The sequence below is a fragment of the Collimonas arenae genome, assembly GCF_001584165.1.
Lineage (GTDB): Bacteria > Pseudomonadota > Gammaproteobacteria > Burkholderiales > Burkholderiaceae_D > Collimonas > Collimonas arenae.
Map to the genome: position 1 here is coordinate 1,777,922 of NZ_CP013233.1, position 57,671 is coordinate 1,835,592.

General features: G+C 57.1%; 43 protein-coding genes, 1 tRNA gene and 8 pseudogenes (2 of these 52 running past the window's edge). 28 read left to right on the forward strand and 24 right to left on the reverse strand.

The window, feature by feature from the left end; translation table 11 throughout:
- From nagA to CAter10_RS08470, 7 genes are all read right to left on the reverse strand, one after another.
- Positions 1-858, reverse strand: the 5' portion of a protein-coding gene (gene nagA / locus CAter10_RS08445) for an N-acetylglucosamine-6-phosphate deacetylase (RefSeq protein ID WP_061533073.1). Its footprint begins 258 nt before the window's first position; only the first 858 of its 1,116 coding nucleotides appear in the window; its start codon is at positions 856-858; its stop codon lies beyond the left edge, outside the window.
- Complete coding sequence (locus tag CAter10_RS08450; protein ID WP_061533074.1) at positions 855-1,784, reverse strand: glucosamine kinase nucleotide-binding domain-containing protein; 930 nt, start codon at positions 1,782-1,784, stop codon at positions 855-857. Before CAter10_RS08450 ends, nagA begins: the two co-directional genes overlap by 4 nt.
- Positions 1,785-1,843: 59 nt before the next feature.
- Positions 1,844-2,965 (reverse strand): ABC transporter ATP-binding protein, encoded by a 1,122-nt coding sequence (locus CAter10_RS08455; RefSeq protein ID WP_061533075.1) that lies wholly within the window; start codon positions 2,963-2,965, stop codon positions 1,844-1,846.
- A 16-nt stretch (positions 2,966-2,981) separates the two neighbouring features.
- The gene (locus CAter10_RS08460) at positions 2,982-3,869 is read right to left on the reverse strand and encodes a carbohydrate ABC transporter permease (RefSeq protein WP_061533076.1); all 888 of its coding nucleotides are present in this window, start codon (positions 3,867-3,869) and stop codon (positions 2,982-2,984) included.
- 12 nt (positions 3,870-3,881) lie between these two features.
- On the reverse strand, positions 3,882-4,805 hold the full coding sequence (locus CAter10_RS08465; RefSeq protein WP_061533077.1) for a carbohydrate ABC transporter permease: 924 nt from the start codon (positions 4,803-4,805) through the stop codon (positions 3,882-3,884).
- Positions 4,802-4,957: a hypothetical protein gene (locus CAter10_RS22765; protein WP_164840426.1), complete on the reverse strand. Its 156-nt coding sequence runs from the start codon at positions 4,955-4,957 to the stop codon at positions 4,802-4,804. The genes CAter10_RS08465 and CAter10_RS22765 overlap by 4 nt, the downstream gene beginning before the upstream one ends.
- A 104-nt stretch (positions 4,958-5,061) precedes the next feature.
- On the reverse strand, positions 5,062-6,321 hold the full coding sequence (locus tag CAter10_RS08470; RefSeq protein WP_061533078.1) for an ABC transporter substrate-binding protein: 1,260 nt from the start codon (positions 6,319-6,321) through the stop codon (positions 5,062-5,064).
- A 466-nt stretch (positions 6,322-6,787) separates the two neighbouring features.
- Between CAter10_RS08470 and CAter10_RS08475 the strand changes: the two genes are divergently transcribed.
- From CAter10_RS08475 to CAter10_RS08485, 3 genes are read left to right on the forward strand one after another with little or no spacing between them, the layout of a single operon-like run.
- Entirely contained in the window at positions 6,788-8,098 is a 1,311-nt protein-coding gene (locus CAter10_RS08475) for an ABC transporter substrate-binding protein (protein WP_417924711.1), read from the forward strand.
- Between the two features lie 14 nt (positions 8,099-8,112).
- Entirely contained in the window at positions 8,113-8,823 is a 711-nt protein-coding gene (locus tag CAter10_RS08480) for a response regulator (protein WP_061533080.1), read from the forward strand.
- 4 nt (positions 8,824-8,827) lie between these two features.
- Positions 8,828-10,315: an ATP-binding protein gene (locus tag CAter10_RS08485; protein ID WP_061533081.1), complete on the forward strand. Its 1,488-nt coding sequence runs from the start codon at positions 8,828-8,830 to the stop codon at positions 10,313-10,315.
- 16 nt (positions 10,316-10,331) lie between these two features.
- Here CAter10_RS08485 and CAter10_RS08490 read toward each other — a convergent pair whose 3' ends face one another.
- The 5 genes and pseudogenes from CAter10_RS08490 to CAter10_RS08515 form a co-directional block, all read right to left on the reverse strand.
- On the reverse strand, positions 10,332-11,228 hold the full coding sequence (locus CAter10_RS08490) for a LysR substrate-binding domain-containing protein (RefSeq protein WP_061533082.1): 897 nt from the start codon (positions 11,226-11,228) through the stop codon (positions 10,332-10,334).
- 404 nt (positions 11,229-11,632) lie between these two features.
- Positions 11,633-12,058, reverse strand: coding sequence for a DUF4019 domain-containing protein (locus CAter10_RS08495; RefSeq protein WP_061533083.1), 426 nt, complete (start codon positions 12,056-12,058; stop codon positions 11,633-11,635).
- A 243-nt stretch (positions 12,059-12,301) separates the two neighbouring features.
- A pseudogene (locus CAter10_RS08500) lies at positions 12,302-13,488 on the reverse strand (acyl-CoA dehydrogenase).
- Between the two features lie 704 nt (positions 13,489-14,192).
- Positions 14,193-15,308, reverse strand: a complete 1,116-nt coding sequence (locus tag CAter10_RS08510; protein WP_061533085.1) for an alkene reductase — start codon at positions 15,306-15,308, stop codon at positions 14,193-14,195.
- A gap of 166 nt (positions 15,309-15,474) precedes the next feature.
- Positions 15,475-16,074, reverse strand: coding sequence for a TetR/AcrR family transcriptional regulator (locus CAter10_RS08515; RefSeq protein ID WP_061533086.1), 600 nt, complete (start codon positions 16,072-16,074; stop codon positions 15,475-15,477).
- 335 nt (positions 16,075-16,409) lie between these two features.
- Between CAter10_RS08515 and CAter10_RS08520 the strand changes: the two genes are divergently transcribed.
- Positions 16,410-17,630, forward strand: coding sequence for an MFS transporter (locus CAter10_RS08520; RefSeq protein ID WP_061533087.1), 1,221 nt, complete (start codon positions 16,410-16,412; stop codon positions 17,628-17,630).
- 80 nt (positions 17,631-17,710) lie between these two features.
- Here the strand turns inward: CAter10_RS08520 and CAter10_RS08525 are convergent, their stop codons facing one another.
- The 3 genes from CAter10_RS08525 to CAter10_RS08535 form a co-directional block, all read right to left on the reverse strand.
- Positions 17,711-19,186 carry an efflux transporter outer membrane subunit gene (locus tag CAter10_RS08525; RefSeq protein ID WP_061533088.1) on the reverse strand — a complete coding sequence of 492 codons (1,476 nt, stop codon included), beginning with the start codon at positions 19,184-19,186 and terminating at the stop codon, positions 17,711-17,713.
- A 2-nt stretch (positions 19,187-19,188) separates the two neighbouring features.
- Positions 19,189-22,422 carry an efflux RND transporter permease subunit gene (locus tag CAter10_RS08530; RefSeq protein WP_061533089.1) on the reverse strand — a complete coding sequence of 1,078 codons (3,234 nt, stop codon included), beginning with the start codon at positions 22,420-22,422 and terminating at the stop codon, positions 19,189-19,191.
- Between the two features lie 70 nt (positions 22,423-22,492).
- Positions 22,493-23,704, reverse strand: a complete 1,212-nt coding sequence (locus CAter10_RS08535; protein ID WP_061533090.1) for an efflux RND transporter periplasmic adaptor subunit — start codon at positions 23,702-23,704, stop codon at positions 22,493-22,495.
- A gap of 548 nt (positions 23,705-24,252) precedes the next feature.
- On the opposite strand from CAter10_RS08535, the pseudogene CAter10_RS23455 reads away from it, so the two are divergent.
- The 14 genes and pseudogenes from CAter10_RS23455 to CAter10_RS08590 all read left to right on the forward strand — a co-directional run.
- A pseudogene (locus tag CAter10_RS23455) lies at positions 24,253-24,318 on the forward strand (TetR/AcrR family transcriptional regulator); the annotation flags it as partial.
- 194 nt (positions 24,319-24,512) lie between these two features.
- Entirely contained in the window at positions 24,513-24,794 is a 282-nt protein-coding gene (locus tag CAter10_RS23460) for a TetR family transcriptional regulator C-terminal domain-containing protein (RefSeq protein ID WP_236905565.1), read from the forward strand.
- 571 nt (positions 24,795-25,365) lie between these two features.
- Positions 25,366-25,893, forward strand: coding sequence for a fimbrial protein (locus tag CAter10_RS08545; protein ID WP_061535241.1), 528 nt, complete (start codon positions 25,366-25,368; stop codon positions 25,891-25,893).
- 86 nt (positions 25,894-25,979) lie between these two features.
- Positions 25,980-27,923: a fimbria/pilus outer membrane usher protein gene (locus CAter10_RS08550; protein WP_470294999.1), complete on the forward strand. Its 1,944-nt coding sequence runs from the start codon at positions 25,980-25,982 to the stop codon at positions 27,921-27,923.
- Entirely contained in the window at positions 27,899-28,396 is a 498-nt protein-coding gene (locus tag CAter10_RS24655; RefSeq protein ID WP_470295000.1) for a fimbria/pilus outer membrane usher protein, read from the forward strand. The genes CAter10_RS08550 and CAter10_RS24655 overlap by 25 nt, the downstream gene beginning before the upstream one ends.
- A 124-nt stretch (positions 28,397-28,520) precedes the next feature.
- Positions 28,521-29,263, forward strand: a pseudogene (locus CAter10_RS24240) (fimbrial biogenesis chaperone).
- Between the two features lie 76 nt (positions 29,264-29,339).
- The gene (locus tag CAter10_RS08560) at positions 29,340-30,365 is read left to right on the forward strand and encodes a fimbrial protein (protein ID WP_205630299.1); all 1,026 of its coding nucleotides are present in this window, start codon (positions 29,340-29,342) and stop codon (positions 30,363-30,365) included.
- A gap of 212 nt (positions 30,366-30,577) precedes the next feature.
- Positions 30,578-31,273, forward strand: a complete 696-nt coding sequence (locus tag CAter10_RS08565) for a response regulator transcription factor (protein WP_061535242.1) — start codon at positions 30,578-30,580, stop codon at positions 31,271-31,273.
- A 242-nt stretch (positions 31,274-31,515) separates the two neighbouring features.
- The gene (locus tag CAter10_RS08570) at positions 31,516-32,208 is read left to right on the forward strand and encodes a response regulator (RefSeq protein WP_061533091.1); all 693 of its coding nucleotides are present in this window, start codon (positions 31,516-31,518) and stop codon (positions 32,206-32,208) included.
- Entirely contained in the window at positions 32,205-33,395 is a 1,191-nt protein-coding gene (locus CAter10_RS21880) for a transporter substrate-binding domain-containing protein (protein WP_082797841.1), read from the forward strand. The genes CAter10_RS08570 and CAter10_RS21880 overlap by 4 nt, the downstream gene beginning before the upstream one ends.
- Positions 33,305-34,585, forward strand: a complete 1,281-nt coding sequence (locus CAter10_RS21885) for an ATP-binding protein (protein ID WP_128083020.1) — start codon at positions 33,305-33,307, stop codon at positions 34,583-34,585. Before CAter10_RS21880 ends, CAter10_RS21885 begins: the two co-directional genes overlap by 91 nt.
- Positions 34,586-34,791: 206 nt before the next feature.
- Positions 34,792-35,238, forward strand: coding sequence for a transposase (locus CAter10_RS08580; RefSeq protein ID WP_164840427.1), 447 nt, complete (start codon positions 34,792-34,794; stop codon positions 35,236-35,238).
- Positions 35,239-35,409: 171 nt separating this feature from the next.
- A tRNA-Lys gene (locus CAter10_RS08585) sits at positions 35,410-35,485 on the forward strand.
- A 347-nt stretch (positions 35,486-35,832) separates the two neighbouring features.
- Positions 35,833-36,582: an MgtC/SapB family protein gene (locus tag CAter10_RS08590; protein WP_335339746.1), complete on the forward strand. Its 750-nt coding sequence runs from the start codon at positions 35,833-35,835 to the stop codon at positions 36,580-36,582.
- 434 nt (positions 36,583-37,016) lie between these two features.
- Here CAter10_RS08590 and pstS read toward each other — a convergent pair whose 3' ends face one another.
- From pstS to CAter10_RS08610, 4 genes are all read right to left on the reverse strand, one after another.
- Positions 37,017-38,060 (reverse strand): phosphate ABC transporter substrate-binding protein PstS, encoded by a 1,044-nt coding sequence (gene pstS / locus CAter10_RS08595; RefSeq protein WP_061533093.1) that lies wholly within the window; start codon positions 38,058-38,060, stop codon positions 37,017-37,019.
- 312 nt (positions 38,061-38,372) lie between these two features.
- Complete coding sequence (gene tfpB / locus CAter10_RS08600; RefSeq protein ID WP_061533094.1) at positions 38,373-40,154, reverse strand: type IV pilus assembly ATPase TfpB; 1,782 nt, start codon at positions 40,152-40,154, stop codon at positions 38,373-38,375.
- A gap of 75 nt (positions 40,155-40,229) precedes the next feature.
- On the reverse strand, positions 40,230-41,081 hold the full coding sequence (locus CAter10_RS08605; protein WP_061533095.1) for a spermine/spermidine synthase domain-containing protein: 852 nt from the start codon (positions 41,079-41,081) through the stop codon (positions 40,230-40,232).
- Positions 41,082-41,146: 65 nt separating this feature from the next.
- Complete coding sequence (locus CAter10_RS08610; protein WP_061533096.1) at positions 41,147-41,644, reverse strand: DNA-deoxyinosine glycosylase; 498 nt, start codon at positions 41,642-41,644, stop codon at positions 41,147-41,149.
- A 182-nt stretch (positions 41,645-41,826) separates the two neighbouring features.
- On the opposite strand from CAter10_RS08610, the pseudogene CAter10_RS08615 reads away from it, so the two are divergent.
- Positions 41,827-42,578 (forward strand): annotated as a pseudogene (locus CAter10_RS08615) (SDR family oxidoreductase).
- 217 nt (positions 42,579-42,795) lie between these two features.
- The gene (locus tag CAter10_RS08620; RefSeq protein WP_061533097.1) at positions 42,796-43,254 is read left to right on the forward strand and encodes an outer membrane lipoprotein; all 459 of its coding nucleotides are present in this window, start codon (positions 42,796-42,798) and stop codon (positions 43,252-43,254) included.
- A 91-nt stretch (positions 43,255-43,345) separates the two neighbouring features.
- On the opposite strand, the gene CAter10_RS08625 is transcribed toward CAter10_RS08620, so the two are convergent.
- A complete protein-coding gene (locus CAter10_RS08625) occupies positions 43,346-43,927 on the reverse strand; it encodes a helix-turn-helix domain-containing protein (protein WP_061535244.1) in 582 nt (193 codons plus the stop codon).
- Between the two features lie 117 nt (positions 43,928-44,044).
- Here CAter10_RS08625 and kbl point away from each other — a divergent pair.
- Both kbl and CAter10_RS08635 read left to right on the forward strand, forming a co-directional pair.
- Positions 44,045-45,251 (forward strand): annotated as a pseudogene (gene kbl, locus CAter10_RS08630) (glycine C-acetyltransferase).
- Between the two features lie 10 nt (positions 45,252-45,261).
- Positions 45,262-46,224, forward strand: coding sequence for an NAD-dependent epimerase/dehydratase family protein (locus CAter10_RS08635; protein ID WP_061533098.1), 963 nt, complete (start codon positions 45,262-45,264; stop codon positions 46,222-46,224).
- A gap of 107 nt (positions 46,225-46,331) precedes the next feature.
- Here CAter10_RS08635 and htpG read toward each other — a convergent pair whose 3' ends face one another.
- On the reverse strand, positions 46,332-48,245 hold the full coding sequence (gene htpG, locus CAter10_RS08640; RefSeq protein WP_061533099.1) for a molecular chaperone HtpG: 1,914 nt from the start codon (positions 48,243-48,245) through the stop codon (positions 46,332-46,334).
- Between the two features lie 157 nt (positions 48,246-48,402).
- A pseudogene (locus CAter10_RS08645) lies at positions 48,403-49,868 on the reverse strand (aminotransferase-like domain-containing protein).
- A 149-nt stretch (positions 49,869-50,017) separates the two neighbouring features.
- On the opposite strand from CAter10_RS08645, the gene CAter10_RS08650 reads away from it, so the two are divergent.
- The 6 genes and pseudogenes from CAter10_RS08650 to CAter10_RS08675 all read left to right on the forward strand — a co-directional run bounded on the left by CAter10_RS08650 (position 50,018) and on the right by CAter10_RS08675 (position 55,004).
- A complete protein-coding gene (locus CAter10_RS08650) occupies positions 50,018-50,338 on the forward strand; it encodes a DUF2917 domain-containing protein (RefSeq protein WP_061533100.1) in 321 nt (106 codons plus the stop codon).
- The gene (locus CAter10_RS08655) at positions 50,338-50,931 is read left to right on the forward strand and encodes a LysE family translocator (protein ID WP_061533101.1); all 594 of its coding nucleotides are present in this window, start codon (positions 50,338-50,340) and stop codon (positions 50,929-50,931) included. Before CAter10_RS08650 ends, CAter10_RS08655 begins: the two co-directional genes overlap by 1 nt.
- A gap of 25 nt (positions 50,932-50,956) precedes the next feature.
- Positions 50,957-51,834 (forward strand): annotated as a pseudogene (locus CAter10_RS08660) (DMT family transporter).
- 182 nt (positions 51,835-52,016) lie between these two features.
- Positions 52,017-52,475 carry a RidA family protein gene (locus CAter10_RS08665; RefSeq protein ID WP_061533102.1) on the forward strand — a complete coding sequence of 153 codons (459 nt, stop codon included), beginning with the start codon at positions 52,017-52,019 and terminating at the stop codon, positions 52,473-52,475.
- A gap of 144 nt (positions 52,476-52,619) precedes the next feature.
- Positions 52,620-53,813, forward strand: coding sequence for an aminotransferase-like domain-containing protein (locus tag CAter10_RS08670; RefSeq protein WP_061533103.1), 1,194 nt, complete (start codon positions 52,620-52,622; stop codon positions 53,811-53,813).
- Between the two features lie 160 nt (positions 53,814-53,973).
- A pseudogene (locus tag CAter10_RS08675) lies at positions 53,974-55,004 on the forward strand (threonine aldolase family protein).
- A gap of 145 nt (positions 55,005-55,149) precedes the next feature.
- Here CAter10_RS08675 and CAter10_RS08680 read toward each other — a convergent pair.
- Both CAter10_RS08680 and parC read right to left on the reverse strand, forming a co-directional pair.
- A complete protein-coding gene (locus tag CAter10_RS08680) occupies positions 55,150-55,581 on the reverse strand; it encodes a DUF1090 domain-containing protein (RefSeq protein ID WP_082797843.1) in 432 nt (143 codons plus the stop codon).
- Positions 55,582-55,883: 302 nt separating this feature from the next.
- Positions 55,884-57,671, reverse strand: partial view of a DNA topoisomerase IV subunit A gene (gene parC, locus CAter10_RS08685; RefSeq protein WP_061533105.1) — the 3' portion only. 531 nt of this gene lie beyond the right edge of the window; 1,788 of the gene's 2,319 nt are visible here — the last part of the coding sequence; its start codon lies off the right edge, out of view — the gene reads right to left on this strand; the stop codon is at positions 55,884-55,886.

Below are 57,671 nucleotides of genomic sequence, written 5' to 3' on the forward strand. Positions count from 1 at the left end.
GCCCAGGCATTTGTGCACCACCTGGCGACCCAGCATGTACTCGCCGTCAGGCATGCCGGATGCAGCAGTAGAGTCGGTCACGCAGTACAGACGCGGAATCGCCCGCAGAGCGGCCTTGATGGCGCCAGGGTGGACATGTAGCAGGTCCGGAATCAGTTCCGCATATTCGGCATGCGCCAGCGCTGCGCCGGCCATGCCAGGCTGGCGATGGTGGAAGGAACTCATCGCATTGAACAGATGGGTAAAACCGGCTGCGCCGTTCTTCAAGGCATTGACGCCGTCCTCGTAAGTACCAAGGGTATGGCCGATCTGCACTCGCATGCCAATCTTGGAAAGTGTCTTGACCAGTTCCATATGGCCGTTGATTTCCGGCGCAATAGTAATCAGTTTCAGGGGCGCGAAACTGCGCAGCCAGTCGACCTGTTCCAGCGAAGCGGCAATCGCGAAGTCCGGTTGCGCACCGAGTTTTCCTGGATTGATGTAAGGGCCTTCCAGGTGCGCACCCAGCACCCGCGCGGTGCCTGCACGACGGGCGCGGCAGGCGCGGCCGATGGCGCCCAGCGCCGCTTCCAGCTCTGCCGGCGGCGCAGTCATGGTGGTGGCCAGCATGCTGGTGGTGCCGTGCTGGGCATGCAGCCGAGAGACCACATGCACCGCATCGCCAGCTTCCATGATGTCCTTGCCGCCGCCGCCATGCACATGCAGGTCGATGAAGCCAGGCAGGATATAGTCGCCGTCGGCTGGCGCCTGTTCCAGCGCATGACCGCGGATGTCGGTGATGATGTCGTTAAAGGTGATGGCGCCGTCGACCCAGCCTTCGGTGGTCAAGACGTTGCCATGAATTTTTGTACTGCTCATACCGCCTCCTGTCCTTGTCCTTGCTGCGCTGCGAGTTGCCGGCGCAGCAGTATTAGTGCGCCGGTGGCGGCGTCAGCACGCGGTGCAATCGCGCGCGTTCTCAACGGCTCCGGCAGATAAGCCTTGAGCGGAATGGCCAGCCCGCCGCATAGCGCGATCGGCAGTAGCCCAGACGGATCTAGCGCATGCGCGATCTGATCGATTTCGACGCCGGCCTTGCGCAAGATGGTCGCCGCCGCCGGATCCTGTTCGCCATGGGCCACCACCAATGGCGCCAGTTGCGCGATGACGCTCTGGTTGGCGTCGTTAACCCAGGCGATGACTCGTTCCCGGTTTTGTTCGACGCTGAATGCATCGCTGCCGCCGCAGAACCTGACGATGGCGCTGGCCAGCGGCCCGGGAGAAACTCGACCATCGAGTGCCCGCTCCACATGATTGGCGGCGCGCAAGCCGATCCAGCCGCCGCTGGCTTCGTCGCCGGTCTGGAAGCCCCAACCGCCAACTTCGCGACGGCTACCGTCCGCCAGCAGCACTTCGCCGACGCTGCCGGTGCCGATGGCGACCACTGCGCCAGGCTGTCCCAGGTGCGCGCCGAGCAGGGTGGTGAAAGCGTCGGTGCCGATTGCGATCTCGCCGAAACCCGGATTCTGGGCGGAAAACTGTTCCGCCCATTGCTTGTTATTGACGCCGGACAAGCCAAAACCAACGGCGATTTCCTGGTAGGCCGGGCAAGCGATGCCAGCCGACTGGAATGCGCTGTCCAGCGCTGCGACGATGGCGCTCCATGCCTTGCCGGTGCCGTGCATCAAGGCCGACGGGCCGCTGCTGCCGACGGCAATCAGGCTGCCATCAGCACGCTCGACGCGCAGCTGAGTTTTGGTGCCGCCGCCATCGACGCCGACCAGGTATTGGTACTCTGCTTTCAATTGAACCCCGTTGCTTTTTTCTAAGAAGCGCGTAGTTTATCTGGTCGCGCGGCCTGTTCCTATTGCTTGGACGAAATCATGTTGCCCGGTTTCAGTCGCGGTAACGCCTGGCCATTGCTGTCGAATACGTGAAAGGCATGGCTCGGCGCCGACAGGGTGATGCTGTCGCCGATATGCACCGTGTTGTTGCCATCGCCGCGCACCACCATATCCTGGCCATTTTGCAATGTCACGTAGATGAAGTTGGCTTCGCCCAGGTGTTCGACAATGCTGACCTTGCCGCTGAATATTTCTCCACTATGCGCGTTTTCCAGGATATGTTCCGGCCGCAGGCCAACTGTCACGGCATCGCCGGCCTTGGTAGCGCCGGCGCTAACATTGGCGCTGATTTCCTGGCCGCTGTCGAGCTTGATCCGCAACGCTTCGTTGTCGACGGCGCTCACGGTGCCGGTAAACAAATTCATTTTTGGCGAGCCGATGAAGGTCGCCACGAACAGGTTCTGCGGCTGCTGGTACAGTTCTAGCGGCGAACCGGCCTGCTGGATGTAGCCGTCGTTCATCACCACGATCTTGTCGCCCAGCGTCATCGCTTCGACCTGGTCATGGGTGACGTAGACGATGGTCGCTTCCAGCTGTTTGTGCAGCTTGGCGATTTCCAGCCGGGTCTGGACCCGCAACGCGGCGTCCAGGTTGGACAATGGTTCGTCGAACAGAAACAGTTTCGGCTTGCGCACGATGGCGCGGCCGATTGCCACCCGCTGGCGTTGGCCGCCTGACAACTCACGCGGCAGCCGGTCCAGCAAATGATCGATCTTCAGGATGCCGGCGGCATGGCGGATGCGCTGGTCGATGGCAGCCTTGTCGGCGCCGGCGATCTTCAGGCCGAACGCCATGTTCTTGTAGACCGTCATGTGCGGATACAGCGCGTAGCTCTGGAACACCATCGCAATTCCGCGCTCCGCAGGAGGCAGGTGATTGACTATCTGGCCGCCGATCGACAGTTCGCCGCTGGTGATCGACTCCAACCCGCACAGCATGCGCAGCAAGGTCGATTTGCCGCAGCCCGAAGGGCCGACCAGCACCACGAATTCGCCGTCCTTGATTTCCAGGTTGAGATCGGCCAGCACCTTCTGCTTGCCGTCATACGATTTGGTGAGTTGTTTAACGCTTACGTTTGCCATGGAATGTCTCTTATTTTTACTTTACAGCGCCCGAAGTCAGGCCGCGAATCAATTGACGGGAGAAGATCACGTACAGGATCAGGATCGGGATGACGGCCAGCGACAGTGATGCCAGTACCGAATTCCAATCGGTCACGTACTGGCCGATAAATTGCTGCACACCCAACGTGACGGTCTTGGTTTCATCCGACGGCGCTAGAATCAGCGGAAACCACAAGTCGTTCCAGGCCGGGATCATCGTGAACACGGCTACCGTGGCAATCGCCGGACGGATCAGCGGCAGGATGATCTGGAAGAAAATCTTGAATTCGCCGACACCGTCGCAGCGCGCGGCATCCTTCAGTTCCTTCGGGATCTGGCGGATGAATTCGGACAGGATCATGACCGCCAGCGGCAACCCTTGTGCGGTGTACACCAGGATCAGCGCGCTGCGCGTGTTGATCAGGTTGAGGCTGACCACCAGTTGCAGGATGGATACGGTGCCGAGCCGGATCGGAATCATGATGCCGAGCGCCAGGTACAGCGCCATCAGGCGATTGCCGCGGAATTTGTATTCCGACAGCGCCCATCCGGCCATCGCGCCGAACAGCACGATCAACACCAGGGAACCGAGCGTGACCACCAGGCTGTTGCCGAAGTACAGCATGAAGTTGGTGTTGTGCAGCACCTTTTCAAAGCCGATCAGCGAGAAGCTTTCCGGAGTAGGGAAGGCCAGCGGATTGTCGAAAATCGCGTCGCGCGACTTTATCGAATTGATCAGGATCAGGGCAATCGGAAACAGCGCGATGACGGCATACGTGCACAACACCACGTGGACCCAGATGCGGCCCAGATTGGTGCGCAAGCGGCCGCGGCCGGCGACGGTGGCTGATTGTTCCGCCGGGAGCGAGGAGATGGAATTCATGGTCGGTCCTCGTTACAGTTCGTAGCGTGTCAGCTTGCGCTGCACGAAGTAAAAATAGCTGGCGACGCCGAGCAGGATCACCAGGAACATCAACGTGGCGACCGCCGCGCCCATGGTCGGGCTGCCGATCTGCGCCTGGTAGCCGAAGAAGGTACGATAGAAGAAGGTGCCCAGGATGTCGGTGCTGTAGTTCGGTCCGGCCAGTGCGCCTTTAACCGAATAGATCAGGTCGAAGGCATTGAAGTTGGCGACGAAGGTCAGGATCGTCACCAGACCCAATGTTGGCAGGATCAGCGGTAGCTTGATCTGCCAGAAAATGCGGAACGAGCTGGCGCCTTCGGCATATGCTGCTTCCAGTACTTCTTCCGGCACTGCCAGCAAGGCAGCGTAGATCAGCATCATCGGGATGCCGACATACTGCCACACCGAAACCAGGCCCAGGGTCAGCAGCGCCGTCGATTCCTGGCCCAGCCATGGCGCAAAATAATCGCCGAGGCCGACATGGTTCATCAAGCCTTCGCCGACGCCCCACAGTGGCGACAGGATCAATTGCCAGATGAAGCCGATGATCACCACCGACAGCAGCGTCGGCAAGAAAATCAGCGTGCGATAAGTGCGCGCGCCGCGTAGACCCTTGAGGCTGAACAGGGTGGCCAGCAGCAAACCGATAGGATTCTGCAGCAGCATGTGGATCGCGAAGAATTTCACGTTGTTCAGCATGGCGTTCCAGAACGCTTTGGACCAATCCGAATCGAACAGGATAGTGCGGTAGTTGTCCAGGCCGACGAAACTGTGGACGCCGGCGTCGTTGCTGGTATAGAAGCCGAGACGCAGGGTGTCCAGCAATGGCAATGCGCTGAACAGCGAGTAGATGATCACCGCTGGCGCCAGGAACACGACGATGTGCCAGGGGAATGTCTTTTTTTGAAGATTCATTCGGGTTTTCTGTCAATGCAATAAGCGTAGTTCGCCAACGGGCGGAATGTCCGCTGCGGGGAGATCGCAGAAAACACGCCGGCCCCGCTGAGCGGAACAGGGGAAACGAACGCGAGGACGGCCAGACGCTTGATATCGGTGCCGGTCTTCACGGGCTTAGCTCTGGGGCAAGCCTTGGACGCTGTGTGGCTTGTCGACAAGAGGCGGGTTAATCTTAACCCCATCCCTTGCCGACTAACAGCGTTACGTCAAGAGTTTATTGTTGTGGTTTATACCACTTGGCGAAACCAGCCTGGATCTGTGCAGCTGCTTCCTTCGGCGCCAGTTTGCCGTTCAGGACCTGGGCATTGACGTTCCACAGCTGATTTTCCATGCTTGGTTCGCCGCGATTCAGGATCTGCGCGTTCAGGCGAATTGTCGACGAGCACGATTTGCGCCAGTCGATCATCTGCTTGGCGACCGGATCCTTGACCGAAATCAGGTGGTCTGACAATGAGAAGAAGCCGGTGACTTTGTTGGTGTAGATGTCGGCAAATTCTTGCGAACCGAGCCAGGCCAGGAACTTGTAAGCATCTTCCTTGTTCTTGGACTTCTTGTTGACGCCCATGCCGATATCGTTGTGATCGGAGATGTAGCACTTGTCGCCAGCTTTTGGCACCGGCGGTGGGAACGCGCCCATCGAGATCTTGGAATTGTCGTTGAAGTAGGCGATATCCCAGGAACCGGCCGGATAGATAGCAGCTTTACCCAGCGCGAACTGATTCTGGCTGTCGCCATAGGTTTGCGAGCTGGCGCCTTTGTTCAGGTACTTGCCGAGCCGGGCTTCGTATTCAAATGCGTTGACGAAGTTTGGATCGGTGAACTTTTCCTTGCCGGCGATCAGCGCCTTGCGGCCTTCTTCGCCCTTCCAATAGTTAGGACCCAGGCCGGTAAAGATGATCTGGCTGGATTCCCATTGATCGTTGGTGCCCAGCGCCAGCGGCGCGTATTTGCCATTGCTCTTGATGGTGTCGAGTACCTTGTAGAATTCAGCTTCGGTCTTCGGTGGCTGGATATTCAATTCCTTGAAAATCTTCTGGTTGTACAGGAAGCCATGGATCACGGAGGCGATCGGCATGCAGAATGTGTCCTTGCCGTCATCGGTCTGCCATGCAGTTTTGCTGGAGGCCGGGAAGTGTTCCATGCCTGGCTTGCCATCCAGTTTTTCCAGGTTGCCCTTCTTGTACAGAGCGAGCGAAACGTCGAACGGACGGCAGGCGATCAGGTCGCCGGCAGTGCCGCCGGCCAGGCGCGCGGTCAGGCTGGAGTCGTATTCGGTTGGAGCGGTAGGGGCAAACTTGACTTCGATGCCAGGGTTTTTCTTCTGGAAGGCCGGGATCAACACGGTTTCCCACAAGGTCTTGTCGTCGACACGCCAGCTTTCGATTGTCAGGGTGCCAGCTTGGGCGGTGCCGATGGTCGCCAGGGCGATCAGGACGGCATTGCGGATAGTACGGATTCGGTTGACCGTTTGCATCAAAGTCTCCTTTTGGATTTTTATGGATTAGATGTGTGCAGCTTGCTGTAGACCCTTGACGCCTATCAAACCGCCGCGAACAGACATTAGCATCATAAAAATTGTGTTGCCATCTTACTTGTAGTGAAGCTACATATATTTCATAGGTTATTGATTTTATTGGTTAAGTAAATGTTTTTCGTTTTTTGTCGATTACAAATATTTACGTTGGTGATTGTATGATTTCCGTTATGTCATAGCACGTTACCAGTATCCCATCAGCAATATCTTACTGATGGCATTTAAGATAACTTTACGTAACTTTACGTTTCTTTACAAAACAAGAAGTCTGCTAACGTTGCAGTGCGGACTTAAGCTATAGTCAGCACCGATGTGGGAGAGAGGCAGCTGTTTATTATAAAAAATATCAACAAGGCGATCGATGATTGATAGGCGACACGCGATAAACGGGGAACACAATAATGCCTTGTCCAGACGACGGGGCTTAGGAAGATGGATCACATTGTCGGTATGTGCGGCAGCCGCCTGTCTCGCGCTGGGCAGTGCCGCAAGTGCCGCGCCGGTAGCCTCGAACACATCGCCGACGTCATTGCAGGTGGTGCATTGGTGGACTTCGGATGGCGAGCGCAAGGCAGTCAATGTGCTGGTGACCAGGCTCTCCGACGACAATATCCAATGGCGCGATGCCGCGATTCCGGGCGGCGCCGGGCTGGGCGCCAGCAAGGTGCTCAAGAGCATGGTCCTGGCCGGCAAGGCGCCGGAGGCGACGCAGTTGAACGGCGTGGTGTTTGGCGAATGGGCCGATCTTGGTTTGTTACTGGAACTGGACGACGTGGCGACGCCGGGCAATTGGCAAAAACTGCTGTTTCCTACAGTATGGTCGCTGGTGCACAACCGCGGGCACGTAGTGGCGGCGCCGCTCGGCATTCATCGCATCAATAATTTGTTTTACAACAAGAAGGTTTTCGACCGGCTTGGCTTGACGCCGCCCAAAACGTGGGCCGATTTTGCTCGCGTGGCGGAAAAGCTCAAGCAAGCCGGCATTACGCCGCTGGCGCAGAGCAGCGAGGCGTGGCAAGTGGCAACATTGTTCGAAACGCTGGTACTGGCAGAGAGCGGCCCCGCTTATTACAGGTCCTTGTTTGTCGATTTGAATCCGGCGGCATTTGGCGACGCCAGGCTGCTGCACGCACTCAAGCGCTTGCGCGATCTCAAGGAATGGATGCCGACCCCGCTCAGGGAACAGGCGTGGCCCGAGATGGCGCGCCAGTTGGCCGATGGCTCTGCCGCGATGTATGTGATGGGCGATTGGGCCAAGGGCGAACTGCTGGCCTGGGGGCTGACGACAGATCAGGATTTTGCATGCGCAACAGTGCCCGGCACCGGCGATTATCATTTGTACAGCGTCGACACCTTGGCGATGTTCGCGGGCGATTATTCGCATCAGCCAGCGCAGGAAAAACTGGCGCAGATCGTCATGTCGCAACCGGTGCAAACCGATTACAATCGGCTCAAAGGCGCGATCTCGGTGTGGCGCAATCCAGACCTGTCGAAAATGGATAGTTGTGCGCGTGCATCGTGGACAGCCTTCAGCAAAGGCGCAGCATTCCAGGCCCCGAGCCTGGTGCACCGGATGGCCGCCGACGAAACTTCCAAGGACGCCATCGTGGCCGAAGTGCACCGCTATTTCATTGACGGCAGGATGTCGGAGGTCGAGGCACAGCGGCGGCTGGCGAACATTGCCAGGACCATGTCGAAAACCGATGGCAGACCATAAAACAGACCATAACAATGCGTAAGATATTAATCGTCGACGACGACCAGAAAACCCGGACTCTGTTGAAGGCCTATCTGGAAAAGAACCAGTATGAAGTGCGCCTGGCGCATAACGGCGAAGCGTTCCTGGCCGAGTTTCAGCGTTATTCGGAAGAGCTGTCGCTGGTGATCCTGGATGTCATGCTGCCGGATACCGACGGCTTTGCATTGTGTAAAACCGTCAGGCGCAAGTCAAATGTGCCGATCATCATGCTCACTGCCAGTTCAGATGAAACGGACCGCGTGGTCGGCCTCGAACTGGGCGCCGACGATTACATCGCCAAGCCTTACAGCCCGCGCGAACTGCTGGCGCGCATCAAGGCCATTCATCGCCGCAGCGGCATCGACAGCGCGGTGGCGCCGCGCTATTACCGTTTCGTTGGCTTCACGCTGGATACGGTGGAGCGCACGCTGGCCGATCCGGAAGGGCAACTGGTAGCGTTGACCGGGCTCGATTATCAATTGCTGAAATATTTTGTCGAACATCCGGGCGACGTGCTCGATCGCGGCGTGCTGTGCGAAGAAACCCGCGGTCGCGATGCCGGCCCGCTTGATCGTTCGCTGGACGTGCAGATCAGCAAGTTGCGCCTGCGCCTGAACGATGGCGGCAAGGATCCGCACCTGATCAAGACGGTGCGCGGCGCCGGTTATGTGTTCTCTGCCGATGTGGCGGCGTCGCACGCCTGAGCCGATGCCAAAAGTTAATTGGTCGACTGGTTATAACCGGCTGCTGTCCTGGCTGTTGCCGCATACCCTGCTGGGCCGGCTGTCGGTAGTCATGGTGTTTGGTGTACTGGTGACGCAGCTGGCAGGTGGCTTGATCTGGTCGGCTCAGTTGCGCAGCAAAGCTGAAATCGAAACGCGCACCGCCTCCCAGCATCTGGCGCATAGCGCTGCCAGCGCAGTGCGATTTTTCATGAGTCTGCCGCCCAATTATCGGCCGATCCTGATCCAGCAATTGCGCGAGATGGGCGGCACGCGCTTCTTCGTCAATGCCAACAACGGGCCGGTTGCCATCCACAAGATCGCCGACGACGCGCTGGCCAACATGGCGTTGACCACCATAGGCAGCACCTTGAAGGCCGATTTACCGTTCCTGCCTGGTTTCCGCGTGGCGTTTTCCTGGCCCGACGATCTGCAAGTCTCGACCGACGGCCTCAAAGTCGCCGATTTGCCGGACAGCTGGGTCCAGCACACATTGCTGATCAAGCCGAATCCGGCGCCGGTGCTGGTGATCCAGACCGAGCTCGAACCCGGCAACTGGCTGTACCTGGCGGCGTTGATGCCGAATCCTTATTTCCTTGATAGCGATAATCCCTTGTCGCCCGAGCGCCTGCTGTTGCAAGGCGTATCGCTGGCTACGGTGCTGCTGCTGTCGATCCTGGTGGTGCGCTGGACCACGCGGCCGCTGGCGGCCTTGTCGGATGCAGCCGATGCGTTCGGTAAAGGCGAGACGGCGCCGGAATTGCCGGAGACGGGCAGCCGCGAATTCATCAAGACCGCACGTGCGTTTCGCGCCATGCGCGAACGGATCAAGCGCTATCTCGACGATCGCGAGCGCCTGTTCGTCTCGATCTCGCATGATTTGCGTACACCGATCACGCGCCTCAAGTTGCGCACCGAACTGCTCGACGATGAAGCGTTGCGCAGCGATTTCCATGAAGATCTCGATGAGCTGGACATGATGGTCAAGGGCGCGCTGCAATCGGTCAAGGATAGCGATATCCATGAAAACCGCACCGAAGTGCGCCTCGATGCACTGATCCTGCGCATGATCCGGGATGCTCGCATGGCTGGGCATGAGGTAGCTTTTGCCGAATCCGGCATCACAGTCATGGCCAAGCCGTTGGCGCTCAAACGCGCGATCGGCAATCTGTTCGACAATGCGCTGCATTACGGTCAAAAAGTGGAAATTGCGGTGGATTCGCTGGCTGGCGACAGTGGCAGCGATGTCCGCATCCAGATACGCGATCACGGCCCCGGCGTACCGGAAGATGCGTTGCACAGTCTGTTCGATCCTTACACCCGACTGGAGCACGGACGCGACCAGAATGCCGCAGGCATGGGGTTAGGGTTGGGTATTGCCCGCAATATCGTGCAGGCGCATGGCGGCGAGCTGGAGTTGCACAATCATCCGGACGGCGGCCTGGTGGCCACCATCATCCTGCCTGTCAAATAACTAGTCTGGCGGCCGCCTAGAAGCCATAATTCTTTGCCACGTACAGGGCCGCCTCGCGCAGGTCGTGGCCGAGTTCCGAGCGAATGCCGCCGCTCGGATAGGCGAGCACGTATTCATAATTGATGTCGGCCTTGAATGGCCGGGTGATGACGCCATGCGGACGCCACACCTTCGCTGCAAATGGCTCGACGATGGCGACGCCGAAGCCGTTGGCGACCATCGCGTAGCGCGTGTGCGAGGTGTGGGTCTGAATTGTGTAATGCGGGCGGATCGAGGCGGCATGCAGGGTCGACAGTTCCTGTTCATAGGGTTGCGCGCTGTTGGGCATCCAGCCAATCACATTTTCGCCATCCAGATCCTCGGGTAGGATGATGTCTTTTTTCGCCAGCGGATGCGTGGCCGGCATGGCGCACAGTACGTCCGCTTTCATGATCGCCTCGACTTCGATGCCGGCAAATGGCGGAAACGCCAGGCTCAACGCCATGTCGACCTTGAGATCCTGCAGGCCGACCAGGATTTCCGGTACGCTGCAACTGTCGATCTTGACCGAGACATCAGGGTGCTGCTTGAAGAAGCGCTGCAGAATCTCCGGCAGCAGGGTGGTCGACAATACCGGCAGGCAGGCAATCGTCAGCCCCTCTGGCGCTTCATGGCGGATGGTGCCGGCCACTTGCATCAATCGTTCCAGTCCCAGGAAATTCTCTTCGACCGCCTTGTAGAAACGCACGCCGGCGTTAGTCGGTTCGAGCCGGCCCTTGGCGCGATTGAACAGGCGAAAACCGAGGTCAGTCTCTAAATCGGCGATCAAGCGGCTGATGGCCGGTTGCGTGATGTGCATGCGGCGCGCGGCAGACACGCTGGTGCCCGAAATCATCAATGAACGGAAGGCTTCTATTTGTCTGAAACGGATCATGGCTTATGTCAATGCAAAGGTGTGGCGTCGCCCCGGAGTATTTACAGCTATAACAAACTGCTATGGAGCATACGAATTTGTGAGTGGACATGATATTCCAATCTTGAAATACTGTGTGCATTGATGACGCGATCAATGGCGTTGTCGACAAGGTATTTTCAAGATTTTATCGATTGAACCAAGGTTCAATGATGGTTCCGGCAAGTATTTTCGATACTTGTTCGTTGAGCGAAAGATTTCTGGTTATTGTCCAGATTTGCCCAAAAGGCGCCCTGTATTTAGAGATTTCGAGGCCCTCACAAGGTGGCTTTCGGATCCTGGGGTGAAGCTTCAACCTGCACGCGGCAAGCCTTCACAGATTTCTGTCGTTTCCTCCCGTTTTCCTATCGTCCCAAGTCGCCGTTTTAACGAATGAAGTAGCCGGATACTTTCCAGCTGCCGTCTTTTTCACGCATTGGCGTCACGGTTTCGACCGCCGATTTCTTGTTCTCGAATTGCGTCTCATACTGGATCACGACATACTCGCCGTCCGGTGCGCCAGGCAGCGAGGTCGCATATTCGGTGCTCTTGAGTTCGCGGTTCTTGACGCTGCCAAGTGGCGTCCTCAGCGAGCGAATTCCGGTTTCCCAGGTGTTCTTGGGAATTCCGGTCTTGAAGAAGGTTCCGGCGCGCTCCCAGCTCTCGCCATATTTGCCGGCGTCCGTTAATGCAATCCAGGCGGTTGCGGCGCTCTGGGCCTGGTTGATCAGTTCGGTTTGCTGGTCTGCGGCGAAGGAGGGGGCGGTGAACGTCAGCAGCACGGCAGCGCCGAGTGCAAGTATGGTTTTCATTTTCGTTTCTCCCTAGATCAAAAACTTCTGTGGATCACGCTGAATCTGCTTGCCGCGATGCGATGCCTTGATGAGTGGAATGCAGCCGGTTGGCGCCGCTGCATTGAAAATACGATCAAATCATAGGGGGTGGCGCGCGGATTTGCAATGCACGTGCGCCGAAACAGCCAAATCAGGATGGCGCATGGGCTGTTTCCATGGCGATATAGCGTTACGGCAACCCCTATCGCTTGGCGGCAGAATTCAGTTGGCGAACGCTGCGATTCCGGTTTGTGCCCGGCCCAGGATCAGTGCATGCACATCGTGCGTGCCTTCATAGGTATTCACCACCTCCAGGTTGACCAGATGGCGGATCACGCCGAACTCGTCGGAAATGCCGTTGCCGCCCAACATGTCGCGCGCCACGCGGGCAATGTCGAGCGCCTTGCCGCAGGAATTGCGTTTCATGATTGAGGTGATTTCCACCGATGCGCTGCCTTCGTCTTTCATGCGGCCAAGGCGCAAACAGCCTTGCAACGCCATCGTGATTTCTGTCTGCATGTTGACCAGCTTCACTTGAACCAACTGGTTGGCCGCCAATGGCCGGCCGAATTGCTGGCGATCCATCGTGTAGCCGCGCGCTGCATGCCAGCAGAACTCCGCTGCGCCGAGCGCACCCCAGGCAATCCCGTAACGCGCTGCGTTGAGGCAGGTAAAGGGACCTTTCAGACCGCGCACATCCGGGAATGCATTTTCTTCAGGACAGAACACTTGATCCATCACGATTTCGCCGGTGATCGAGGTGCGCAGGCCGACCTTGCCGTGGATGACCGGCGTCGACAAGCCTTGCCAGCCTTTTTCAAGGACGAAGCCACGGATCGCGCCTTCATCGTCCTTGGCCCAGACCACGAATACGTCGGCGATTGGACTATTGGTGATCCACATCTTGCTGCCGCTGATGCGATAGCCGCCGTCCACTTTGCGGGCGCGCGTGACCATGCTGCCGGGGTCGGAGCCGTGGTCCGGTTCGGTCAAGCCGAAGCAGCCGATCAATGCGCCACTGGCCAACTGCGGCAGGTATTTTTGCTTGGTCGCCAGATTAGCGAATTCAAAAATCGGCAGCATCACCAGAGAGCTTTGCACGCTCATCATCGAGCGGTAGCCGGAATCGATGCGTTCGATTTCGCGTGCGATCAAGCCGTAACTGACGTAATTGAGGCCGGCGCCGCCGTATTCCTCAGGCAGGGTTGCGCCGAGCAATCCGAGCCCACCCATCTCGCGAAAAATCGCCGCATCCGTTTGCTCGTTGCGAAACGCCAGCGTAACCCTTGGTGCCAGTCGATCGCGGCGTAAGCGGCGGCGCTGTCGCGCACCATGCGCTCTTCGACGCTGAGTTGTTGCTCCAGCAAAAGCGGGTCATCCCAATGGAAGCTGGCGTGTGGTGACGGCATGTGGTTTCTCCAAAATATTTTTCGGCAATCCGGAAGGCGAGCGGAATTCACCTTTTTGCTGCCAGATGCTGGTTTTATATGATGGCATATCCACGCCGGTATAGGTAGAACTAGGCGTCACCGACCACGCAGTTAAATGGGGTCGGAGTTTTTTTTCGGCGGGGTTTTGCCGAAAATTACTCTGACCCCTTTTAACGGGCCACGGAGTGAGTGCGGTGGTGCATCAGCCGTGTTCATCCGGCGCTACTTAAAAAACGGTTGCTACTCCGTGGAGGCTTGCCGGGGGCGGCCCCGCAGCCGCTCACTTTTTGCTTCGCCCTAGCTGGGCGCCCAAAAAGTAAGCAAAAAGGCGATCGCACAGCCGTTGCCCGCCTTCGGCGGGTCCCCAAATGAGCCGCGCGCCAGTCGGATGGGACACAAACTCGCTGCGCTCAAACATGTGTCCCATTATTTCCGACTGTCACCCGTCCCATTTGGCAACGTCAGCATGCGAAAAGTCAAAAGCAACTGCAACGCCAAAAGCAACGGCAACTTCAAAGGCAACCGCAACAACAACATCAAAACCAACCCCGCGCAGTTAAATGGGGTCGGAGTTTTTTTCGCGGTCCTTTGCGAAAATTGCTCTGACCCCATTTAACGGGCTACGGAGCGCAGGCCATGCAGCTTTGATGCGACGTAGCCGTTTTACCCGATACGGTTGCCGCTTAGGCTTCAGTCAACGCCGGATAGTCCGTATAGCCATGTTCGCCAACACCGCCATACAACGGCGCATCCTTGAACGGTACGTTCAGCGGCAGGTTGTGTTGCAGGCGGTAGACCAGGTCAGGGTTGGTGATGAAGGCGCGGCCGAAGGAGACCAGGTCGGCATGGCCGCTGGCGACGGCGTCGCGCGCCATCATGCGGTCGTAGCCGTTGTTGACCAGCCAGGCGCCATTGAAGCGCTGGTGCAGTGCTTCGTAATCGAACGGGGCATTGTCGCGCGGGCCGCCGGTATGACCTTCCACAACGTGCAGATAGGCCAGTCCGAACTGGTTCAACTGCTCCACCACATAGTTGAACAGCGGTTGCGGATTGCTTTCGCTGGAATCATTGACTGGCGATACCGGCGACAGGCGCACGCCGACCCGGCCGCCGCCGATTTCGGCAGTGGTGGCGGCGACGACTTCGAGCAGCAGGCGGCTGCGGTTTTCGATGCTGCCGCCGTAGATATCGGTGCGATGGTTGGAGCCGTCGCGCAGGAAACTGTCGAGCAGGTAGCCGTGGGCGCCATGGATTTCAATGCCGTCGAAACCGGCATCCATCGCGCGCCGCGCGGTCTGGCGGAAATCGTTGACCACGCCGGGGATTTCTTCCAGTGCCAACTCTCGTGGCACCGAAGTATCGACGAAACCTTCGCCGACGACGTAGGTCTGGGCGTTGGCACGGATTGCCGATGGTGCCACAGGGGCCAAATTGCCGGGTTGGAACGAGACGTGCGACATGCGGCCCGTGTGCCAGATCTGCACCACGATGCGGCCGCCTTTGGCGTGCACTGCGTCGGTGATTTTTTTCCAGGCGGCGACTTGCTCAGGGGTGTGCAGTCCGGGCGTGTTGGCATAGCCTTGCGCTTGCGCCGAAACCTGGGTAGCTTCGGTGATGATCATGCCGGCCGTGGCGCGCTGCTCGTAATACTTCAGGTTCAGTTCGTTCGGCACATTGCCTGCACCGGCACGATTCCGGGTCAGCGGCGCCATGACGATACGGTTGGCCACTTCGATGTCGCCAATGCGTGCGGATTGGAACAAGCTGTCTTCGGTACGAGGTTGTTGCGTGTTGCTCATGTCGTTTCCTTCTTGAATAAATCGCCGTGAAGCGAGTGTTGGCTGGTGTGTTGCTGACAAAATAAACATTAAGACATGATCAGGTGACCGGTCGTCTTGAGTTGATTTAAAAAACTTTATTTTTCCCTGCACTGCCGGCGCATTGCCGGCAGTGCAGGGTGAATCATTATTGCGGCAGAAAAAAATGGTCGAACATCAGGTCGACGCAAGCGCGCACCGGCGCCGTCGAGCGCTCAATCTTCATGCGTAGCAGCGCGCCTTCCCAGGCATTCCAGAAAAAATCTGCTAATTGCTCGGCGCTCAGATCGTTACGCACCGTGCCGTCAGCCTGCGCCTTGCGCAGATAACTGACAAAACGCTTGCGCCAACTGAACACCACTTCCTGCAAGGTGACGCGGCACAGATCGCTCGACTCTGACATCTCTGCGGCGAAATTGCCGAGCAGGCAGCCGGCTTTCACCGCGCATTGTTCGTGATAGCTGATCATGCGCTCGTAGGTATAGCGCAGCGCACCCAGCGGCTGCTCCGGGCCTTCTGCAAAATATTGCGACCAGGTATTGCCGAAGCAGGTGGCGTAGTGCGCGATGACCTCGGCGCCGAAGTCTTCCTTGCTCTTGAAGTAGTTATAAAACGAGCCCTTGGGCACACCTGCGGCATCAACAATTTCCTTGATGCCGGTGCCGTTGTAGCCTTGCTCGGCAAACAGCTTGAGGCCGGTTTGCAGCAGCGTGGCGCGGGTGTCGTTGAGGGTCTGAACTTTATCCATGCCGCTATTATATGACCAGTCGTCTCAAAATGCTTGCCGATCTCGATTGATTAAATTTATGACAGCAATAGCACTGCGCTGCGTCCATGAAAATCGTCGTTCGCGTATCCGCACCGCATGCTTCATGTCGGAGGCAAATTCGATGACTTTATCTTTACGAAAGTGCGTAAAAGCAACACACAAAACGGGTATCATTTGGATAAGCTTTCTACCCGAGGCTTTCCGCGACGTACTCGCTCATTTCGCTGACTTACCCAGTTTGCCGCCTTCGAAGAGTTGCCATCATTTTTAACGCCTTTCGCCTATTTTTCCTGCGCAAGCTATCGGCCGATCCGATGCTGCGTCATCACGACTTCCGCCGTTTCTGGTTGACCACCACTATCGCCAGCTTTGGCGAACAGGTCTCCAGCCTTGCCATTCCGCTGACGGCGGTACTGCTGCTGCACGCTACGCCGGAGCAGATGGGATTGCTGATTGCCTTGCAAACCTTGCCGTTCGCGCTGTTTTCGCTGCCGGCCGGAGTCTGGCTGGATCGCCGCAGCAAGTATCCGGTGCTGCTGTGGTCGGAATTCCTGTTCGGCTGCGTGCTGGCAGTGATTCCCATCAGTTATTGGCTGGGCCTGTTGTCCATGCATGTGATCTATGCGGTGGGATTCCTGATGGGAATAGGTTTTGTGATCGGCGGCAGCGCTTCCCAGGTATTCGTGGCGCAACTGGTGGGGCGCGAGCAATTGCTGGACGCCCAGGGCAAGTTCGCCGCCACGGATTCGATGGCGCGCCTGATCGGTCCCGGCATTGCCGGCATGCTGGTGCAGTTGTTGACGGCGCCGGTGGCGGTGCTGGTGAATGCTGTCAGCTTCCTGTTGTCGTGGTGGAATCTGCGCTACCTGAAGACGCGCGATCCTTATCCGGCGCCATCCAGCCGTCATCCGTTCCGTGAAATGGTCGATGGCATCAAGATGGTCAGGAATCATGAAGTGTTGTGGGCGTTGGCCTGGGGTACGGCGCTGTGGCAGATTCTGTTCAACGGCTATCTGGCCTTGCAGATATTGTTCGCCACGCACCAGTTGGGCATGTCGCCGGGATTGCTGGGCGCCGCGCAAACGCTGGGTGGCCTCGGCGTGCTGGTCAGTTCCATCTTGCTCAAGCCGCTCTCGCGGCGCTTCGGCAGCGGTCGCACCATCCTGATCGGCCTTGGCGGCACCGCCGCAGCGTGGTTGCTGCTGGCGACGATTCCATCCACCATTTTCGGCTCGTCCTTGCTGAGTGCGCTGGCTTACGGCGTGGTGGTGTTTGTGTTCGATTGCAGCGCGATGCTGTATTTCATGCCTTACCTGGCCTTGCGCCTGAAGCTGACGCCGGATGCGTTTCACGGCCGCATGGTGTCGACCATGCGTTTCATGACTGTGGCTGCGGCGCCGTTGGGCGCCTTGTCGGCCGGCTGGATCGCAGAACATCTTGGCGTGCGCAGTGGCCTGATCGCCATTGCGACGGGCGCCAGCTTGCTGACGTTCGGTTTGCTGAAGACTTCGCCCTTGCGCGATATCCGGGATTGAACGCCGCGCGTTGCAGAGTTCTAGTCGGGCGAAAAAAATGGCGATGCCTTGGCATCGCCATTTTAGATTGACAAGACAGCTTACCTGGCCAGCGCCAGTGCCGGCGATGTTGCGGCGGCAGTTGCGACAGGTGCAACTGCAGAGGTAGCGCCAGGTGCATTCCAGCCGCCGCCCAAGGCCCGAATCAGGCCGACTGCCGCCACCGCGCGCTGGCCGACGCTCTGGCTCTTGGCGCGCTGCGCGGACAAGCTGGAACGTTGCGCATCGATCACCTCGAAATAGCTGGTAGAGCCATTCCGATAGCGTGAGTCGGCCAGGCGCGCAGCCAGTTGCGCCGACTTGACGGCGTCTTCCTGGAAACGGATCTGGTTATCCAGTGTGCGCAACGCGCTCAGATTATCCTCAACATCCTGGAAACCGACCAGCACTTGTTGCCGGTAGTTGGCCACCACCGATTCATAGTTGGCGTCTGCCTTGGCCAGGTTGGCCTTGTTGCGGCCGCCATCCAGCAACGGCATGTTGAGCACGGAGCCAAGCACCGGCCCCAGCAGCCAGCTGCGGCTGGACCACTGAAACAGGTTGTGCAACGCATCCGAAGCAAAGCCACCCGAAGCGGTTAGCACCAGGCTCGGGAAGAATCCGGCCTTGGCGACGCCGATGCGGGCGCTGGCCGCAGCCAGCTGGCGCTGCGCCTGGGCGATGTCCGGACGCCGTTCCAACAGGTCGGAGGGCAGGCCAGGCGGCACGCTGACCGTTACCGGCTGCAGTGGCGCAGTGGCCAGCGTGAACTGAGCCGGCGCCTTGCCGAGCAGGATCGCCAGCGCATGGTCGCGTTGGGCGCGGCTGCGGCTGACGCCTTCCTGTTCGGCCTGGGTCACCGACAGTTCAGTCTGGGCTTGCGCCACATCCAGTTCGCTGGTGTCGCCGGCATCGTAGCGATGTTGCACCAGCCGCAGGTTTTCCTGGCGTAGCTTAATGGTTTGCTGCAGCACATCTAGCTCCGAATCGAGCGAGCGGATCGCAAAATACTGCTGGGCGACATCTGCCTGCAGCGCCAGCAGCACTGAGCGATAGGCGGCTTCCTGGCCTTCGGCGTCAAGACGCGCAGCGCGGCTGCTGTCCGACAGGCGGCCGAACAGGTCGACCTCATAGGAAGCGCCCAATTGCGCCTGCCACTGAGTGGACGTGGAGGTGGCCGTACCCTGGCGGGTCGGGCCGAAGGCGGCGCCGAGCTGGAAGGCGCGGTCGGCGTCGGCCAGGCCGGCAGTGGCGCGTGCTTCCTTGACGCGCGCCAAGGCCATCACCAGGGTCGGGCTGGACTGGGTGGCGTCGGTAATCAACTTGCTGAGTTCAGCATCGCCAAACACCGACCACCAGGCGCCACGGTCGGCGGCATCAGCAGGCTGGGCTACCTTCCAGCTGCCATCCAGCGCGGCTGCTTCCTTGTATTGGGTCGGCGTATCGACTGCCACCTGTTCCGGCGGTTTAGTGGTGGAGCAACCGGCCAGCACCAGCGCCGCCATCATTGCAGTCAGTTTCAGATTAAAGCTTTTCATGTTCAGGCTCCTTCAATTTGCACGGTACTGGCAATCGCAGGCGCAACGCTGCCATGGGGTGCATGCGTAGGACCGGTGTAGGCCTCGGTTTCGTGCTTACCACTGGTCCAGCGCGATGCCATGGTACGCAACAATACGTAAAAGATCGGTGTCAGGAACAGGCCAAACGCCGTCACTCCAATCATTCCCGAGAACACCGCGACCCCCATCGCATGACGCATTTCAGCGCCGGCGCCGGAAGACAGGATGAGCGGTATCACACCGGCAATGAAGGCGATCGACGTCATCAGGATCGGCCGCAAGCGCAAACGTGCAGCTTCAATCGCAGCGGCATAGATGCTGCGCCCTTGCAGTTCCAATTCATGTGCAAACTCGACAATCAGGATGGCGTTCTTGCACGCCAGCCCGACCAGCACGATCAGACTGATCTGCGTAAAGATATTGTTGTCGCCACGCGTCAGCCAGACGCCGGCAATCGCCGAGAGAATCCCCATCGGTACGATCAGCAACACGGCTAGCGGCAAGGTCAGGCTTTCATACTGTGCAGCCAGTACGAAGAACACCAGCAGGATCGACAGCGGCAAGATGATGAACAGCGTATTGCCGGCAATCTTGTCCTGATAGGTGATTTCAGTCCATTCGTAGCTGATGCCGCGTGGCAGCGTTTCTGCGGCAATACGTTCCACCGCAGCCTGGGCCTGGCCGGTGCTATAGCCAGGCGCAGGACCACCGTTGACGTCGGCCGAAGGGAAGGCGTTGTAGCGCACCGCCTGATCCGGGCCGTAGCTTTGCGTCATCTTCAACAGCGACGACAGCGGCACCATTTCCCCCTTGTCGTTGCGCGCCTTCAGCAAGCCGATATCCTCTGCGTGAGCGCGGAACGGCGCATCAGCCTGGACCCGTACCTGGAAGGTGCGGCCGAACTTGTTGAAATCGTTCACGTACAGCGAGCCGAGATAGATCTGCAAGGTGTCGAATACCGATGGGATAGACACGCCCAGTTGTTGTGCGCGCACCCGGTCGACATCGGCATACAGTTGCGGCACGTTGATCTGAAAGCTGGAAAACATGCCAGCCAGTTCCGGCGCTTTGTGCGCTTTCTCCATGAATGCTTGCAACGCATCGTTCAACGCCTGGTTGCCCAGTGCGCCACGATCTTCAATCTGCAGCTTGAAGCCGCCGATGGTGCCGAGGCCCTGTACTGGCGGTGGTGGAAATACGGCGATGAAGGCGCCCTGGATCGCGGAGAACTTCTGGTTCAACTGCTGCGCAATTGCCACGCCGCTCTGGTCGGCGCCGCGGCGCTCGTCGAACGGCTTGAGCGTAGTAAACACGATGCCGGAGTTTGGGCTGTTGACGAAGCCATTGATCGACAGGCCAGGGAAGGCCACCGCCGATTCCACGCCAGGCTGCTTCAGCGCGATTTCAGACATCTTGCGCATCACATCCTCGGTGCGGTCCAGCGAGGCGGCGTCCGGCAATTGCGCGAAGCCGACCAGGTATTGCTTGTCCTGCGCCGGAATGAAGCCGTTCGGCACAGTGTGGAACAGCAGCATGGTCAGGCCGATCAGCACGGCATACACGCCGAGCGCTGCAGACTTGCGCTTCAGGATGCCGGTGACGCCTTCGCCATAGGACACTGAGCCGCGATGGAATACCCGGTTGAACACCGAGAAGAAACCGCCGAAGACGCGATCGATGGCGCGTTGGAAACCGTCCTTCTTGGCGCCGTGGCCTTTCAGCAGCAACGCAGCCAAGGCCGGCGACAGGGTCAGCGAATTGAATGCCGAAATCACGGTCGAGATGGCGATGGTCAGGGCGAACTGTTTGAAGAATTCACCGGTCAGGCCGCTGACAAAGGCCAGAGGCACGAACACTGCACACAGAGTCAGGGCAATCGCGACGATTGGTCCAGAGACTTCACGCATCGCCTTGTAGGTGGCTTCCTTGGCGGACAGGCCGTTTTCGATATTGCGTTCGACGTTTTCCACTACCACGATGGCGTCGTCAACCACGATCCCGATTGCCAGTACCAGTCCAAACAGGCTTAGCGCATTAATCGAGAAGCCCAACCCCATCATCACCGCAAAGGTACCGATCACCGAGACTGGCACTGCCAGCAGCGGAATGATCGAAGCGCGCCAGGTTTGCAGGAAGATGATCACCACGATCACTACCAGCAGGATCGCTTCCAGCAAGGTATGCACCACGGCTTCGATCGAGGAACGGACGAATTGTGTCGGGTCGTAGACGATCTTGTAGTCGACACCTTCCGGCATGTCCTTCTTCAGTTCGGCCATGGTGGCACGCACGTTGTCGGAGATTTCCAATGCATTGGAGCCGGGGGCCTGGAAGATTGGAATTGCTACCGCTTGCTTGTTGTCGAGCAGTGAGCGCAACGCGTAATCGCTGGCGCCGAGTTCGATGCGCGCCACATCTTTCAGGTAAGTCACCACGCCATCCGGTGAGGTACGGATCACGATGTTGCCAAATTCTTCCTCGTTGGCCAGACGGCCGCGGGCATTCACCGAGATCTGGTAATTGACGCCTGGGACGGCAGGCGAGGCGCCGATCACGCCGGCGGCGACATTGACGTTTTGCTGGCGGATGGCGTCGACTACATCGCTGGCGGCCAGGCCGCGTTCAGCGACCTTGCGTGGATCAAGCCAGATCCGCATCGAATAATCGCCGGAGCCGAACAGCTGCACCGAACCGATGCCAGGCAGGCGCGCCAGCCGGTCCTTGACGTTCAGCACCGCGTAATTGCGCAGGTAGGCCATGTCGTAGCGGTCGTTAGGCGACAGCAAGTGCACCACCATGGTCAGGTTGGGTGAGCTCTTGACCGTGGTCACGCCCAGCCGCTGCACCACATCCGGCAAGCGCGGCAAGGCCTGGTTGACGCGGTTCTGCACCAGTTGCTGCGCTAGGTCGGGCGAAGTGCCGAGCTTGAACGTGATGGTCAGCGTCATCAGGCCGTCCGAGGTGGCTTGCGACGACATGTAGAGCATGCCCTCGACGCCGTTGATCTGTTCCTCGATCGGTGTGGCGACGGTTTCCGCGATGGTTTGCGGGTTGGCGCCTGGATACTGCGCCTTGACGATCACCGAAGGCGGAATCACTTCCGGGTATTCGGAGATCGGCAGGCTGAACATGGAAATCAGGCCGCCGATCAAGATGATCGCCGATAACACGCCCGCGAAAATGGGGCGGTCGATAAAGAATTTTGAAATATTCATGGTGTGGGGCTCTGCTGGAGTTTGGGCATCGATACGATTCGATATGGCTGGAAAATCGTCGGCACCCTTGTTATTTAGCTGTAGCCACGGCCAGTGCATCCTTCGCCGGAGCGAGTTCTTCACCGTTCATCGCTACCGTCACCGGTGTGACTCTGTCGTTGGGGCGGATCCGCTGCAAGCCGTTGACCACGATCCGCTCATCTTTCTTGAGGCCGGAACGGACCACACGCAAGCCATCGACGATCGGTCCCAATTTGATCGCCCGATAGGTAACCTTGTTGTCGGCGCCCAGGACCATCACGTATTTCTTGTCCTGGTCGGTGCCGACGGCCTTGTCGTCGATTAACACAGCAGTTTCGGCCGCCGCGCCGCCGGTGCGTACGCGGGCGTACATGCCTGGCGTCAGCGTGCCGTTGGGATTGTCGAACACGGCGCGCACGCGCATGGTGCCGGAGGCTGTATCCAGGCGGTTATCGAAGGATTTGATCTGCCCTTGATGTGGATAGCCGTCTTCGCTCGCCAATCCAATCGACACCGGCAAGTGGCTGACGCCGGAGTTGCCTACCGCGCCGTTGGCGGCGTAGCGGATGTAGGTTTGCTCATCCACTTCAAAATTGACGTAGACCGGCGATACCGACACCACGGTGGTCAGGGCAGGGGAACCGACACCGGCGCCGACCAGGTTGCCGACCGTGATTTCGGCGCGCGAGACGCGGCCGCTGACGGGCGCTGTAATCGCTGTGTATTGCAGATTAAGGCGTGCGGTCTGTACAGCTGCGTCTGCCGATTTCAGACTGGCGTCAGCTTCGAGCAGTGCATTGTTGCGCTGGTCCAGTTCTCGCTGCGCCACCGCATGTTCTTCGATCAGGCGGCTAGTGCGGGCCAGTTCGGTTTTCGCCAGCGACAGTCCGGCCTGGGCGCCGGCCTGGGCGGCAACCGCCCGCGCCAGATCCGCCTGGTAAGGGCGCGGATCGATGGTGAACAGCAGATCGCCTTTCTTGACCAATTGCCCTTCCTGGAAGTGTACGGCGTCAATGGTGCCGGAGACGCGCGGACGTATCTCAACCCGGTCGATGGCTTCCACCCGGCCGGAAAAATCGTCCCACTCAGTAACCGATTTTTCCAGAGCGGCGGCGACTGACACCGATGCCGGCGGCGGAGCGCCTTCGGCTGGCTTGGCGGCGCGGCTGGTCAAGGTGAAGGTGCCGGCAGCGGCGATGATGAGAATCCCGACGGCGATGGCAATTGCCTTGCGGGAAAACAATGGTGTCGAGGTTTGCATGTGAGGCTCCTGATATCTTTAAGGAAAATTGCGAGCTAAATAACTACAAAGCGAAATACAAACTGAAATACAAAGCGGAATTCAAGTCGGACTTCAAAGCGAATCGAAAACAAGTTGCCGGCTGATGGCGGAAGAGGTTGCGCGGGTGTCGTGATGGCTGGGCGCCGGTCAATACCGGTTCAACCCTTGATTAGCAATATAGAGGCGAGGGGCTGACAGGCGATAGACGCTTCCTCTGAGCTTCTTGCCTGATCCTCCAAATCACTAATTTCCATTGGCAAATTGACACGCATCCCATACTGAAAACAGTCCTTCCAAAACCGGATTTTTATTTCTGTGAGACAATCCGATTCGCGTTTTCCAACTATCGTTTTTCTAAAACCTGCTATTGAATAGTGATCGCTATGAATTAGTGATGGACTGTATCGGGCTTGTTTTACGCTGTCAAGTGGTTTAATATCGATCGCTATGGAAATGACACAAGTTAAGCCGCGCAAGAAGCCCGGCCGCCCTTATCCTTCGATCGGGACCAAGCGCTTGAGAGTGCGATGCTGGTTTTTTGGCGGTTCGGGTATGAGGCGACTTCCCTCAATGACCTGACGGCGGCGATGGGTATCACACCGCCCAGCCTGTATTCGGCGTTCGGCGATAAAGAACACCTGTTCCTCGAAGCGGTGGAGCGCTACCTGCAGAAAAAGCCTTGCTTCCTGGCGTCGATCTCCGCTGAAAAGCTGACCGCAAAGGAAAGCATCCGTAGTTATCTGGAAGTCATCGCCGTCTCGCAAAGCGATCCAAATCAGCCACCCGGTTGCATGGTGGTGACCTCAGCACCAACTGCACGGCAGCCTCTTCGCATGTGCAGGAAGTCCTGGCGGATTATCGGGAACAGATGGAAGCGGGCATCCGCAAACGCCTCGACCGCGGCGTCGAGGAGGGCGATCTGGCTGCCGATACCGACACTGCGGCGCTTGCGAGTTTTTATGTGACGGTCATTCATGGCATGTCGACCCAGGCACGCGATGGCGCTGCGCGCGAGAAGCTGCTGGCGATCGGTGCGCAGGCGATGCGCGCCTGGCCAGAACCAGTTTGAACTGATTTTTTCGGCGCGGCAGATCTAGCCGCGCCTGCGTGCTTCCCGCTATCAGCCGTATCTACACGTGTATCTGCAATTAGCGGGGTAATCCTGCCACTTCCCTCCTTCAATCCTGCTCGGTCTTCGGCTTTGATCATCTGATTTTTGCCGGCGGCGTCACACATTTTCTGTCGCGTAGAAGCAACGCTGCTCGTTAGCCGGCTTGTCCTGGGCTAACGAACGTTCCGCTCGATGCGTGTCATTGCCTAATTCAATTCATTGCCGGCAAAGGCTGCCACGCATACCACACCAAACGAGAAATGCGGATGGCTGACATATGCCATCTAGGATCGCGTCCATTTGTAAGAAAGTGGCCTAGGGAAATGTCACGTTATTTAACGAATTGACAATTTTTTTGGACAAATCCTATTTTCACAACATCACGCTAAAACAATACTTCGACCTAACTGAATGTCTGGCATTTCTGCGGCTGAAACTCATCAACGAGTATCGACAGAAGTCATTCGGCAAAGCGATCCATCAGCCTGGATCTCGTTTCAAAATTGTTCTTACCAAGTTAAATTTCAAAATGAAAAAATTAGTTGCTGCTACCGCTGTTATCGCTCTGTTCTCTTCTTTCGCACACGCTGCTACGCCAGCGACCGGCAATCCAGGCACCATCCGTTTCATCGGTGAAATCGTTTCCGGCGCCTGCGGTATTGATCCTAGCTCGCTGGATCAGACCGTGCCGCTGGGTCAAGTTCCTGCAGGAACCTTCAAGGCAGTTGGCGATCGTTCAAGCCCGGAAAAATTCGACATCGTTCTGACTGAGTGCGATACCTCGACCTACAAGAACGCGAAATTCACTTTCACTGGCACCCAGGATGCAAACGTGCCAGCCCTGTTTGCCACGACTGGCCTTGCCACGAACGTCGGCATCCGCCTGCAAGCCAGTGCTGGTGAGTTCCTCGACAACGGCAAAGAACAGGTGGCGCCGGTTGTCCTGCAAGACGGTAACAACACGGTGAGCTTCGCCGCAATGTACGAATCGACCGCCGCAACCGTAACTCCTGGCGAAGCCGATTCGGTTGCCAACTTTACCGTTGCCTACAACTAATCATTGATGGTTGGTCGTTGACCCAAAAAAGGGGCACGCGCCCCTTTTTTATCGAACATTTCAATGCTTTCTAAAGGGCATCAGTTGTGTCATATCGCCAGTTCTTACTTTTTGCCGCGTTGCTGTCGGGCAGCCAGGTCAGGGCAATCGAATTCAATGCGACGTTCTTGAACATCGATGGCAATTCCGATGTCAATCTAGAGCAGTTCGCGCGCGCCAACTATACGGTGCCGGGAAAGTATTTATTGGATGTTGCCGTCAACCGGCAATTCTATGCACAGCAATCGATCGAGTTCAAGCTCGACGATAACCAGCAAGACACCTATCCTTGCTTGCCGGAACAACTGGTCGCCATGTTTGGCTTGAAGGAAAAGATTTTCGCCGAACTGCCGCGTACCGCGGTGGGTTCCTGCGTGCGCCTGGACGCGATGGATAGCGTGGTCATCAAATACGTCAAGAGAACAGGGCGTTTGACTATCAGCATTCCGCAGGCGGCATTTGAATACGATGATCCTAACTACATTCCACCGGCGGGTTGGAGCAATGGCGTTGACGGCTTATTGCTTGACTATCGGGTGATTGCCAATACGCGTCGCTCAAACCTCTACGGCAACACCAATCAAGTTAATACGCTAAGCAGTTACGGCACTGCCGGCGCCAATTTCGGCGCATGGCGTTTGCGTGCCGACTACCAGGCGCAAAACAGCAGCGGCGACCAGAATTTCGGTTCGGACAATAAAGCCTTTCAATTGAACCGGCTCTATGCCTTTCGTGCGCTGCCGGGAATTCGCTCCAATCTGTCGGTGGGCGACAACTATCTGAACTCCGATGTCTTCGATACGTTTGCTTTGCGCGGAGCGACATTAAGCAGCGACGATCGCATGCTGCCGCCCAACTTGCGCGGATATGCACCGCTGATCACTGGCGTGGCGCGCACCAATGCGACGGTGACCGTGGCTCAGCAAGGGCGTGTGCTGTACTCGACCAAGGTCACCCCGGGCGCCTTCAGCATCCAGAATTTGAACAGCAGCGTACAAGGGACGCTGGACGTGACTGTGCAAGAGGAAGACGGCAGCGAACAGAAATTTACTGTCGCCACCGCAGCGGTGCCTTTTCTGTCGCGCCAGGGCGAAATGCGCTACAAGGTGTCGGCCGGCCAGCCACGCTTATTTGGCGTGCACGGTATTACGCCGACTTTTACCACTGCTGAAATTGCTTATGGATTGCCGTTCGACTGGACGGTATACGGCGGCATGATTGCCGCTTCCGGCTATACGGCGCTGGCGATGGGAACCGGGAAGGATTTCGGTGCGTTTGGCGCGTTGTCAGCCGATATCACGAATTCGCGCGCCAAGCTCTGGTGGAATGGACAGAACACTTCCGGTAATTCCTACCGCTTGAACTACTCCAAACATTTCGATGGACTCGATACCGACCTGCGGTTTTTCGGCTATCGCTTTTCCGACCGCACTTTTACCAATTTCTCACAGTTTGTCGGCGATCCGTCTTCCTATTCCTTCAATGCCGGCAAGCAGCGCTATTCCGTGGCATTGGCAAAGCGCATTTCCGGCGTGTCGACGACCTTGTCGTATGACCATTCGACGTTTTGGGATGTGAAGCCCACCGACCGTTTTGGCGTATCGCTAGCGCGCACGATTGCAATCGGTACGCTGAAAAATATCAGTCTCAATTTCTCAGCTTATCGCAGCAAGGATTACACCGGCAATACTTCCCAAGCCTATGCCGGCTTGACAATTCCGCTCGGCACCACGTCGATGCTCTCGACCAATATGCAAAGCAGCAGTTACGGCGGCACATCAACCACCGTGGGTTACAGCGGTGATAACGGCGACGGTGTCAATTATCAAATGTACGGCGGTGTTGGCGCAAGCAATCCCTACATTAGCGGATATGTCGGCAAGAAGACTTCGTTCTATCGCGCCAACGCTTCCATTTCTGCGGATTCGAACATTACAGTGCCGCATCGGCGGAAATCGACGGTTCCGTGGTCCTTACCAAGTATGGCGTAACGCCGCACGGCAACGGCTCAAATGGTGACACGCGCCTGCTGGTATCCACCGATGGTGTATCGGATGTCGCGTTCTCCGGACAGGTGCGTTCCAATAGGAACGGCTACGCCGTGATCGACAGCCTGCCAGCATTTCAAGCCTACGATGCGCGCGTCAATATGAACAAGCTGCCGCTGAACACGGATGTCGGTAATCCGGTGCGTCGCCTGGTATTGACCGATGGCGCCATCGGCTATGTCAATTTCTCAGTGGCGCGAGGTCGTAACGCTTACATCATCCTGTCGCTAGCCAGTGGCAGGGACGTGCCATTCGGTGCGTCGGTGCAGGACAAGACGAGCAACAAGGAGGTCGGTATTGTCGGCGAGCACGGCATTGCCTATTTGACGGGAGTCAAGAGCGATGCCGAATTGGTAGCCCGCTGGGCGATGACCAAGCTTGTGCGTTGGCAGCGTTGCCGCAAGATGACGGATTGACCGGGACCGCAACGCCGATAGCGTGCCAGCCTGAGTCGCTCAAGGAAGTGAATCGTTGAAAATTATTGTAGAGATAGGCAGGAGCATTGATATGAACAGCAACACAAAAAGCAGCAACACAAAAATGATGAAAGCGAAAAACCAGATGAGGCATCTGGCAGCCAACCTGTTGGCCGCGCTGACGCTTGGCTTGCCGCTGCTGGCGCATGCCGCGATCGTACCGGATCGTACGCGTGTTATTTATAACGAGGGTGAACCGTCGGTGAGCGTGACGATCAGTAACAAAAATCCCAAACTCCCGTTTATCGCGCAATCGTGGATTGAAGATGAAAAGAGCGTCAAGATTACCAGCCCGTTCATGGTGTTGCCGCCGATTCAGCGGGTTGAGCCAAATGACAGCAATGTGCTGCGGGTTGTGAAGCTGCCGGGTGACACGTTGCCCAAGGATCGCGAATCGGTGTTCTACCTGAACATCCGTGAAATCCCGCCAAAAGCGATGCAGTCAACTCGATGCAGATTGCGCTGCAATCCAAGCTCAAATTGTTCTATCGCCCCAAGGGTGTGCAAGCCAAGCGCGGCGAAGACATCGGTTTGAGTCTCAACTTGCAGCTCGATCCGGCAGCAAGGAAAGTGGTCATTGATAATCCAACGCCGTTTCACGTCACCGTAGTTGGCTTCCTGGCGGGTGCGGAAAAAGCAAAAGTCGCGATAGATACGGTCATGATCAGCCCGATGAGCAAGGTCGACGTGCCGGTGAAGGACGCGAATTTCAGCAAGTTGTATGTGTCGCACATGAATGATTTCGGCGGTCAGACAGACTCCGAGTTTGCCTGTAGTGCGAACCTCTGCAAGGGCGTGCAGCCATGAACGTAATGCTCCGGCTGACGCTGCTGTGTTGTGCCTGTTTTTTTCGCAGTCGGCGCAGGCGTTGCTCTGTAACTCTTTGACCGACGGTAGTTATCTGACCGAATCGATCGGTCCGGTCTCTGTGCCCGAATCGGTGCCGGACGGCACCATCATCTGGTATTCAAAAACCCATTCGGTTCCAGCCAAATGCTGGAAGATACGGGATATACATTTTGCTGAGGACGACCCCATTTATTTCTATGGCAATCCGGCAAGATTGAATACCCTGGGATGGGGCATCGAATTTGGCCTGCTGTACAAGGGCAGTTACGCTTGGGATGGCGACTGGAGTTCTACGCCGCGTGATGGCGTATTTACCGGATTTACCTCTCCCGGCTGCCCTGATGCCGCCAACAATGCCGAAATGCTGGCTTGTTCGCTGGTACAGCCGATCATCACATTCCAAGTGGTGATTCGCAAGCGCGGCCTGCTTCCGTTCCAGCGCCCACCTCAGGATACTTACGATGTCTTTCAGTTTGACGGTCAGTATGGGATGAACGGAGGTTCAGGTAATCCTTTTGGAAATTTCCGTTATCAGCTGAACGGACTGCAGAATATTGTCGGTACCCCGTGCACAGTTGACGTCACCGTGACGCCGGAGCCGGGTATCATCGATTTCGGTCAGGTGCAAAAGACTTCAACCGGATTTTCTCCGCCGAATCCGACCAAGCCGTTTAGCTTGTCGTTGGACAAGCAGTGCAATAGTCCGATCAACATCGGCGGCTATTTCAATACGGCTAACCAAAGCGGTAAAAATACTATTCTGCCTACCGCGGATAGTCAGTTCGGTATCCAGATCAAAGATGCCGCTGGCAATCTATTGCCGATTAACGAGCCATTCCGCTGGCAAATTTTCCAGCCGATGTCAGTCACATCGATGTGCCGTTCAGCGCAACGATGGTGCCGCTGGGCGATCCTCAAGTGGGGCCGTTCGAGGCGGTCACTGTGGTGCAGATTATTTATTACTAAAAAAGCAATTTTTGTTTGCTTTATGAGAAATTACCGAGTGTCGATGTGCTTGGCTTTTGACACCGGTCTTATAGAGGCACGCGAGAGAAATTGAGGTGTTAATTAAGTAATAATTAGATAATTTTTCGATGCGAAAATTGCGAATGTTAATTGTTGTATGATGACGGCTAAATGCACCAACTAGGCCGTTGTCTGAATCTGTTTTCTCCGCTTGCGTCGTTGTCCTTGCTCTTTAGGGGGAGAGCTGCAGGGACGGCTTTCGATAACCGGCATGAATGGCTATTGAATAAGGCGATTGAACACGTCATGTTGCACTCATCTACAAAAAGCATTCGTATTGCCATTCTGGACGATCATGCAATCGTCAGGCATGGCATGACGCTCCGGTTTGCCAAAGAGTCCGATTTCGACGTGGTAGGCGTCTACGCTACCGGTCGCGAGATGATTGAGGGCTTACGCAACGCGCCGGCTGAGATACTGCTGGTTGATTACTCTCTCGGGCCGACCGAGATCGATGGCATCAATTTACTTCAGGTGTTGAAAATCAAAGCGCCGGAGAGCAAGATCCTGGTTGTCTCGGCGCACAATAATCCCGCTACAGTCGAATTGGTCATGCGTGCCGGAGCCAAAGGTTTCGTTGCCAAGGCAGATCAATTGTCGACCTTGGTAGATGCCATCCGCTTGGTTGCCGCCGGTGGCATTTATGAGGAGGGGGCCGCGACAGCCTTGCCGGATCAGGTGGACGCTTCGACTTCAGCAGGCAAGGCGGTGACCGACTACGTTGTCGCGGCCGATGCGGGTTTAAAAGGTCAATCCTTGTCGCCGCGCGAGCGCGAAGTGATCCGTTGTTGCCTTGACGGCATGTCGGTAATCGAGATCGCCAAGAAATTTTCCAAGAGCCGCAAGACCATCAGTACGCAAAAGCAGGCAGCAATGAGCAAGCTGGGCTTGCAATCCGACAGCGAATTGTTCGCCTTGCGCGATCGCGGCGAGATATTTTGAGCGGTCGAGCGATCTCAGCGTATACATGCTTAGTCGAACGGTAGAATATAAATTAATTTCCTGGCTGCGTTTAGGATAATTCCGATATGCCTTGTTTGTGAACTCGGGCAGAATAATTCTCATGGTTAATTTTTTGCAAATGGCACTGCCTGATATGCAAGCAAGTGGGGCGTCAAGACCGGAAAATTGATGAAGCGTCCGAATATCTTGACGTGATAATGAGTTTATTGAGGAATTTTTAGATGGATTGGACCGCTGCAAGGCCGCTCCGCATAGCACTACTGGATGATCATGCGGTAGTGCGCCACGGCTTGATTGAATTGTTGCGCGCGGAGTCCGATTTTCGCGTCGTGGGCGCGTTCGCCAACAGCCGCGAGATGATGACGGCGCTGCGTAGTGAGCCGGCCGATTTACTGTTGGTCGATTATGCGCTGGCGCCAGATGATATCGAAGGCCTGAATCTGATACGCGCTTTGTGCACGCGTTTCCCCGACAGCAAAGTGCTCGTGGCCTCGGCACATTGCAGCCCTGCGACCGTGGCACTGACATTGCGCGCCGGCGCCGCGGGTTTCGTTGGGAAGAACCAGCCGTTGCCGGAACTGGTTGCCGCCATTCGCACAGTCGCTCGTGGGCGACTCTATTTGGATCCGGGCTTAGCCGTCGAGTTTGCCTATTTACTATCCGATGTCGCAGTACACGATGCGACGCAGGCGGATGATGACAAGGATCCACTCATGGTCCATGTCGACTTGTCTCCGCGCGAGCGCGAGGTATTGCGCTGCTGCCTGAATGGCATGTCGGTTACCGACGTCGCCAAAAAATTCGGCCGTAGCGCCAAGACCATTAGCACCCAGAAACAGTCGGCATTTCGCAAATTGGGGATTCGCACTGATAATGAACTCTTCAAAATGCATCGTCAGCTAGGAATGCTATGAAGCGAAAGCTTCTTCAACTTCTGTTTTTCATTATCTCTTCGCTGTTTTGCCTGGCATCCGTCCAGGCTCAATCTTCCATTCCCAATCCCAGTCTGTTTTCTGCCCAGGAGCGTGCCTGGATTGCTGCGCATCCGATCGTGCATATCGCTGTCGATCCGGATTGGCGTCCGCTGGAATACGTGGAAGACGGTCAGCACAAAGGCTTGACCGCGGAATATGTGGCGGCAATCTCGGCCGCCACCGGCTTGCAATTCCTGCTGGTGCCGGGTTCTGGCTGGAGTGGCGCTCAGCAGGCGCTGAAGGATGGCAAGGTTGACATGCTTCCGGCGGTGTCAAAGCAATTTGCCCAACAGAGCTTGAGGGATGTCGTGCTGTTCAGTGATCCCTATTTTGTCGGCTCCACGATCATTGTGACCACGGAAGCCGAGCCGATCATTTTCGATGCACGTAAATTGAATGGAAAGGTCGTTGCGATCAAGGGTGGCGGTGCCTACGAACGCTTGCTGGGTGAGCGTTTTCCCGGGATCAAATTGCTGCCGCTGCAAAGCCCGGAAGCGGTACTGCAGGCAGTCGTCGATGGACGCGCCGAGGCTGCGATAGGGGTAGATACGGCATTGTTGCCGTTGCTGCGCCGTAAATATCTCGGTACTTTGCATATTTCCGGCACCATCGGCGAAATGCCCGCAACGGTGTCCATGGGGGTGCGCAAGGATTTGCCGGAACTGGCATCAATAGTCCAGAAGACACTGTCATCCCTGACTGCCAGGCAAACCGATGGCATGATGGAAAAGTGGTTGCAGGGTACCGATTACGGCGCGCCTTCGTGGCGCACTTTGCTGCAATATTACGATACCGAGATTCTATCTCTGGTGATTGCCATATCGCTGATCCTGCTTTTGGCGCAGCGTGCGCGGGTGGCTCGCCGTGCTGCGGTTCGGAGTGAGCGGGAAAAAAGCAAGTTCTTGGCGGTCATGACCCACGAGATACGCACACCGATGAACGCTATCCTGTCCAGCGTGGAGTTGCTGCAGCGCTCCAAGCTGGACAGGCGGCAACAGGAATTGACGGCGCTGGCGGCCTCTGCGGCGGAAACCTGTTGGGTTTGCTTGACGACGTTCTGGACTTGTCCAAGCTGGAAGCCGACAAGCTGGAACTGGAAGAAGTGCCGACGGACATCGTCCTGTTGACGCAGAGTGCCATCGACATGATTCAGATCAAGGCGCAAGAAAAGAAACTGGCGATGCAACTGGATGCTCACATTCCGGACAATCAACGTGTCCTGATCGATCCCACGCGTATTCGTCAAGTGCTGCTCAATTTGCTGTCGAATGCTGTCAAGTTTACCGATCGTGGCGGCGTCACAGTATCGATCAATCTGCAGAGCGAGTCGGTAGAGTCCAAGGCGATTCTTCGGGTCGCGGTTATCGATACGGGTATCGGGGTGTCGGATGATCAGAAAAAGCGCCTGTTCCAACCTTTTTCCCAGGCCGATAGCTCGACCACGCGGCGCTATGGCGGTACCGGTCTGGGCCTCGTGATTTGCCGTGAACTGATTGAAAAGATGGGTGGGACGCTACAGTTGCAGAGCGAGGTCGGAGTCGGGACGTCGATCGCATTCTCTATTCCGGTGGAGACGCAATTATGCGACCCCGCGGTCAATCCTCCGGCAGCAGACCAGGCGTTGGCACAGGGTGGCGTGGCAACCAGCGCACGCCCGACGATACTAGTCGTGGATGATCATCCGAACAACCGCACAGTGATTCAGCATCAGCTGGAGGAGTTGAATTGCGACGTCGTGCTTGCTGAAGACGGTCCGACCGGATTGTCGCTGCTGGCGGCCAGGCAGTTCTCGCTGATATTGCTCGACTGTTATCTGCCCGGGATGGATGGCTATCAGGTGGCAAGGACGATCCGCAGGCAGGAGGAGGGCGGTCAACGCCACCAGCCCATCATCGCGATCTCCGCGGCGGTTGACGAGGGGCATGTCAAGCTCTGTATGGATAGCGGCATGGACGGCATATTAAGGAAGCCGTTACGCCTCAATGAATTGAAATCCATCATTGAGGTTTGGTGCGATGTTGATATGGTCGTGCCGGAGCCAAGCAGTGCACCGCCTGTGTCGAGTGCGACAGAGTTGTTTCGCGACAGTTCACAACAGGATTTCTCCGAGATTCAGCGCGCCTTCGACAATGGCGATCATGCGTTGATGGCGCGCTACGTGCATCGAATCAAGGGAGCTGCATTGATGGCCGGCGTTCCGGCGATTGTCGAAGCCAGTGAGCGGATAGAGACAATTCTCCGCGACGGGCAGTCCGTCGATGCAGAGAGCCTTGGCGCAGCCTGCTCTATGCTGGGCGCGCAGGTCGCACGTCTTTAATGTATCGATAGATTGCTTAAGTATTTTCGGACAATTCCTATATTTCTTTGTGGGTAGTCCCGATAAAGTGCAAGTCCTGAACCTCCTGTTGATTGCAGCGCACCGATTCCATCTATTCGATCGCAAGCGATAAAGGCATGACGGCAATGGGGGACGGATAACATTTTCTACGGACTGTCACGATGAATGAGATGCAGGAATACCAAATGATGCTCCGCGACGATCAATGGCAAGAGTTGGAGCCGCTGCTGATCGGCAAGCAAAGCGACCCAGGTGCTAGCGCCAAGAACAATCGCTTATTTATCGAGGCTGTCCTATGGATTGTGTCGAGCAATAATCTGTGGCGTCATCTGCCGTCTCAGTTCGGGAAGTCAAGTACGGTATATATGCGCTTTCGCCGCTGGAACGAATGTGATTTCTGGCGTCAGCTGGCACTGAACAATATCAACGATCGGGCGTTGCAGCAGATGCTTCAACTGATTGTCGAGTATGGCGATCAATACACCCGACGCATCGAACAGCGGCAGGCACGAAAGGTCCAGAAGGCGGTATATAAATCGGCAATCGGTGGAGGTAGCAATATAAGCCACATCAGGCAGTCCCTGCCGCCATCAGACGAATCGACCCTGCACTGGGTGGGACTGGTTTCCTGACGGTTGCAGCGGCCCCGATATGTCGGACGTGAAGCCCTCTCAGAGATGAGAGGGTTTTTTATTACTCCCCCCCATTTTTAGGGAACGAACGGGCGCAAAACACTATTTGATATAAATATTTGAGAAGGGCTAGCAAAAATAATAAAGCGCGGCTATAATTCGTCCCCTGTTGGGGCGTTAGCTCAGTTGGTAGAGCAGCGGACTCTTAATCCGTAGGTCGAGTGTTCGAGTCACTCACGCCCCACCAACAAATTCAAAGCCTCCCGAGTAATCGGGGGCTTTTTCAATTGTGCTAAATAGATGCCTTATTAGACAGTGTCTAATATCCGGTAGTCTATACGGTGTTTTCACTCGGCATTTAACCCCATTTTTACCTGACTGGGCATGATTGTTCCGTGCCAGCGGCACCCCACATAAATGTCCGTGGCGGCGTCGAATCATGTCCGCAAAGCAGTTGGATCTGTTTCAGTGGGACGCCGGACAACACGTATCGGTCGCGCCTTCGCCCTTTCGGGTGTGAATCAGTGGCATGCACTTGAAATTCATTACCTGCTCCCCGTTTCGGGGCCTTAAAGACAATTTGAACGAAATCATATGAACATGCTTTTACTTGATTCACTGGCCGCCTATTGGTCAGCTCCCGAGGTTGCGGCTAATGTCCTGATTTTCTTTAACTTGTTGGGCGCCTTATTTTTAGGGATGCTGATCGGCTACGAGCGGGCATATCATGGACGCGCCGCCGGCATGCGTACCTATGGGCTAGTGTGCATGGCTTCGGCCGGACTTACCGTGTTCGTCGGCTATCCTGCGCTTTGGTATGGCGGGCATGTCGGATTGTCGCTCAATCCAGATCCGACCCGGGTGGTGCAGGGGGTGGTGACCGGCATCGGTTTTCTTGGCGCCGGCGTCATCATGAAAGAAGGCTTGAATATCAGAGGTCTGACTACGGCGGCGTCGATTTGGGCGGCGTCGGCGATCGGGATACTGGTCGGCGTCGGTTTCTACATCGCGGCAATTTCGCTCACGCTGTTATCGGCCACGTGCATGGTTTGGGTGGCAAAGCTTGAGAATTGGCTGCCGTCTCGTGCCGGCGTAGCAATTCTGGTTGAGTTCGAGAAGGGCTTTGTTCCGCATGAGGATGCGCTGCGTGAGCTGGCCATTCAACATGGCTATGAGATAGTCAAAGATTCCTTGTCCATCAGTTCGCACGACAGACATGCGAAATGGCACTTCATCGCGGTGGCGCTCGACAGCAAGAAAGGGACTTCCGTATCTGAATTGGCGCGCATGATGAATTCATACGAGGCGGTCGAGAATTTTGAATTGACCCATTGCCGCAACTGATCCCGGATTTCCGCTAATTGCAAGCAGATAGCGGTCGGCGCTAACAGGAGCATGTTTGACCTATAGGCAGGTGTTTGGCGCCAGTTTGCTGTGTTTTTACAACACAAGACGGTTCATGTCAGTTCTTTTGGATTTGTCATGTTTTTGTCACACGACTTGGTGAAAATCGGTGTGTACCCAGCGTGATTCGATGAATAGACGGATTGAACCGTCAATCTTTAAAGCAAGAGTGCCGAGATGAGAACTTTTTTGCAGCTGTATCGCTATTACCGTAAGGGCGGCTACCGTGTGTTCCCTGCAGTAAAAAGGGCGAATCGGGCCTGGAACCACGGATTCTAGGAATCCGCTTCAAATTTTCCCAAGGGGCGATTCGTCGTTCAACCCAGATGATCAGCATCGATGGGATGATCGCGAACAATCATCCCCGCCGACATTTATTTGAACAGAATCGGGATTGAAAGGCGATTGCCTTTGGTATCGACGACGCTGGATATTTCATGCACGACGCGGGCCTGGACGTTATCCGGCAGGCGGATGTAGTCGAGGCTGTTGGCAATTTCGTCTCCTTCCATGAAGGCCCAGGTGAAGAATTGGATCACGGCCGCGGTGCGTTCCGGCTGGCTGGTGACGCGCGGCACATATACATAAGTGGCGCCGGTGATTGGCCAGCTTCCTGAGCCGGGCTTGTCGGTCAGCATTTCCTCGAAGTTACCGGTATTCCGCCAGCCGCTGTTGGCCAGAGCCGACTTGAATGACATGGCGTTCGGCTGGACGTACTGGCCTTCGCGGTTCTTGAGTTGCGCATAGTTCAGGTTGTTCTCGATCACATATGCGTATTCCGCATAGCCGATGGCGCCGGGTGTTTTCTTGAGCAGCGCAACCAGGTCGGTCGATCCCTTGATGGTTTTGACGTCAGCATGCCAGGCGATGGTGAAATTGCTGCCGTATTGCTGCTTCCATTCAGGATTGACGCGACTGAAGTAGTCGGTCAGGGTGAAGGTGGTGCCGGAGCCGTCGGCACGCGCCAGCGGCACGATGCGTAAGTTGGGTAGCGCCAGCTTTGGATTTTCCCTGGCAATGGCAGGGTCGTTCCATTTCTCAATTTTGCCGGAATACATGCCGACCACCAGGTCGGCGGTCAGGCGCAACTCGCCTTCCTTGACGCCAGGCAGATTGATGATTGGCACCACGCCGGAAATGACGGTGGGGAAGTCCAGCAAATTGAATTTCTTCAAATCCGCGGCCGACATGGGCGCGTCGCTCGCGCCGAAATCGGTGCTGCTTTCCTTGATCTTCTTGATTCCGCCGGACGAGCCGATGGCCTCATAGGCAAGCTTGTTGCCGGTTTTTTTGATATAGGCTTGTTGCCATTTTAGATACAGCGGCGCCGCTGCAGTGGAGCCGGCGCCGCTGATGTCGATGGCCTGGGCTGCGCTAAAACCGAACGCGCAGAAGAATAGAGCAACGTATTTCAACATTTTCAACCTATGAAATAAATAATCTGGGAAGGTGTGCCGAGCGTGTTTTACGTTTAGTCAGCCAACAATCGAGCGTGAAAAAACACTGGGCGCAATTGTGCACGGATTGTGCCGGTATTGGGTAATCAAGCCGCGTTTTAGTATGCGTCGTCGGATAAAGCCGGCAAAAAAGCAACGATGCGGCGTTTTTCAGATGATGGTGGCAGTGGCAGATTGGCAAAAATGCTGCAAGCGGCGTCCGTCGTGTTTCAGGGATGCCGCTCGCTTGGGACAATGTTGCTGATGTTTGTTGTTTTGTTAATGTCTCTGTCGTCAGGTAAGTGCAGAGGTGACTTTCAGGACTTCATCGGCAGTGGTCACGCCTTCGACAATCTTTAGCGCACCGGCCAGGCGCAGCGGTTTCATGCCATCGGCGAAACTTTGCTGCTTGAGTGCATGGATGTCGGTCTCGGTCTGGATCAGCTTGGAGAATGGCTGCGTAACGGTCAGCAGTTCATACAAGCCGGTACGGCCGCGGTAACCAGTTTGGCGGCACTCGGGGCAACCGACCGGATGATAAACCTTGGCCGGCTTGGGCACGTTCCAGTTTTCGATCAGCGTGGCCCAGACATCGTCGGCAATCTCGCCATCAGGACTCTTGCAGTGCGTGCATAGCGTGCGCACCAGGCGCTGCGCCATGATGCCGATCAGCGTGGTTTCCAGCAGGTAGTACGGGACCCCCAGTTCCAGCAGCCGCATCACTGCCGACGGCGCATCGTTGGTGTGCAGGGTCGACAGCACCAGGTGGCCGGTGAGGGCGGCCTGGATCGCCATCTCGGCGGTTTCCAGGTCGCGGATTTCGCCCACCATGATGATGTCCGGATCTTGCCGCATCAGCGCGCGCACGCCATCGGCGAAGGTCAGGTCGATGCCGTGGTTGACCTGCATCTGGTTGAATGACGCCTCCACCATTTCGATCGGGTCTTCCACCGAACAGACATTGACCTCGGAGGTGGCTAGCGCCTTCAGCGTCGTGTACAACGTGGTGGTCTTGCCGGAACCGGTCGGGCCGGTCACCAGGATAATGCCGTGCGGGCGCTTGGTCAGCGCATCCCAACGCAACGCATCATCAGGCGGAAAGCCAAGTTCGGGCAGGGTCTTGACCACCACATCCGGATCGAAAATCCGCATCACTAGCTTTTCACCAAACGCGGTAGGCAGGGTGGACAGCCGCAGTTCGATTTCCTGGCCGCCAGCGGTGCGGGTCTTGATGCGGCCGTCTTGAGGCCGGCGCTTTTCGATTACGTCCATCCGTCCCAGCAGCTTGATGCGCGCGGTCATGGCGATCATCACCACAGCGGGCACCTGGTAGACCTGATGCAACACGCCATCGATCCGGAAACGGATAGCGCTGAAATCACGCTTCGGCTCCATATGGATATCCGAAGCGCGCTGTTCGAAGGCGTATTGCCAGAGCCAATCGACGATGTTGACGATGTGCTGGTCGTTGGCGTCGACCTGCTTGTTGCTCTTGCCCAGTTCGACCAATTGCTCGAAATTGTTGCGCAGCGCCAGTTCCTGCCCGCCGGATTTATGCGCACTCTTGATCGATTTGGCCAGCGTAAAAAATTGCGTGATGTACTGGGCGATGTCGAGCGGATTGGAAATCACCAGGCGGATACTGCGGCGCGTGATCTTGGCGATTTCGGCTTGCCACTCGGTGCGGAACGGTTCCGCCGTGGCGATCACCAGTTCAGTCGGCGTCAGTTCCACCGGCAGGATATTGAAGCGTGTGGCGTAACTGGCCGACATCACATCGGCGACTCGGGCGAAATCGATCTTGAGCGGGTCGATCCGGTAGAACGGCAGCTGCACTTGGCGCGCCAGCCACTCGGTGAGCCATTCCAGCGTGATCGCGCGGTGCGGCGGCAATGCCGATTGGCGTTTGCATTGCGCTACTGCGCTGAGCGGATGGATCGCCACTGGGGCGTTGCGGAAGATTCCCATCGCCTGCGTGTAGAACATCTTGACGTCGGCTTTGTCGACCGTGCCATCGGTCAGCAGCCAGGTGAAAATCTGCTGCAAGTCGAGTGTCTTGGGAGGCGCATTATTCATTGCTGTGGGTGCCTGATTTGAGGTTGATCTGCCTGAGATGGCTGTGACTTGAGTGACGCCGTCTGGGTAATCTCGTTACTTTGCCGAATGCCAGGCCTTCAAGCCGTTGACCCAGGATTTGGCCGGTAGCTTGGTCGCAGCGGTAATCTCGGCTGCGCGTTCATACAATGCACCGAAATCGATTTGCGGCGCGCGCTTGAACGCGATGGCGATGACGTTGCCTTCATGGACTTCAGGCAGGCACCAGACATCATCGAAAGCGAACTTCATCGCCTTCAGATTCTTGGCATAGCTTGGATGGTCGCCGAACAGGTTGACGGTCATGATGCCATCGTCGGTCAGGCAGGCCGCGCAGGCGCTGTAGAATTCCGGCGTGTCTAGCACCGGACCGCGCGCGGTAGCGTCATACAGGTCGACTTGCAGAGCGTCGATGCTGCCAGCGTGGTTCTGCTCCAGCACATAATCCATCGCATCCATTTCCAGCACCGACAGGCGCTCATCGTCGGGCGGCAATTTGAACATCGAGGCGCAAATTGCTAGCACCGACGGATTCAATTCCACTGCGGTGACGCGTGCCGCCGGAAACTGGCGATAACTGAATTTGGTCAGCGCCGCCGTGCCCAGGCCCAACTGCACGATATGCTGCGGCTGCGGATTGAACAGCATCCACGCCATCATCTGCTGCGCATATTCGAGCTCGGGCCAGTCCGGTTTGCGGATGCGCATGGCACCTTGCACCCACTCAGTGCCGAAATGCAGGTAGCGTACGCCGTCCTGTTCCGACAGCGTGACGGGAGCGAATTTCGGTTTGCGCGACGGTTTTGGCGCATCCTTGCGTGCGGCTTCGGGGCGTTTGGCCGGGTTGGCCTTGCGCGGGCCTGCCATGCGGTTGGCATCGGCTTCGATGGATTTGCGTTTGATCAGCATTAGGTAAATAGGTATTCAGCAAATAAAACCGGATGCGGCGACATCCGGCTGTGAAATAAATTACATCAGGCAATGATACCGCGCCACAGCTGTAATTTTTGAGTAAATGTTGTCTGGGCATTGGCCGGTGACGACGAGGGCAGCACCAGCGTGTCGTAGCCGGCGGTCGCAAACTGCGGGGCGAATTTTCCGGAAGTTTTGCCATTGAAGCAAACTCGGACCAACTGCGGACAGTGCTGGCGCAGCAGATCGAACTGATTCGCCTGGGCGTTGCGGATGGCGCTATCGAGGCTGCCGATCCGCTCGCAACCTGCGATCACGTCCCATAATCCGATCCGATGCGATTGCAGGCATGCCAGCCGATCGGCATAGACCAGCCCAACCAAGTCGTCGCCGAGCACCGCTGACAGTAGTGCCCAGAACTGGTTGCGCGGGTGGCCGTAGTATTGCTGGGCGCTGAGCGAGGCTACACCGGGGAAGCTGCCGAGAATCAGGATTCGGGTGCTGGAGTCTATCACTGGCGGAAAACCGGTCAGTGCGGGTTGTGGTGCGATAGCGGTCATTGGCGGCGATGGATTACCTGTGGTGAAGAACGTGTGGCGGCTGAGGCGAGTTCCTATTATCCATGCAACTCGGCTTTTATGGAGGTGTCGACAGGTAAACCGCAACTGGCCCTAGAATAGCGATCATTGTGTTACTGCGCTATTAGCAAGACTATCCACGACTATCGAAATAAGGAGCGCGCATGTCAAAACCAGTCGTCATCATCACCGGCGCCAGCCGCGGCATCGGCGCCGCAACCGCGCACCTGGCCGCTGCCCGCGGCTACGCAGTGTGTGTCAACTACGTCCATAACCAGGCCGCGGCGCAAGCCGTGGTCGATGCGATCCGCGCTGCGGGCGGCGAGGCGCTGGCAGTGGCCGGCGATGTTGCCGTCGAGGCCGACGTGCTTAAGTTGTTTCAGGTGGTTGATAATGAACTCGGTACGCTTAGCGCTTTGGTCAATAACGCCGGGATACTTGAGCGTCAGATGCGCGTCGAAGAGATGGATGTGGCGCGTCTGCAGCGCGTTTTCACCACCAATATCGTCGGCAGCTTTCTGTGTGCGCGAGAAGCGGTGCGGCGCATGTCGACCAAATTCGGCGGCCAGGGCGGGCGATCGTCAACTTGTCATCAATGGCTGCAAAAAAACTTGGCGGGCCGGGCGAATATGTCGATTATGCCGCCTCCAAGGGCGCCATCGATGCGATGACCGTCGGCCTGGCAAAGGAGGTCGCCGACCAGGGCATCCGGGTCAATGCAGTGCGGCCCGGTGTAATTTATACTGATATCCATGCCAGCGGCGGCGAGCCGGGCCGGGTCGATCGGGTCAAGGACAGCGTGCCGATGCGGCGTGGTGGCAGCGCCGAAGAAGTGGCGCAGGCGATTCTCTGGTTGCTGTCGGATGCCGCGTCGTATTCGACCGGATCGTTCATCGATGTCGCCGGCGGGCGTTGATTGTCTATGTGCGGCTTGTACGCAGTCGCGGATTTGTCGAATCATCAAAGAACCGGGAAACATTGTTAAAATAGATAATGTTGCTGAAAAATCAGCCTTGTCTTATAAAAAACGTTACCGCTGCTTTATGGATCACCTGGCAACCCCTGCAAGCTGGTGCGCCTGCGGGTTACCGTATAGTCAGCCATTTCCAATGTGAGAACATCTAAATGGAGTTATCAAGAATGAAAATCTGATCGCAGTCGCCGCGCTTGTGGTATTGGCAGGCTGTGCCTTGCCCCCGAATTCTGCCAGCGTTTATAGCAGCAGCCAGGCGCAAGGCGAGCAAACCGTGCGCATGGGCGTTGTGGATTCGGTACGTCCGGTAACGATCGACAAGAATACCGGCGGTGGCGCTGGAACGTTGGCAGGCGGCGCGCTGGGCGCCGTCGCAGCCGGTTCGACGATCGGCAGCGGCAACGGTTCGTTGGCTGCCGGCGTGGTCGGTGCAGTGTTGGGCGGGATTGTCGGCAACCAGGTGGAAAGCAACCTGAGCAAGCGTCCAGGCCTGGAAATTACCGTGCGCCTGAGCAATGGCGAACTGCGCGCAATCACCCAGGATGCCGATGAGCAGTTCAATGTCGGCGACCGTGTGCGTTTGCTGTCGTCTCGTGGTGTGACCCGGGTTACCCACTAAAAATCAGGACGGCGACAAGCCGTCATGGAAGCAAAAGGCTGGGAGCGACGCGTGTCTCTCCCAGCCTTTTTCATTTGCCTGAGGGGCGGCCCTAAGAACCGTTGTGAATCACCACCAGCAGCGCCGTCGCCATGCTCTTGCCGACATTTTTGATGTAATGTGGGCGGTCAGCGGCATATCTTGCGGTTTCGCCTACTTTTATTTTCGTTACGTTGGTGCCGCTTTGCACTTCCAGCGTGCCTGACAGCACAGTCAGGTGTTCGCGGGAAGCCGGTTCGTGCGCATCCGAATCGAGGCAGCCGCCGGGTTCTACCGACAACTCATACCATTCGAACTGACCGGCCAGCTCAATCGGCCCGAGAATGCGCAGCACGCAATGGCCGTCGCGCGAACGCAGTGACGGCGTCGCATGGCTGGGCAAGGTTTCGATTGAGGCCGGAGCAGCCTGGTTGCCGTCGACCAGCAACGAGATCGGCACGCCAAGCGCGTTCGCCAGGCGCCATACCACTGCAACCGTTGGGTTTGCCTGGTTTCTTTCAATTTGCGATAGCATGGACTTGGAGACGCCGGCGCGCTTGGACAGGGCGTCGAGCGACAGCCCATCGGCCTGGCGCAGTCTTACCAGGGTGTCGCCGACTTTCGGTGGTGCGTCGTCTGAATTCTTGTCCGCCATATTTTTTCCTGAATTGCCGTCCATCTGGTTGACAGTCTTGTTTTTGTGCATTATCGTGGAATTTGTGTTCGATATATCGAATATCGAACGATATATTATATAAGATCGAGGCCGACAATGACGCAAAACAGTTCTCCGGGCTTTTACGCCCATATCCGCGACGAATTGACCGCTATCCAGGCTGCCGGCCTGATGAAATCCGAACGTTTGATCCTTGGCCCGCAAGGCGGCAAGATCGATACCGAAAATGGCGAATTGATCAATTTGTGCGCCAACAACTATCTTGGCTTATCGTCGCATCCGGCCTTGATCAAGGCCGCTCACGCGGCACTCGATACGCATGGTTTCGGCATGAGTTCGGTGCGTTTCATTTGCGGCACGCAGGATATCCACCGCGAGCTGGAGCAGCGCCTGTCGACTTTCCTCGGCACTGAGGACTGCATCCTGTACGCTGCGGCGTTCGACGCCAACGGCGGCTTGTTCGAGCCGTTGCTGGGCGAGCAGGATGCGATCATCAGCGATTCGCTCAACCACGCCTCGATCATTGACGGCATCCGCCTGTGCAAGGCCAAACGCTACCGTTACGCGCACAACGACATGGCCGACCTGGAGCGCTGCCTGAAAGAAGCGCGGCCGATAACGCACGCTTTGCGATGGTGTTTACCGACGGCGTGTTTTCGATGGATGGTACGATCGCGCAACTCGGCGAAATCCGCCAGCTGTGCGACAAGTACGACGCATTGCTCGGCGTTGACGATTGCCACGCTACCGGTTTCATGGGGGAACGCGGTCGTGGCACGCACGAAGCGCGCGGCATTTTCGGCAAGGTCGATGTCATCACCGGTACGCTCGGCAAGGCCCTGGGCGGCGCCAGCGGCGGCTTCACAGCCGGCAAGCGCGAAGTGATCGAACTGTTACGGCAACGTTCACGGCCTTATCTGTTCTCGAATACCTTGATGCCAGCCATCGTCGGCGCCTCGATTGAAGCATTGAACCTGTTGGAAGCATCGACCGAGCTGCGTGACCGCCTGGAGCGCAATACGGTGTACTTCCGTAAGGCGATCACTGAAGCCGGTTTCGACATCAAGCCGGCACGCATCCGATCGTACCGCTGATGGTGTACGACGCCGTGGTTGCGCAAAAGCTGTCGCGCCGCCTGTACGAACTGGGCGTGTATGCGGTCGGTTTCTTCTATCCAGTGGTGCCGCAAGGGCAGGCGCGCATCCGGGTGCAGATGTCGGCGGTGCACGACGAGGCGACATTGCAGCGCGCGGTAGCGATTTTCCGGCAAGCAGGCGAGGAACTCGGCCTGGTGAAGAACTGAAGAGAGAAATATGAAAAAGATATTGGTAATCGGCGCCAACGGCCAGATCGGCACCGAACTGACGACGGCGCTCGTCAAATTGCATGGTGCCAGCCAGGTTGTGACAAGTGATATCCAGCCGCAAGGCCGGCACCCGCAATTGTCCTATGAGACATTGGATGTGACCGACGCCAAGCGCTTGGCTGATGTGGTGGCGCAGCACAATGTCGGCGAAATCTATCACCTGGCGGCAGCCTTGTCGGCAAAGGGGGAGGAGCATCCGGAATGGGCCTGGAACCTGAATATGACCGGCTTGTTGAACGTGCTGGAAGTGGCGCGGCAGGCAAAGCTCTCCAAAGTGTTCTGGCCGAGCTCGATCGCCGCCTTCGGCCCGTCAACTCCGCGTGACAATGCGCCGCAGGTTGGCGCCATGGATCCCAAAACCGTCTACGGCATCTCCAAACTGGCCGGCGAGCACTGGTGCGCCTGGTACGCCGAAAAATACGGCATGGACATCCGCAGCCTGCGTTACCCGGGCCTGATCAGCTATTCCGCCGAGCCTGGCGGTGGCACTACCGATTACGCCATTCAAGCCCTGTTTGCGGCTGCGGCAGGTAAAAACTATACGAGTTTCCTCGATGTCGACAGCACATTGCCGATGATGTACATGCCTGATGCAGTGCGCGCCACCATCGAATTGATGAGCGCACCAAAGGAGCAACTCAAAGTGGTTGGTTCATACAATCTTGCCGCATGGAGTTTTGCGCCGCGCGAACTGGCGGACATTATTCGTCGACGCTATCCGGCTTTCGAGATGCGCTATCAGCCCGATTTCCGGCAAGTGATCGCCGATGCCTGGCCGCGCTCGATCGACGACAGCAAGGCACGCGAAGAGTGGTCATGGACGCCGGCTTACAGCCTGGCCGACATGGTCGACGACATGCTGACGCATCTGGCCGCAGCCCAGCCGGCCGCGCAAGGAAAAGCGGCTTGAGACAAAGGGCGGCGCGTATGTTGCTGAAATAGAAAAAGGCTGGAAGACATGACGTCTTCCAGCCTTTTTATTTACCTGGTGCGGATGGGCAAGCCATCCGCGCAAGCTTATTTGCCAGCCATGCCCAGCAACATTTCATTCAGGCGCTTGACGAAGCCCGACGGATCGGCCAGCGCGCCGCCTTCAGCCAGCAAGGCTTGGTCGAACAGGATGTGCGACCAGTCGCCGAACTTGGCGTCTTCATACTTCAGGCGTTGCACCAGCGGATGGTCCGGATTGATTTCCAGGATCGGCTTGGAATCCGGCGCTTCCTGGCCGGCGGCCTTCAGCATGCGCAGCAGGTTGCCTGACAGTTCGTTTTCATCGGCGACCAGGCAGGCCGGCGAATCGGTCAGGCGGAAAGTGACGCGTACATCCTTGGCCTTGTCGGCCAGGGCGGTTTTCATTTTCTCGACCAGATCCTTGAACTGGGTTTCGGTTTCTTCGTGCTGCTTTTTCTCGGCTTCATCTTCCAATGTGCCGAGGTCGAGGCCGCCCTTGGCGACCGATGCCAGTTCCTTGCCTTCGAAATCCTGCAGGAAGGACAGCATCCATTCGTCAACGCGGTCGGTCAGCAACAAGACTTCAACGCCTTTTTTGCGGAAGATTTCCAGGTGCGGGCTGTTCTTGGCGGCCGCATAGGTTTCGCCGGTGGCGTAATAGATCTTGCTCTGGCCTTCTTTCATGCGGCCGATGTAGTCGGCGAACGACACGGTTTGCGCATCGCTGTCGTTGGCGGTTGAAGCAAAACGCAACAACTTGGCGATTCTTTCCTTGTTGGTCGCGTCTTCGCCGATACCTTCTTTTAGGACCTGGCCGAACTCTTTCCAGAATGTCGCGTACTTGTCCTTTTGCGCCTGGTCGTCGCTGTTGGCCAGCTCTTCCAGCAAACTCAGCACGCGTTTGGTGGAGCCTTCGCGGATCACGCGCACGTCGCGCGATTCCTGCAGGATTTCACGCGAGACGTTCAGCGGCAGGTCGCTTGAATCGATTACGCCCTTGACGAAGCGCAGGTAGATAGGCATCAGTTGCTCGGCATCGTCCATGATGAAGACGCGCTTGATGTACAGCTTGATGCCGCCGCGCTTGTTGCGGTCCCACAGGTCGAACGGTGCACGGCTCGGTACGTACAGCAGTTGCGTGTATTCGCTACGGCCTTCGACCCTGTTATGAGTATAGGTCAGCGGTGCTTCGAAATCATGCGAGACGTGCTTGTAGAACTCGACGTACTGCTCTTCCGTGATGTCGGATTTGCTACGCGCCCACAATGCGCTGGCCTGGTTGACGGTTTCGAATTCATCCTTGACGACGGTTTCTTTCTTTTCTTCGTCCCATTCCTCTTTCTGCATCACGATCGGCAGCGAGATATGGTCGGAATATTTGCGGATGATGGATTTCAGTTTCCAGGCCGACAGGTACTCGTCTTCGCCTTCGCGCAGATGCAGCGTGATGTCGGTGCCGCGGGATGCCTTGTTGATCGCTTCGACGCTGAAATCGCCGGCGCCGGTCGACTCCCAACGCACGCCTTCTGCAGCGCTGGCGCCTGCGCGGCGGGTGTCGACGGTGATCTTGTCGGCAATGATGAAGGCAGAGTAAAAGCCGACGCCAAACTGGCCGATCAGCGCCGCATCCTTTTGCTGGTCGCCGGACAGTTTCGAAAAGAATTCCTTGGTGCCGGATTTTGCGATGGTGCCGAGGTGCGAGATGGCTTCATCGCGGCTCATGCCGATGCCGTTATCCGAGATCGTGATGGTGCGCGCAGCCTTGTCGAAAGTGACCTTGATCTTCAGTTCAGGATCGTTTTCGAACAGGGCGTCGTTGTTGATCGCTTCAAAGCGCAGCTTGTCGGCGGCATCGGATGCATTGGAGACCAGTTCGCGCAGGAAAATTTCCTTGTTGGAATACAGCGAGTGAATCATCAATTGCAGCAGTTGCTTTACTTCTGCCTGAAAACCAAGGGTTTGCTTTTCGGATACGGCCATTGTTTCCTCTATATAAATGGTGAAATAGTGATGTAAAAACGACAAAAATTGGTAAGGCAGCCGGCATGCCGCTGCTCTCATCTTGCGAGTTGCTCAAAAAATGGGGAGTAATCGGGATTTTACAAGGGTGGGCGGAGCAACAACGGCTCAACTAGCCTTATTTACCGCATTCCCGTTCCAGGAAGCGCCAGATTGTCGGGTCCGACATCGCCGCCACGTTGACCCGCATGCGCGACGAGGGCAGCTGGCTGGGCGAAAACAAGGCGCCGGGCGCCAGCAAAAGGCCCTCGGCCAGGGCTTTTTCCGCCATCACATTGGTGTCGTGGCCGGTATCGGCCCAGACAAAGATGCCAGCCGGGGTGCTGATGTCGACCGTCATGCCTATCCTTTCCATCTGCCGGATGGTGCGGTCGCGCACGCTGTCGAGCTTGTTGCGCAAGCGGTCCAGATGCTTGCGGTAGTGACCTTCAGACAGGATCTTGTAGACGACCCGCTCGCCGACTTCGGCGCTGGTCAGGTTGGTCAGCATCTTGCGGTCGGCAAAATGCTGTGCCAGCTCAACCGTGGTGGCGATGAAGCCGGAGCGCAGGTTGGGGAGAGTGTCTTCGAGAAGCCACCCATGTAGATCACGCGATTGAGCTGGTCGAGCGAAGCAATGCGGGTCGCAGGCTGCACCGCCGAGCCGGGGTGCATGTCGCAATAGATGTCGTCCTCGACGATCATGAAATCGTGCTCCTCAGCCAGCTTGAGGATCTGGAATGCCTTGGCTGCCGACAGTGAGGTCGAAGTCGGGTTGTGCAGCACCGACACCAGCACGTACAGCTTGGGTTTGTGCAGCGCCACCAATTCCGCCAGTTTGACCATGTCAGGGCCGTCGGCCAGGCGCGGCACACCGACCACTTTGGCGCCCAGTGCGGCGAACGAGGCAAACATCAGGAACCAGGATGGATCGTCGACCAGGATCACGTCGCCGGGCTGGGTGAAGTGGCGCGCTACCAGGTCCAGCGCCTGGGTGACGCCGGTGGTGGTGACGAACTGCTCCGGCGTGGCGGCGATTTCCAGTTCGGCCATCTTTAATTGCAATTGCTGGCGCAACGGCAGGAAACCTTGCGGAATGCCATAGGACAGCAGTTGCGCCGGATTTTGCCGGCTGATGCTGCGCAAGGCGTTGGCGATCAGGTCGGCATCCAGCCATTCGCTGGGGAACATGCCAGAGCCGGGCATTTTCTTGTTGGGCGCCTGCTGGTGCATATTGCGCACCAGCCAGACCACATCAATCAGTTGCGGTTGCTTGTCGCTGGACGGATTGCTGCCGCGCTCAGCCAGCAGCGGCGAGCGTTCGCGCACATAAAAGCCGGAACCGCGGCGCGATTCCAGGCAACCCTTGGCCACCAGCCGGTCGTAGGCTTCGACCACCGTGAAGCGCGACACGCTATGGCTATCGGCAAACTGGCGGATCGACGGCATGCGGGCGCCGGTGCGCAACAGGCGGTCGCTGATGCGGGATTCGATGCTGCGCACAATCTGCTCGACCAGCGAGGTATCGCTATCGCGCGACAGAGGCTGAGATGTGGATGGCAGCTGGCTGTTGCTCAGCTTGCGCGGAGGGGCGTTGTTGGTCACTGTATTGGTCGCTGTGCAGGTTACTGTATCGGTGATTCGGCCGGGACAATGTCAGAAATTACTTGTTTAACTGTATTGGTACTGTATTGGTGTATTGGCTTAGCATAGACCTAAATCATTCATGCTGCAAATCCAGGAGCGAGTTAGCCATGCAAACACTATTCAAACAGCAGTCTCATACCTTGTCGGGCGGCAGCGTGCTGTCCGGCGTGACCGAGCAGCAGCTGATCTTGAAGGTAGTCAGCGGCCGCGTCTGGGTGACTTTTGAAGGACAGCCGGAAGACCACTGGCTGCACGCCGGCCGCTCGCTGACCTTGCTGCCGGGGCGGGTAGTGGTTGTCGAATCCGATCCGGGCAGCAGCCGTATCAGTTTGAGTGGCTTGCCGCAGCGCGGTACCCCGAACGTCCTGCGGACACTGCTGGCGCGCTTGCGCGGCCCAGGTTTCCATCCAGCTACCAGCGTGTCGTAATGATAGAAGCCTTGTTGCCGCTGGCGGTGTTTGCTTTCGTATCGTCGATTACGCCCGGCCCCAACAACATCATGTTGACCTCGTCGGGCATCATGTTCGGCTTCAACCGGACGATTCCGCACATGCTCGGTGTCACCTTCGGTTTTGGCGTGATGCTGGTGCTGTGCGCCGCCGGCATCGGCAGCCTGGTTCTGGCGCTGCCGTCGATTCATGTGGTCTTGAAAACACTGGGCTCGGCATACCTGCTTTATCTGGCCTGGAAATTGCGCCATATGTCGTTCAAGTCCGAAGTCGGCGGCAACAGCAAGCCGATGACATTCCTGGGCGCGGCGATATTCCAGGCCGCCAATCCGAAAGCCTGGATCATGGCCATCACCAGCGCCTCGGCATTTTTGCCGCCACTGCAGCCGATCTGGCTATCGATTGGCGTTTATTGCCTGGTATTCTCGCTGATCAATCTGCCTTGCGTCGGCGTTTGGGCGGTGGCGGGGTCCATCTTGCGGCGCTATCTGGCGCAACCCTTGTGGCAGCGCGTTTTTTGTACGGTGATGGTGCTGCTGACCATTTATTCCGCCGTCTCCATCTGGCTTTGACGACTAACAGGAAAAGATCCGCGGCATGACAGACGAATCGAAGGGCATGTGGCTGGGAGCGGTCGGGTGGCGATATTCAGCCTGACGCTACCGTTTACCCGCATGGCAGTGGCGGACCTGAATCCAGTATTTGTGGCATTCGGTCGCGCGGTAGTGGCGGCGCTGTGCGCCATCATCCTGCTGTGGAAGCTCAAGGCTAGCCGGCCCAGCCTGGCGCAGTGGAAGGCGCTGGCCGTGACCGCGTTGGGTGTGGTGGTCGGCTTTCCGCTGTTTTCTTCGGTGGCGATGCGTTACGTGCCGGCTTCGCACGGCGCCATCGTGCTTGGCATCCTGCCATTGGCGACCGCCGTGTTCGGTGCGTTGCGCTTCGGCGAACGGCCTTCGCTCGGATTCTGGCTGGCGGCGCTACTTGGCAGTGCGATCGTGATTGTCTTTGCGATGAGCCAGGGCGGCGGTGGTTTGCAGTTGGCCGATCTGGCGCTACTGGCAGCCGTGGTTGCCGCTGCCATGGGGTATGCCGAAGGCGGACGACTGTCGCAGACCATGGGCGGCCAACGGGTGATCTGCTGGGCGCTGGTGTTGGCTCTGCCGATATTGCTGCCGATAACTGTCTGGCTGGGTTGGCATTACGGCATCAATGCGTCCCCCAAGGCCTGGTTCGGTTTTGCCTACGTTTCCCTGTTTTCAATGTTCATCGGCTTCTTCTTTTGGTACAAGGGCTTGGCCCTGGGTGGTATCGCCCGGGTTGGTCAGGTACAACTGTTGCAACCGTTCCTGAGTTTGCTGGGTGCTGCGTTGTTGCTAGGTGAAACATTGGAGGCGAGCAATATGCTGTTTGCGCTGGCGGTGCTGGTTGTGGTGGGGTTTGGCCGGAAGATGGCGGTGCGGCGACAACCTGCCTGACGGACGCTTGAAGCCGCTAGCCAGATGGCAAAATATAAATTACCAACCTTTTCGCAAACTTGGCGGCGGATTTGAGATAATCATAGGCTTCCCGGGAAAATACCCGGCGTTATCCCATTTATCCCGTCATTGTTGCTGGCGCCATAAGCGTCGGCAAATGATTCCATCTATCGGAGTGTCAGATGTCTGTCTATGAAAAGTTGCAAGCCCTGAATATCACGCTGGCTGCCGTTGCCGTACCTGCTGCTGCCTATGTGATGTATGCCCAAAGCGGCAATACGGTTTACCTGTCCGGCCATCTGCCAAAGAAGGACGGCAAGATCTGGGTTGGGCAACTGGGCAAGGACACCACTACCGAAGAAGCCAAACTGGCCGCGCGCGCCGTTGCCATCGAACTGATCGCCACCCTGCAGGCGGCCTGCGGCGGCGACTTGAAGCGCGTCAAGCGTATCGTCAAACTGATGAGCCTGGTCAATTCGACCGGTGATTTCACTGAACAGCATCTGGTCACCAACGGTGCCTCGGAACTGATCGGCGAAGTGTTTGGCGAGCAGGGCAAGCATGCCCGTTCCGCATTTGGCGTAGCGCAACTGCCGTTGGGCGCCTGCGTTGAAATTGAAATGATTGCTGAAATAGAGTAGTCCGCGCAGTTCTGGTAGCGTTATCCGCTATCGGCCCAGGAGACGGCAGATCATAAAAATCATGGGCGTCTGCCCAGCGTTCCAGCATAGGCTGGGCACCGGACCGGCGCCTCTTAAAAGATAAGATCACTTGAAGAGAATCATATGAAAATCGAAAATCCAACCCCGCTTGAATGGCGTTTTTCGGAGCGTGCACAGAAACTGCAAAGCTCCGCCATTCGCGAAATCCTGAAGATCACCATGCGCCCGGAAATCATTTCGTTCGCCGGTGGCTTGCCGTCGCCGGCGACTTTCCCGGTCGAGCAATTGAAGGTGGCATTCGACAAGGTATTGTCCGAGCAAGGCAAAGTGGCGTTGCAATACGGCCCGACCGATGGCTACGGCCCGCTGCGCGAGTGGGTGGCCGATTCGCTGTCGACCAACGGCGCCAAGATTTTGCCGAACCAGGTGCTGATGACCTCCGGTTCGCAGCAAGGCCTGGATCTGCTGGGCAAGGTGCTGATCGATGAAGGCAGCAAGGTGCTGGTCGAGACGCCGAGCTATCTGGGGGCATTGCAGGCATTCTCGCTGTATGGCCCGGAATTCGTGTCGGTGCCGAGCGATGAAGGCGGCTTGCTGCCGGAGACGGTGGCAACGCTGGGGCAGGGCGCGCGCATGTTGTACGCATTGCCGAACTTCCAGAACCCAACCGGCCGCACGCTGTCAGTGGAGCGCCGGCATGCGCTGGTCGATATCTGCGCCCGGCTCGGCCTGCCGCTGATCGAAGACGATCCTTACGGCGCTCTCAGCTATCGCACTGAACCGCTGCCGAAGATGCTCAGCATGAATCCGGGCGGGGTGATCTACATGGGATCGTTCTCCAAGATCCTGACGCCAGGCATCCGTTTGGGTTACGTGGTCGCGCCGCGGCCGCTGATCGAGAAGCTGGAGCAGGCCAAGCAAGCAACCGACCTGCATACCGCGCAGCTGACGCAAATGGTGGTCTACAACACCATCAAGGACGGCTTCCTCAACGAGCACATCCCGACCATTCGTAAATTGTATTCGGACCAGTGCGATGCCATGCTGGATGCGCTGAAAACCTACTTCCCAAGCGAGTGCAGCTGGACCAAGCCGGAAGGCGGCATGTTCATCTGGGTGACCTTGCCGAAGCATATCGATAGCATGAAATTGCTGGACGAAGCAGTTCAACAGCATGTCGCATTTGTTCCGGGCGCACCGTTCTATGGCAACACCCCGGAAAAACATACGCTGCGCCTGAGCTTCGTGACAGTCCCTCCGGCCAAGATCCGCGAAGGGATCGAGCGTCTGGGCAAGTTGATTGCGGCGAAGATTTGATTTGAATGCGCATACTGTCTGATTGCTGCATTGTTCAGGCAGGATGCAAGATAGCAAGCCTGGGCCAGCGCCTGCAGCACATGCCGTGCGAGCAGGCGTTGGCCCTTGGCAGTTTCATCGTTTGCCATTTGTAGCGGTCCACATCGATCAAAGGTGCTCCATGCAACAATTTGCCTCCGACAACCAAGCCGGCATTTGTCCGGAAGCGCTTGAGTATCTGCTCAAGAGCAATGACAGCGGCCACGAGTCGTCCTATGGCGACGACGCCTGGACCCAACGCGTGTGCGATCGCATGCGCGACCTGTTCCAGACCGATTGCGATGTGTTCTTTGTATTCAACGGCACCGCCGCCAATTCGCTGGCGCTGGCGTCGCTATGTCAGTCCTATCATTCGGTGATCTGCCATGAGCTGGCGCACATCGAAACCGATGAGTGCGGCGGTCCTGAATTTTTTTCCAACGGTTCCAAGCTGCTGACGGCTAAAGGCGAGAATGGCAAACTGACGCCGGATGCAATCGAGGCATTGGTGACCAAGCGCGCCGATATCCACTACCCGCGGCCGAAAGTGGTCAGCATCACGCAATCGACCGAAGTCGGCACCGTCTATACCGTCGAGGAAGTTCGTGCGATCGCTGCCATTGCCAAGCGCCGCCAGCTACGCGTGCACATGGATGGCGCGCGCTTTGCCAACGCGGTGGCTTCACTGAACGTGCATCCTTCCGAGATCACCTGGCGCGCCGGCGTCGATGTATTGTGCTTCGGCGGTACCAAGAACGGTCTGCCGGTGGGTGAGGTGGTGGTGTTCTTCGACAAGGTGCTGGCCGAGGATTTCGCCTATCGCGTCAAACAGGCCGGTCAACTCGCATCCAAGATGCGTTTCATTTCCGCACCCTGGCTCGGCTTGCTCGACAACGATGTCTGGCTGCGCAATGCCCGCCATGCAAACGCCATGGCGAAATTGCTGCATCAGCGCCTGCGCGATATTCCCGGCGTGCGGGTACTGTTCGAGCCGGAATCGAATGCCGTTTTCGCGGAGTTGCCGAACCATGCCGCCCAGGCAATGCGGGCGGGCGGCTGGAAGTTCTACCAATTCATCGGTGCGGCGGTTGTCGCCTGATGTGTGCCTGGGATACACAGCCGGAAACGGTGGAACGTTTTGCAGCGGAGTTACGTAGCATCTGCATTGCATAGAAACAATTGGGGTCAGGAAACAATTAGGGTCAGAGTCAAATTAAATTAATTTGACTCTGACCCTAATTTTGCCTTGGGAGTAATAAAAAGGAGGAAAAGTCCTCCTTTTTTTGATTGCCGAGACGATTTTCAGCTTAGTGACGCGTCAGTTCTTTAATGCAGACAGATCCGCTTGCGCAGCGCGCAGTTCTTCCCGTTCTTCTTGCAGATCGGCTTGCTTTTCGGTCAGTTTCTTTTGTGCCTTCTCGATTTTCTTGGTATTGCCGTTGGCTTGTGCTTCGCGCAATTTGGTTTCTGCTTTGCTGATGTCTTGGCGAGCCTCGTCAACATCTGCCTGCTTCTTTCGTACTTCTTCTTCCGCGCGCTGGGTTTGGCGGGCATCTGTGCAGTGTTGCTGGGTTTCCTTCAGTGCCTTTTCCAGGCCGGCGACTTGATTGATGTTGCCGGCTTTCTTGGCGAAATCAATTTGAGTTTGTATCTGATTGGCTTTTGTTGCGCAATTGACCGTGTCTGCGTAGGCATGGCCGGCAATCAGCATGGATACGGAAAGGATAGGGGCGATTAGTCTGGTTTTCATGTTATCCCTTTTTAAACAGATGAATTAATGCGATTGACCATTGAGGCCGTGTGGCCGAGGGTCGCGTCAGGACCATCAATATCGTTAATCCGCCACTTTGCGTCAAGGATAATTGGCATTTCGACCAAATTTCAGACAATTCCTAGTAATTTTTAAGAGTTTCCATATCTGGTGGCGGTGGTTACGCCAGCACAAATCTTACAAGGGCAAACAGGTAGGTAAGTTGGGTGGGCACCTGCGCTCACACGAAATTCGGGAGACGCGTGGGGCAGAATTTTCTGCCCACCCGACGGGGCGTTACATCAGGTCTGAGCAGTCAACGCCACCGGCTTCAGTTTCGACTCCAACACTTTCCCTTTGCGGGCGCGCTTGCCGATATGTGGAGCCAGTCCCGATGCCGACAAGGCAACCTGTTGCGCTTTGCCGCCGCGGCCAACGCCGGACACTAAGACCCCGCGTTGACTGATCGGTTGTGCCGCCAGCAGCTTCTCATTGCTTTCCAGTTCCATCAAGATCACACCGCGACCGCCGTTGCTAAGCGATTTGCATTCATCCAGGCCGAACACCAGCAGGCGTCCCTTTTCCGACAGGCAGGCAATCGCGCTGACGCTGCTGTCGAGTGCCTGCGGCGACAGCGACAGGTCGCCTTCGTCGAGCGTGATGAAGGCTTTGCCGGCCTTGACCCGGCTCAGCATATCGCCGATCTTGGCAGTAAAGCCATAGCCGCCCGACGATGCCAACAACAATGTACGGTCTGACGGGCCGGCGAAGTAGTGCAGGATGCTGCTGCCGCTGGCGAGATCGATCAAGGTTGTGATCGGCACGCCGTCGCCGCGTGCGTTCGGCAATGTCGATACTGGCACTGAATAGATACGGCCGTTGGATCCGAAAGTCAGTAGGTTGTCGACGGTGCGGCATTCGAATGCACCGTACAGCGTATCGCCAGCCTTGAAGCCGAATTGGCTCGCGTCATGGCCATGGCCGGTGCGCGCGCGCACCCAGCCTTTTTGGGAGATGATGACGGTGACCGGTTCATCCACTACCTTGGTTTCCACCACGGCCTTTTCGGCCGCTTCGATCAATGTACGGCGGGCATCGCCGAACTGTTTCTGGTCGGCTTCGATTTCCTTGATCACCAGTCGCTTCATCGATGCCGGATTGTCGAGCAGGTCTTGCAGCGTAGCTTTCTCGTTGCGCAGCTCGGCCAGTTCCTGCTGGATCTTGATGGTTTCCAGGCGCGCCAATTGGCGCAGGCGGATTTCCAGAATATCTTCGGCCTGGCGGTCGGACAATTTGAACGCGGCAATCAGCGCCGGTTTTGGCTCGTCCGATTCGCGGATGATCTTGATGACCTTGTCGATATTCAGCAGGATCGCTTCGCGGCCTTCGAGAATATGAATGCGGTCTTCAATTTTCTGTAGCTTATATTGCGAGCGGCGTGTGATGGTGGCGAAGCGGAAAGTGATCCACTCGCGCAGGATCATGCCCAGGCCCTTCTGGCGTGGACGGCCATCGCCGCCAATCATCACCAGGTTGATCGAGGCGCTGCTTTCCAGCGAGGTGTGCGCCAACAGCATGTTGGTGAATTCGGTCTGGTCGAGGTTCTTCGACTTCGGCTCGAACACCAACCGCACCGGCGCATCGCGTCCGGATTCGTCGCGCACGGTATCGAGCACTGACAAGATGGACGTCTTGAGCGCCAGTTGTTCCGGCGTCAGGGTCTTCTTGCCGAGCTTGATCTTCGGATTGGTCAGCTCCTCGATTTCTTCCAGGATTTTTTGCGAGGAAGCGCCAGGCGGCAGTTCGGTTACTACCGCTTGCCACTGGCCACGCGCCAGGTCTTCGATTTTCCAGGTGGCGCGCACTTTCAGGCTGCCGCGACCACTCTCGTACATTTCCGAAATGGCAGTCGGTGAAGTAATGATCTGGCCGCCACCAGGGAAGTCAGGGCCGGGGATGATCTGCATCAGTTCGGCATGGCTCAGCGCCGGATTACGGATCAGCGCCACTGCCGCCTTGGCGACTTCCTGCAGATTATGCGACGGAATTTCAGTGGCCAGGCCGACAGCAATCCCCGATGCGCCGTTCAG

Excerpts from the sequence above, each read along its gene's own strand:
- CAter10_RS08655 (WP_061533101.1), top strand. The coding sequence starts at position 50,338 with ATGATAGAAGCCTTGTTGCCGCTGGCGGTGTTTGCTTTCGTATCGTCG.
- CAter10_RS08570 (WP_061533091.1), top strand. The coding sequence starts at position 31,516 with ATGGATTGGACCGCTGCAAGGCCGCTCCGCATAGCACTACTGGATGAT.
- CAter10_RS21880 (WP_082797841.1), top strand. The coding sequence starts at position 32,205 with ATGAAGCGAAAGCTTCTTCAACTTCTGTTTTTCATTATCTCTTCGCTG.
- CAter10_RS08525 (WP_061533088.1), bottom strand. The coding sequence starts at position 19,186 with ATGAAAAGCTTTAATCTGAAACTGACTGCAATGATGGCGGCGCTGGTG.
- CAter10_RS08460 (WP_061533076.1), bottom strand. The coding sequence starts at position 3,869 with ATGAATTCCATCTCCTCGCTCCCGGCGGAACAATCAGCCACCGTCGCC.
- CAter10_RS08530 (WP_061533089.1), bottom strand. The coding sequence starts at position 22,422 with ATGAATATTTCAAAATTCTTTATCGACCGCCCCATTTTCGCGGGCGTG.
- CAter10_RS08545 (WP_061535241.1), top strand. The coding sequence starts at position 25,366 with ATGAAAAAATTAGTTGCTGCTACCGCTGTTATCGCTCTGTTCTCTTCT.
- CAter10_RS08470 (WP_061533078.1), bottom strand. The coding sequence starts at position 6,321 with ATGCAAACGGTCAACCGAATCCGTACTATCCGCAATGCCGTCCTGATC.
- CAter10_RS08510 (WP_061533085.1), bottom strand. The coding sequence starts at position 15,308 with ATGAGCAACACGCAACAACCTCGTACCGAAGACAGCTTGTTCCAATCC.
- CAter10_RS08635 (WP_061533098.1), top strand. The coding sequence starts at position 45,262 with ATGAAAAAGATATTGGTAATCGGCGCCAACGGCCAGATCGGCACCGAA.
- CAter10_RS08625 (WP_061535244.1), bottom strand. The coding sequence starts at position 43,927 with ATGGCGGACAAGAATTCAGACGACGCACCACCGAAAGTCGGCGACACC.
- CAter10_RS08455 (WP_061533075.1), bottom strand. The coding sequence starts at position 2,965 with ATGGCAAACGTAAGCGTTAAACAACTCACCAAATCGTATGACGGCAAG.
- CAter10_RS08485 (WP_061533081.1), top strand. The coding sequence starts at position 8,828 with ATGCCAAAAGTTAATTGGTCGACTGGTTATAACCGGCTGCTGTCCTGG.
- CAter10_RS08580 (WP_164840427.1), top strand. The coding sequence starts at position 34,792 with ATGATGCTCCGCGACGATCAATGGCAAGAGTTGGAGCCGCTGCTGATC.
- CAter10_RS08515 (WP_061533086.1), bottom strand. The coding sequence starts at position 16,074 with ATGGATAAAGTTCAGACCCTCAACGACACCCGCGCCACGCTGCTGCAA.
- CAter10_RS08535 (WP_061533090.1), bottom strand. The coding sequence starts at position 23,704 with ATGCAAACCTCGACACCATTGTTTTCCCGCAAGGCAATTGCCATCGCC.
- CAter10_RS08680 (WP_082797843.1), bottom strand. The coding sequence starts at position 55,581 with ATGAAAACCAGACTAATCGCCCCTATCCTTTCCGTATCCATGCTGATT.
- CAter10_RS08605 (WP_061533095.1), bottom strand. The coding sequence starts at position 41,081 with ATGCTGATCAAACGCAAATCCATCGAAGCCGATGCCAACCGCATGGCA.
- CAter10_RS08565 (WP_061535242.1), top strand. The coding sequence starts at position 30,578 with ATGTTGCACTCATCTACAAAAAGCATTCGTATTGCCATTCTGGACGAT.
- CAter10_RS08465 (WP_061533077.1), bottom strand. The coding sequence starts at position 4,805 with ATGAATCTTCAAAAAAAGACATTCCCCTGGCACATCGTCGTGTTCCTG.
- tfpB (WP_061533094.1), bottom strand. The coding sequence starts at position 40,154 with ATGAATAATGCGCCTCCCAAGACACTCGACTTGCAGCAGATTTTCACC.
- htpG (WP_061533099.1), bottom strand. The coding sequence starts at position 48,245 with ATGGCCGTATCCGAAAAGCAAACCCTTGGTTTTCAGGCAGAAGTAAAG.
- CAter10_RS08670 (WP_061533103.1), top strand. The coding sequence starts at position 52,620 with ATGAAAATCGAAAATCCAACCCCGCTTGAATGGCGTTTTTCGGAGCGT.
- CAter10_RS08650 (WP_061533100.1), top strand. The coding sequence starts at position 50,018 with ATGCAAACACTATTCAAACAGCAGTCTCATACCTTGTCGGGCGGCAGC.
- CAter10_RS08610 (WP_061533096.1), bottom strand. The coding sequence starts at position 41,644 with ATGACCGCTATCGCACCACAACCCGCACTGACCGGTTTTCCGCCAGTG.
- CAter10_RS08520 (WP_061533087.1), top strand. The coding sequence starts at position 16,410 with ATGCTGCGTCATCACGACTTCCGCCGTTTCTGGTTGACCACCACTATC.
- pstS (WP_061533093.1), bottom strand. The coding sequence starts at position 38,060 with ATGTTGAAATACGTTGCTCTATTCTTCTGCGCGTTCGGTTTTAGCGCA.
- CAter10_RS08495 (WP_061533083.1), bottom strand. The coding sequence starts at position 12,058 with ATGAAAACCATACTTGCACTCGGCGCTGCCGTGCTGCTGACGTTCACC.
- CAter10_RS08665 (WP_061533102.1), top strand. The coding sequence starts at position 52,017 with ATGTCTGTCTATGAAAAGTTGCAAGCCCTGAATATCACGCTGGCTGCC.
- CAter10_RS08490 (WP_061533082.1), bottom strand. The coding sequence starts at position 11,228 with ATGATCCGTTTCAGACAAATAGAAGCCTTCCGTTCATTGATGATTTCG.
- CAter10_RS08590 (WP_335339746.1), top strand. The coding sequence starts at position 35,833 with ATGAACATGCTTTTACTTGATTCACTGGCCGCCTATTGGTCAGCTCCC.
- CAter10_RS08480 (WP_061533080.1), top strand. The coding sequence starts at position 8,113 with ATGCGTAAGATATTAATCGTCGACGACGACCAGAAAACCCGGACTCTG.